The organism is Buttiauxella cochleicola, assembly GCF_021283185.1.
In the GTDB taxonomy this organism is placed as follows: Bacteria; Pseudomonadota; Gammaproteobacteria; order Enterobacterales; family Enterobacteriaceae; genus Buttiauxella; species Buttiauxella massiliensis.
Window position 1 is genome coordinate 1 of sequence record NZ_JAJSOS010000014.1, and the last position, 57,671, is coordinate 57,671.

The window sequence follows — 57,671 nt, forward strand, 5'->3', positions numbered from 1 at the left end:
CTAAATGAATTACTGCTTGGTCACTCTTCAAGACTTGATATTTTTTTGATACCCGAAGGTATCTGAGATATCAATCCTGCGAGTGCCCACACAGATTGTCTGATAAATTGTTAAAGAGCAGTGAGTTACGCGCTTTCGCTTGCTAACTCGAGGTGGCGTATATTACGCTTTCCTCTTTCAGAGTCAAGCGTTTATTTTCGCTTTTCATCTGGCTGACGGGCCGGTTTGTAAGCCGTTGTGCCGTGTCAGTGGAGGCGCAGTATAGGGATTTTCTGGAAGCTGACAACCCCTATTTTCAATTTTTATTTCAACCGTCTCTTTTTTATTCAAATTCGCTGCAAACAGCTAGTTTTTCAAGCCTTGGGAAGCCATAACGCTGCAAAACGGGTGCTAATTGAGCAATCTCTGGCGTGAGCCCCATACAGAACGCAATGTTCTCATCTGCAGATAATGCATTCGGAGATTCATGTTCTAAAAGCCATACCGTACGGCGAGCAATTGCAGCGCCTGAATCTATCAACCGAGTTCCTTCCGGCAGAACTTCCAGCAACTCTTCTTCTAATAGAGGGAAATGAGTGCAGCCTAATACTACGGTATCCGGCGGCTCTTTCATTCGCAGCCATGGACGAAGAATCTTCCGCAGTTCCTCAAGATCCACGGGCTGACCGTGCAACTTGGCCTCTGCTAACTCCACCAGCTCTGCCGAACCGAGCATTTCGATTTTGCATTCTGACGCAAAGCGCGCAACCAGCTCGTGAGTATAAGGACGGCGAACCGTACCGCGAGTCGCCAGCAACCCGACAACGCCATTAGTCGTCAGACGCGCAGCAGGTTTAATAGCAGGGACAACGCCTACGACAGGGAAAGCGAATTTTTCACGTAACGCAGGAAGCGAAACGGTACTCGCCGTATTGCAGGCGATGATGGCGAGTGCGAGCGGGTAACGTTCCTGAACCGCAGTAACAATTTCAACTACGCGCTCAACAATGAACGCTTCGCTTTTCTCGCCGTAGGGAAATGCTACGTTATCGAAAGCATATATATAGTGCAGGTCAGGCAAAAGCTGCCGGACTTCGTCATACACAGAAAGCCCACCGACACCGGAGTCAAAAACCAGTACGGTGGGATGTGTATTAGAAGGTATAGCTGCCAGTGAGGTAGTACTCCCGTCCTGGGGTTTGATAGCCATAAACCGTCTCGTAATCTTTATCGAACAGGTTGGCGATTCTACCACGAACGGTGAGATGAGAGGTGACCGGATATGAGGCAGCGAGATCCCATAAACTTACCCCGCCCATTTTTACATCGCTGCTGGAGTCATAATCATAATCATAACGTTCACCCATATACTGGTAAGTGACATCCCAACCCAACTGATACACTTGACCACTCAATTCATACTTCACCTGCTGTTTTGCACGACGAAGTAATAATTTATCGGTTTCATCATCGCGTGGATTAATGTACTGAAGCGTCAAGCGATGATCCACCGGACCCGTAGTCACGCTTCCAGTCCATTCCATACCTTTAATCGTCGCGGATTTTACGTTGTAGTAGCTATGATTGTCGTAATCAATGAGGTTCTGAATTTTGTAGCGGTATGCCGATAAGCGCCAATCCAATGGACCGGTTAAACCTTCCAATCCGGCTTCCCATTGTTTTGACTCTTCTGGTTTCAGATTTGGATTGGAAGCAATACCAAAACGGTCCGCACCAAACTGTTGCCCTAAAGATGGTGCGAGGAATCCTGTACCGTAAGAAAGCGTCGTACGGTAACCTTCTACGAACTCCCAACCAGCAGCAGTTTGCCATGTACCATGCCAGCCAAATTGCTCATCATGGTCTTCACGACCAGAGGCTTCCAAAGTAACGCTTTCTATCTGCTGTTGGCCAGTAAGGTAAAGGCCTGTGTTATCACGCGTATAACTATCTTTCGCAGGTGCGCCAGTATAGGTTTCACCATAAGAAGTCAGCTTTTCTTGTTTCCAGTCGATTCCTGCGCTTATCGCGCCGTGCCCGATTTCAACATTATTACCCCACTGGATATAACGTTGTTCCATATCATCAAGAGTTGTCCCTTCTTGATAACGGCCAGCCAGGCTACTGTAGTTGTAATCTTTAATGCGCTGATAATTAGCCAGTAATTGCGACGAGTAAATTCCAGAATTGAAATTCAGGCCGGTATCCCAAGACTGGGTGTAGTTTTGATGCTCATCACCACCGCCATCGTAACCCCCATTACCTTGGTCATAATCTGTATTGCTGGAATAACCGTACCCCCGGAAGAAACCGGCAAAATTATCATTGAATTTATGCTCAATACCGCCCCAGAACAGTTTATTACGGTACCCATCGCGATCGGTATCACCGCTATAACTTGAGCCAGGTTGAACATTAAAACCATTTGTAGTCTGATACGCCCCAGCCGCCGTGAAGACAGTATCGCCAACCTTTTGGCGTAAAGTGCCATCATATTGCTGATAGCCATTCGAGCCGATGCCTGCATTAATCTGCGAACGATCATCGCCATCCTGGGTAATAATGTTGACGACTCCGCCAATAGCACCCGAACCATAAACAGCTGAACGCGGCCCCCGTATGTATTCAATTCGCTGAACCAGGGATACCGGAATTTGGTCTATATCGGAATTATTTGAAATTCCAGGACGGGCAATAGGAATGCCATCAACCAAAACTAAAACATGTCGAGCCTCTGTCCCGCGAACAAAAAGTGATGCGCTTTGTCCCATACCACCGTTTTGTGCGATATCAACGCCTGGCAAGCGACGCATAACATCCAGCACCGTTTTTGACTGCCATCTTTCTATGTCCGCTTTGGTCACAACATCAGTCGGAGCCAGCACCGTATTAACCGGTTGCTGAAAACGATTTGCCGTCACCACCAGGTTTTCTTCGGAATTGCTGTCTTGCGCCCAGCCAGAAAAAGCCGTTACGGACAACGCCGTAAGCAGCGAAAGTTTTTTTAACTTCATTTATATAAGCATCCGCTTTTAAATCAAGGATGCCGCAGACATAACCGATAGCACGCGATAGTTATGCAGATTGCGACGTATACCGGCAGGTCTTCGGGCTTGGAGGCGTTCACTTCTGGATGATGACTTCCCACTTCTATAAGCAGTGTCTGCACCTGGCACTCATCCCGCTCTTCCTTACCGCTGCGCGTCAGCCCCAGAATTACACTGGGTTCCCTTTTATACCCGTCGCTCTTCAAAATGCAGGGGTGTTGGCTACACCCACTCACCCGAATCACTTACTTCAGTAAGCTCATCGGGATTTGCTCGTTTGCCGCCTACCTGCATCTCGAAGTTTCTCGGGTATAACTTATAAAAAGGCCGGAAGCGCTATGCTACGATTTTGTTAATAAGCTTGTCTATAAGCATCAAAATGCAACAGCGCTGGACATCACGAGCCTAATCCCTACAATCGCCGCGTAGTTTGACTTTACTAACAGGTAGCAACTCATGACTCCAGAACATCTCCCGATAGAACTTTACGACGCGCAACTGGCCGAAAAAGTCGCCCGCTTGCAAAGCATGATGGCCCCTTTTGCAGCTCCCGCGCCGGAGGTGTTCCGTTCGCCAGTCAGCCATTACCGGATGCGCGCTGAATTCCGCATCTGGCACGATGAAGACGACCTGTACCACATCATGTTTGACCAGGAAACCAAGCAACGTATTCGGGTCAATAGTTTCCCGGCAGCAAGTGCGCTTATCAACGCACTAATGCCGGCAATGCTCGATGGTGTGCGCGATATTCCCGCTCTGCGTTTTAAGCTTTTCCAGATTGATTATCTGACTACCATGAGCAATCAGGCTGTGGTTTCGTTGCTTTATCATCGCAGGTTGGGTGAAGAGTGGCAGCAACACGCTGAAGCATTGCGCGATAATCTGCGTGCTCAGGGTTTCAACGTTCATTTAATTGGCCGTGCTACAAAGACCAAAATCGAGTTAGATCAGGATTTCATCGATGAGCGTTTAACCGTTGCCGGTAAAGAGATGATTTATCGCCAGGTTGAGAACAGTTTTACTCAGCCGAATGCCGCGATGAATGTTCATATGCTGGAATGGGCACTGGATGCAACTCAGGGTTCAAGGGGCGATCTGCTGGAATTGTACTGTGGTAACGGTAACTTCTCGCTGGCACTGGCGCGTAACTTTAACCGCGTACTGGCGACTGAAATCGCCAAGCCATCTGTTGCTGCTGCGCAGTACAACATTGCGGCGAATGAAATTGAAAACGTGCAAATTATCCGTATGGCGGCTGAAGATTTTACTCAGGCGATGAATGGCGTGCGCGAGTTCAGGCGTCTGGAAGGTATCGACCTTAAAAGTTATCAGTGCGAAACCATTTTCGTCGATCCACCGCGTAGCGGCCTGGATGCAGACACAGTGAAGATGGTGCAGGCATACCCACGTATTCTCTATATTTCCTGCAACCCGCAGACCCTATGCGAGAATCTGGAAGTATTAAGCGAAACCCATAATGTTTCGCGCCTGGCGCTCTTCGACCAGTTCCCGTATACGCATCATATGGAATGCGGTGTGTGGCTGACACGCAAATAGCAAAACGGACGCCTCGGCGTCCGTTATTATTTCTGGCTAAGAATACTATTCAGTTACCTGCGCTTTACGGGCGCGAACTTTGAAACCAATCCAGAACAACAATGCGACTGAAAGCACCGCAGGCAAGAAGTTAGAGCCAATCGCCGGATACTCAGCACGCACAACCGCGCTATATAACAAGACACCCAGCACAAAGCACGCCGCAGCAATACTTGGCAGGCCAACTGGCATCGTGCGGTTCAGGTAACGTTGATGCAAACAGTACACCGTCAGCACCAGCGTGATCATCGGGAAAATGGAAAACGGCACAACCGAGCTAAATAGCGCGGCAAACGTTCCGTTAATTGCCAGGCCTGCAATAAACGCCAACCCGAGCGTACCTCTCTCTTGTAACTGTTTCATTGCTCTTCCTTTACTCACTCTTCAGATATTTGAGCTAATGCCACTTTTTCTTGCTCCCGGCGATACCAGTAGTACGCACCTTTTGAAATCATGCGTAACTGAAGTACCAGGCGCTCTTCAAGCTGACGACGCTGATCGGCATCGACGTCCAGCGCTTCGGCACCAGCACTAAAGACAATCGTAACCATCGCTTCTGCCTGCGCTTCAGTAAAACTACGCGGCATGCGATTTTCGAGTTCCAGATAGTCAGCAAGTTCCGCAATAAAGTGCTGAATTTCACGGGCGACAGCGGCACGAAATGCGGCAGACGTTCCAGAACGCTCACGTAACAACAAACGAAATGCGTTGGGATTATTACCGATAAATTCCATAAATGTTGAGACAGAAGTACGAATTACGCTCCCGCCTTTGGCAATTCGCTGGCGAGCCTGGCGCATTAACTGGCGCAGCATCAGGCCGCTTTCATCAACCATCGTTAAACCCAGTTCGTCAACATCACGAAAGTGGCGATAAAACGATGTTGGCGCTATACCAGCCTCACGGGCGACCTCGCGCAAACTCAGGCTGGCAAAACTTCGTTCAGCACTTAACTGGCTAAACGCGGCTTCGACCAGAGAACGCCTGGTTCTTTCTTTTTGTTGCGCTCTTACACCCATCATATTGCCTGAATCTCTTAATAGAACTCGCACTATACCAGAGAATAACTTAACTGGTTTTATACAGGATTGTGAATGATTGTTTACGCGAGCGGCCTCGTGTAACGCAGGAAAAAGCACAAGGATAATTGGGTTATCCCGCTGTTGATGTTACCATTGTGTTGCTTTTATGTATAAGAACAGGTAAGCCTTACCATGTCACACACCTACGATTATGACGCAATAGTAATTGGTTCCGGTCCTGGCGGCGAAGGTGCCGCAATGGGGCTGGTGAAACTCGGAGCAAGGGTAGCCGTTGTTGAGCGCTACCATAACGTGGGTGGCGGTTGCACTCACTGGGGAACCATCCCCTCAAAAGCGCTGCGCCACGCAGTCAGCCGCATTATCGAATTTAACCAAAATCCTTTATATAGCGACCACACACATCTCCTCCGTTCTTCCTTCGCCGATATTCTTAATCACGCTGATAGCGTCATTAACCAACAAACTCGCATGCGCCAGAGCTTTTATGAGCGTAACCGCTGCGAGATGTTGCAGGGCGATGCACGCTTTGTAGATGCACATACTATCTCGCTGGAATGTCACGATGGCTCGGTGGAGATGATCACCGCCGAGAAGTTCATTATTGCTTGCGGCTCGCGCCCTTATCGTCCGCCAGAAGTCGATTTCAGCCATCCGCGTGTGTACGACAGCGATTCCATTCTTAACCTGCATCACGAACCACGCCACGTCATTATTTATGGCGCAGGGGTGATTGGTTGCGAGTATGCGTCGATTTTCCGTGGCATGAACGTCAAGGTTGATTTGATTAATACCCGCGATCGCCTGCTGGCGTTTCTCGATCAGGAGATGTCCGACTCGCTCTCTTACCACTTCTGGAATAGCGGCGTCGTTATTCGCCACAACGAAGAGTTTGAGAACATCGAAGGCGTGGAAGATGGCGTCATTGTCTCGCTAAAATCTGGCAAAAAAGTGAAAGCTGACTGCCTGCTTTATGCGAACGGGCGCACGGGGAATACCGATTCGCTGTCACTGGAAAATGTAGGGCTGGAAGCCGATGGCCGTGGTCTGTTGAAGGTCAACAGTATGTACCAGACCGCACAGCCGCACATTTATGCCGTTGGCGATGTGATTGGTTACCCGAGCCTGGCATCGGCGGCTTACGATCAGGGCAGAATCGCGGCCCAAGCTCTGGTTAAAGGCGAAGCAACGGCGCATCTGATTGAAGATATTCCGACCGGTATTTATACCATTCCGGAAATCAGTTCCGTCGGGAAAACCGAGCAGCAGTTAACGTCGATGAAAGTACCGTACGAAGTGGGTCGCGCACAGTTCAAGCATCTCGCTCGCGCGCAAATTGTCGGTATGAACGTGGGTACGCTAAAAATTCTCTTCCATCGTGAGACGAAAGAGATTTTAGGGATTCACTGCTTTGGTGAACGCGCGGCAGAAATTATTCACATCGGCCAGGCGATTATGGAGCAGAAAGGTGGTGGTAACACGATTGAGTACTTTGTTAACACCACCTTCAACTACCCGACCATGGCGGAAGCCTATCGGGTAGCGGCTTTAAACGGCTTGAACCGCTTGTTTTAACTCTGGCTCAAAATGGCCATCCATATGTGTACGGATGGCCTCAGCGAGTTGCTCATAGCGACCACGCAGTGGAGAACCCGGACGATAAACCAGGCCGATAGTACGACGCGGCTCTGGTTTATAACATGGAAGGTAAACCACGCCGTCACGGCAACGCTCGTTCGGCACAGCCAGCGCAGGTAACAATGTTATCCCACTTCCGGCTGCCACCATGTTACGCAGCGTTTCAAGGCTGGTTGCACGGAAATGCGTGTCTTCTTCAGCGCCCGCTTCAAAGCAGAAACCCAGCGCCTGATCGCGCAGACAGTGCCCGTCTTCCAGCATCAGCAGCTTTTCACCCGCAAGATCCGATAATGGCACGCGATCACGGTCCGCCCACGGGTGGTCCTGGTAAATCGCCAGCATCATTGGCTCATCAAACAGCGGCACTTCAATAAAGGCTTCGCTCTCTTTCACCAAAGCGAGAATCGCACAGTCGAGTTTTCCGCTATCAAGCTGCGCTAACAACTGATGGGTTTGCGCCTCGTGCAGATACATTTCTAGTTTGGGGAAAGTTTTATGCAGCATCGGGATAATCTGCGGCAGCAGATAAGGCCCAACGGTTGGGATTAAGCCGATGTGCAGCGGCCCGGACATTGCCTCGCCCTGCTGACTCGCCATTTCTTTAAGGACTTTAACTTCTCGCAGCACAGTGCGAGCCTGGTCCACCAGCAACAAACCCGCCTGAGTGAACAACACTTTACGGCTGGTGCGTTCAAGCAACATCACGCCAAGTTCATCTTCAAGTTTGCGAATCTGACCGCTCAGCGTTGGCTGACTGACATGGCAGGCATCCGCTGCCCGACGAAAGTGACGATGCTCAGCCAGCGCCACCAGGTATTCTAGATCACGAATATTCATTCTCTATCCTCCGTCGCCATGATAGCCCATGGCGATAGAAATCATAGCAACGAACGATTATCCCTATCAACCATTGATATTGAATAATAGCCATCAACAGCACAAACCATCCATGGATCGCGGTTGTGTTGTAGGGAAACCCCCTGTTCTCCGAACTAAGTACTGAAGCCAACGTGAATCATTTAGCGGACATTATGTCCGCTCTTTTTTTATCCGTTAGATACAAAAAAAGCCCGGCACAAGGCCAGGCTCATTTTATCCTGCAAAACGTTTACACCAGGCGCTGCTTCGCATCGCTAATTGCCAATGCTACCTGCTGAGGAGAAACGCCGCCTTTGGCTGAGCGCTTATCCAGGCATGATTGCAATGACAAAATGGGATAAACATCATCACCGATTGTGGCACTGAATTTCTGCAAATCAGCAAGCGGCAATGCTTCCAGCGCTTTGCCCTGGCGAATCGCTTCTACGACCGCTTCCCCCACAATATGGTGCGCTTCACGGAACGGTACGCCTTTAGCGACCAGGTAATCAGCCAGTTCAGTTGCGTTGGCATAACCCTGCTCGGCAGCTTCTTTGCAGCGCGGGCGTTTAACCTGAATACCATCGAGCACCAGAACGGACATATGCAAGCAATCCATCCAGGTATCAAGCGCGTCGAACAGACCTTCTTTGTCTTCCTGCATATCTTTGTTATACGCCAGCGGCAGCCCTTTCAGGGTCATCATCATGCCAGTCAGCGCACCTTGAACACGACCACATTTGCCACGGATAAGCTCGAGCGCATCCGGGTTTTTCTTCTGTGGCATCAAGGAAGAGCCAGAGGTCACGCGGTCAGACAACTCAACAAACCCAGCTTCCCCGGTATTGAAGAAAATCAGGTCTTCTGCGAAACGGGACAGGTGAACCATACCGATGGACGCGTCAGAAAGCAGTTCCAGCACATGGTCACGGTCAGAGACGCTATCCAGGCTATTGCGCGTCGCAGATGCAAAACCTAACCAGCCAGCAAGTTGCTCACGGTCGATTTCATAGGCTGTACCAGCCAGTGCGCCGCTGCCCAACGGGCTAACGTCGAGGCGCTCCAGCGTGCTCTGCAAACGGCTTTCATCACGCGCCAGCATTTCAACGTAAGCCAGGCACCAGTGTGCAAAAGTCACCGGCTGTGCACGTTGCAAGTGCGTATAACCCGGCATGACTGCATCCTGGTTATTCTCAGCGGTTTCAACCAGCGCCTGTTGCAGTTGGCGAGTCGCCCCCAATAATTCACTGATTTGCATTTTGCACCACAGTTTAAGGTCAGTGGCGACCTGGTCATTACGGCTACGGCCAGTGTGGAGTTTTTTACCCAGCGCACCGACTTTATCAATCAGTTTGCCTTCCACCCAACTGTGAATATCTTCCGCATCGCTCTCAAGGATCGCTTGCGGATTGGCCTGCACTTCTTCCAACAGGAAATTCAGTGCCTGCTCAAGCTCCTGCTGCTCAGCAACAGTCAGAACACCAACGGTAACCAGCGCTTTGGACCAGGCGACAGAACCCACAATATCTTGCTCAGCCAGTCGGTAATCAAAGCGCAATGAATCATTGAACGATTTGAAACGTTGGTCTGCTGCCTGAGTAAAACGTCCACCCCAAAGTGCCATATTGATGCTCCATTAAATTATCTTTATTGCTTTTACTTTATAGGGCGGGCACGTTGTTCGTCACCCGCCATCAATTACTGATTATTTCTTTAATTCGTTTAAAGCACGAATACGTGACGACAACGAGAACAGACGGATAAAGCCGCCCGCGTGGCTGTGGTCATACACTTCATCTTCGCCGAACGTTGCGAACTCTTCGCTATACAGGCTGTTCGGAGATTTTTTCTGCTTCGCAGTGACATGGCCTTTATACAGCTCCAGCACCACTTCACCGTTCACTTCTTCTGCCAGTGATTCCGCAGACGCCTGCAGAGATTTACGCAGTGGTGCGAACCAGCGACCGTCGTAAACCACGTAAGACATTTCCAGGCCCAACTGCTCGCGCCATTTGAAGCTATCGCGATCCAGGACCAGCTGCTCAACGCCACGCAGTGCAGCCATCATAATGGTGCCCCCTGGAGTTTCGTAGCAGCCACGGGATTTAATCCCTACCAGACGGTTTTCGACGATATCAATACGACCGATGCCGTGCTTAGAACCAATCTTGTTCAACGTTTCCAGGCACTGGAACGGTGTCATCGCTTCGCCGTTTACGGCAACGACTTTGCCTTTTTTAACGGTAACGGTAACTTCTTCAGCCTGGTCTGGCGCTTCTTTAGGATCAACAGTCCAGACCCAGCAATCTTTGTTCGGTGCATTCCACGGGCTTTCCAGCACGCCGCCTTCTGTTGAGATGTGCCATGCGTTTTCGTCACGGCTGTAGATTTTCTCAAGAGAAGCGGTAGTTGGAATGTCACGCTCTTTCAGGTAATCAAGCAGTGCTTCACGGGAACGCAGGTTCCACTCACGCCATGGCGCAACCACTTTCAGATGTGGTGCCAGTGCCGCCCATGCTGATTCGAAACGCACCTGGTCGTTACCTTTACCGGTCGCACCGTGGCACAGCGCATCTGCGCCCACTTTATTTGCCACATCAACCAGCGCTTTAGCGATAAGCGGACGCGCCATAGAAGTACCCAGCAAATAGGTGCCTTCGTACAGTGCGCCGGTCTGCAATACCGGGTAAACGTAATCACTGATGAACTCTTCACGCGCATCGACGACGTAGCACTCTGTTGCACCGGAGCGCAGTGCTTTTTGCTCAACGCCTTTCAGGTCTTCACGGTCCTGGCCGATATCCACCACACATGCGACCACTTCACAGCCGCCGTAGTTTTCCTTCAGCCATGGAATAATGGCTGAAGTATCAAGGCCGCCAGAGTATGCGAGAACGATTTTTTTGATGCCGTGATTTTGCATTGTCTTATCCTTCAAAAACTTATTTTTAAACTAGGCCAGAATACGGGTGCCAATGGCGACGCCGTTGAACAAAGAAGGTAACTGTTCCGCATGGCGCCAGGATGCGATATCCACCGGGCGACCCAGCGTGCGTGCTGCATCCAGCGCCGCGTTAACTTTAACTATCATGCCGTCGGTAATAATGCCCTGAGCGATAAGTTGCTCTGCTTTCGCCGCCGTCATTTCTGCAATACGTTGACCTTTGCCATCCAGAATACCGCTAACGTCTGATAGCAGAATCAGGTCTGCACCAAGCGTTGCGGCCAAAGCGGTCGCCGCCTGGTCAGCATTCACGTTCATCAACTCACCTTCAGCAGTGACGCCAATAGAGCTGACAATCGGTAGAAAACCAGAATCTAAAAGCGTGGTAATCAGCTTAGCCGAACCCGGTTTTGCAAGCCCCACATGACCCAGTTCTTCATCCAGTTTGGTGACCGTCACACTGTCGCCATCACCGAGGCAAAGACCCACACCATTGATGCCATGCTTTTTCGCCCACGCCAACAACGTTTTGTTCGCCGTACCCGCCAGCGCACCGGTAATAATGTCAATCTGGTCAGCAGGCGTCACACGCAGACCGTTTTTCTTTGTCACTGGCAACGAGAGCTTTTTCATCAACTCGTCCACCAGGCAACCGCCACCGTGCACAATCACCAGCGGGCGTTGGTGGGATTCGCGATAGTTCACCAGTGCCGTAAACAGGCGCTCCAGCGCTTCTTCGCTATCGAGCAGTACGCCGCCTAATTTGATAATTAATGGATTCATCATGTCACCCGGCATCAATTAAATAAGAGACTGCGTTTCGGCAAAGCCAAAACGAATATTCAGGCATTGCACAGCCTGAGCTGATGCGCCTTTCAGAAGATTGTCTTCCGTGGCGACGACAATCAGATGCTCACCCTGTACTGCAAAACCGATATCGCAGAATGGTAACCCAACCACATTTTTCAGTGCCGGCACGCCTTTGTCATACAGGCGCACTAACGGTTTATTCTGGTACGCCTGATTAAAAACATCGGCGATTTGTTGCTGCGTCACACCCGCGTTCAGGCGGCAGGTGATGGTTTCCAGAATCCCACGCGGGAAATTGCCCAGGTGAGGTGTGAAAATCACCGGAGTACCAAGATGCGTCGAAATTTCTGGATGATGGCGATGATTAAAAATGCCATACGGTTGCAAGCTGACTTCGCAGAAACTGTTGGAAATCGCGGCCTTACGCCCTGCTCCACTGACCCCGCTGGTTGCGTTAATCACTGGCCACTGCGTCAAATCCAGCAACCCGGCATCAATCAGCGGTTTTAACGCCAGTTGCGCCGCAGTCGGATAGCAGCCAGGGACTGAGATCAAACTGGTTTCTTTCAGTTTGTCGCTCTGCCATTCAGCAAGGCCATACACCGCCTGCTCCAGCAGTTCCGGATGTTGATGGGTAAAACCGTAATAGCGCTGATAGAACTCAGCATCGTTAACGCGGAATGCACCAGAAAGGTCGATAACGACACAGCCTTTTGCCAGGAATTGTGGCGCCAGATCGTGGCTCACTTCATGGGCAGTTGCGAGGAACACAACATCGACACCGTCAGTAAATTCGCTGATATCCGACATCGCCTGTAACGGCATGTCGACAATACCTTTTAATTGCGGATGCAATTCAGATATCAATTTTCCTGCGTCATTACTTTGCGCTGAAACCGTCAATGCGGTTATGTTCATATGAGGATGGCGATTCAAATAGTTCACAAGCTCTGCGCCTGCATAACCGCTGGCACCAACAATCAGCGTATTCAACATCTCGGCTGTACACCTTCTTAGGTTGTGTCTGCTAAAGGTGCCAGCTGGTAAGCCATCACCCAACGTATAATTACGTGGTTAAATCCACCGGAACCTGGGGTTCCCTTACGGTAGTTAATATTGTATTTTTATTCAATATAACTGCATGATTATGTATACCAACCCGAGCTAAGGCCTGTCAACAGTGAAGATGAAATTACCTCCTTTTATCGAGATTTACCGCGCGTTGATCGCGACTCCTTCCATCAGCGCCACCGACAGCGCATTGGATCAGAGCAATGAGTCTTTAATCAATTTATTGGCTGGATGGTTCCGCGACCTGGGCTTCAATGTAGAAGTACAACCGGTTCCTGGTACGCGCAATAAATTCAATATGCTGGCGAGTACCGGAAACGGTGCTGGTGGCTTACTGCTGGCAGGGCATACCGATACGGTGCCGTTTGATGATGGCCGTTGGACACGCGACCCGTTCACGCTAACTGAGCACGAAAACAAGCTGTACGGTCTCGGCACAGCCGATATGAAAGGGTTCTTTGCCTTTATTCTTGATTCATTGCGTGATGTCGATGTGACGAAGCTTAAAAAGCCACTCTATATTCTGGCGACGGCTGATGAAGAAACGACGATGACGGGCGCTCGCTATTTCTCTGAGACCACCCATATTCGCCCGGACTGCGCCATCATTGGTGAACCGACATCATTGCAGCCGGTCCGTGCGCATAAGGGTCACATTTCCAACGCCATTCGAATTCTTGGGCAATCAGGGCACTCAAGCGATCCGGCTCGTGGCGTGAATGCGATTGAACTGATGCACGACGCTATCGGCCACATCATGTCGCTGAAAAATACCCTGAAAGACCGTTATCACCACGACGCATTTACCGTGCCGTATCCGACGCTGAACCTCGGCCACATTAGCGGCGGCGATGCGGCTAACCGTATTTGCGCCTGTTGCGAACTGCATATGGATATTCGCCCGCTACCAGGGCTGACATTAAATGATCTGAACGGTTTGCTTAACGAAGCGCTGGAACCGGTGAGCCAGAAATGGCCGGGCCGCCTGACGATTTCCGAACTGCACCCGCCAATTCCGGGCTATGAATGCGCCAAAGATCATCAGTTGGTGCAAGTGGTTGAGAAATTACTCGGCGCACAAACCGAAGTGGTGAACTACTGCACCGAAGCGCCATTTATTCAGACTCTTTGCCCGACATTGGTACTTGGCCCTGGTTCCATCAACCAGGCGCACCAGCCGGATGAATACATCGAAACACGTTTTATCGAGCCAACTCGCAAACTGATTACGCAGGTAGTGCATCATTTTTGCTGGCATTGAAAAATAGCGTGTATGGGGGTTTTGCCCCCTTTTTAAGCTACTTTTTAGCGGATCCTCATAAGAAACGCTTATCTACGAAGTTAGTAATTAAATTTCATGAATTAGCGCAATTTATTCGTTTGCTGAAACGATTTCGTAGCAATTGACGAAATCAGACTTACGTGGCTTTATAAAGACGGTGTTGAACCTTCACGGGTGAAATTAAATTACATATTAGATTGGATAGGGTGTCTGGGGTCATATGAACGAACAGTATTCCGCTTTGCGAAGTAATGTCAGTATGCTCGGCAAGTTGCTCGGGGATACCATCAAGGATGCGTTAGGTGAAAACATTCTTGACCGCGTAGAAACAATCCGCAAATTGTCGAAGTCCTCCCGGGCTGGCAATGAAGCTAATCGTCAGGAGCTGCTAACCACATTGCAGAACCTGTCTAACGATGAACTACTCCCTGTAGCCCGTGCATTCAGCCAATTCTTGAATCTGGCCAACACCGCCGAGCAATATCACAGCATTTCAGCCAATGGCGAAGCCGCCAGCAATCCCGAAGTTATCGCTAAGACTCTCCAAAAATTAAAAAACCAGCCGGACCTTAGTGAATCCGCCATTCGTGATGCTGTTGAGTCTTTGTCACTGGAATTAGTGCTGACCGCACACCCAACCGAAATCACCCGTCGCACCCTGATTCACAAACTGGTTGAAGTAAACAGCTGCCTCAAGCAACTCGACCACAGCGACATCGCCGATTACGAGCGTAACCAGATTATGCGCCGTCTGCGCCAACTGGTCGCTCAGGCGTGGCACACCGATGAAATCCGTAAGCACCGTCCTTCCCCTGTAGATGAAGCAAAATGGGGCTTTGCGGTAGTAGAAAACAGCCTGTGGGAAGGGGTTCCAAACTACCTGCGTGAGCTGAACGAGCAACTTGAAGACAATCTGAATTACAAACTGCCGGTCGATTTTGTTCCGGTACGTTTCACTTCATGGATGGGCGGCGACCGCGACGGCAACCCGAACGTAACTGCTGATATTACCCGTCACGTTCTGCTGCTAAGCCGCTGGAAAGCAACCGACCTGTTCCTGCGCGATATTCAGGTACTGATTTCCGAACTGTCGATGGTGGAATGTACGCCAGAGCTGAGTGAACTGGCAGGCCCAGACGCTGCACAAGAACCGTATCGCTGCATTATGAAAGGCATTCGTCAGCAATTGCTGGCGACACAAGCCTGGCTGGAAGCTCGTCTGAAAGGCCAGCGCCTGCCAAAACCAGAAGGTTTACTGACTCAAAACGAACAGCTTTGGGACCCGCTTTATGCGTGTTACCAGTCGCTGCAAGCGTGCGGAATGGGCATTATCGCCAACGGTCAGTTGCTTGATACCCTGCGCCGTGTGAAAAGCTTCGGCGTACCATTAGTGCGCATTGATGTGCGCCAGGAAAGTACTCGTCATACCGAAGCACTCGGCGAAATGACGCGTTACCTGGGCATTGGCGATTACGAAAGCTGGTCTGAAGCCGACAAACAAGCGTTCCTTATCCGCGAACTGAATTCAAAACGCCCTCTGCTGCCACGCCAGTGGGAGCCGAGCGATGACACCCGCGAAGTGCTGGAAACCTGCAAAGTGGTTGCCGAAGCACCTCGTGGTTCTATCGCCGCGTATGTTATCTCCATGGCGAAAACGCCTTCTGACGTGCTGGCCGTTCATCTGCTACTCAAAGAAGCTGGCTGCACCTTCGCTCTGCCGGTTGCACCACTATTTGAAACCCTCGACGACCTCAACAACGCCGATGACGTCATGACTCAGTTGCTGAACATCGACTGGTATCGCGGCTTTATTCAGGGCAAACAGATGGTCATGATTGGCTATTCTGATTCCGCAAAAGATGCAGGCGTGATGGCAGCTTCCTGGGCGCAATACCAGGCTCAGGACGCACTGATCAAAACCTGCGAGAAAGCCGGAATTACCCTGACGCTGTTCCACGGACGTGGTGGTTCTATCGGCCGTGGCGGTGCACCTGCGCACGCAGCTCTGCTTTCTCAACCGCCGGGCAGCCTGAAAGGTGGCCTGCGTGTGACTGAGCAAGGCGAGATGATTCGCTTTAAATACGGTCTGCCGGAAATCACCATCAGCAGCCTGTCGCTCTACACCAGCGCGATTCTGGAAGCCAACCTGTTGCCGCCGCCAGAGCCGAAAAAAGAGTGGAAACATATCATGGAGGATCTGTCAGTGACCTCCTGTGATATGTATCGTGGATATATCCGCGAAAATGAAGACTTCGTGCCGTACTTCCGTTCGGCAACACCAGAGTTGGAACTGGGTAAACTGCCGCTGGGCTCACGCCCTGCGAAGCGTAAACCTAACGGTGGCGTTGAATCCCTGCGTGCCATTCCGTGGATCTTCGCCTGGACGCAGAACCGCCTGATGTTGCCAGCCTGGCTGGGTGCCGGTGCTGCGCTACAAAAAGTGGTCGAAGATGGCAAACAAGATGTGCTGGAAACGATGTGCCGCGACTGGCCATTCTTCTCCACACGCCTCGGCATGCTGGAAATGGTGTTTGCAAAAGCTGACCTGTGGCTTGCGGAATACTACGATCAGCGCCTGGTGAAACCTGAACTGTGGGGCCTGGGCACACAGTTGCGTGACCAACTGGAAGCCGATATCAAAGTGGTACTGGATATCGCCAACGATTCACACCTGATGGCTGACCTGCCGTGGATTGCCGAGTCCATCCAGTTGCGTAACATCTATACCGACCCACTGAACGTCTTGCAGGCCGAATTGCTGCATCGTTCACGTCAGTTGGAAGATAAAGGTGAAGAGCCCAATGCGCAGGTAGAACAAGCATTGATGGTGACGATTGCAGGTGTTGCAGCAGGTATGCGTAACACAGGCTAACGACTTCATTCCTCATTCAAACCTCGCTGCGGCGAGGTTTTTTGTTTTTACTGATGCGCAAAACAGTACCAATGTGGCACCATAACTTATCCCTATTAACCCGCTGCGGCCCACCATGAATTACGACGTAAGCCAAATTCTTTCACGCCTGCTGAACAGCCCATCGGGCATTCAGCACATCTGGTTTGCTGATAACCAGGTTGCCCCATCGGAGCTTGCATATCAGGTTGATTTCCCAAGGATTGAAGTGGTGTTGGATGGTGTTTTAATGGATGCCTGTGACGCAGGTATGCCCGCCAGGCTTGAGCAACACGATGTGCTTTACGTTCCGGCAAAGTGCTGGAATAACCCACAATGGAATACGCCAGTTACAACGTTAAGTATTTTGTTTGGTAAGCAGCAGCTTGGGTTCAGCATTCTGCAATGGGATGGTGTGGCTTTTAAAACACTAGGCAAACAGAACGTTGCTCGCCGCGGGCCACGAATCGGCTCATTTTTGCTACAGGCACTTAACGAACTAGTGATGCAGCCTCACGATCAGCAAACGGCGCGGTTTATCGTCAGCAGTATTCTCAGCCATTGCACTGACCTGCTTGGCAGCCAGATTCAGACAGCATCTCGCAGCCAGGCATTATTCGAAGCTGTACGTGAATATATTGATGAAAAATATGCCGAGCCACTGACCAGAGAATCCGTCGCGCAGGCGTTTTACATCTCACCCAACTATCTTTCACACCTGTTCCAGAAAACCGGGGCCGTTGGTTTTAACGAATACCTAAATTACACTCGCCTGGAACATGCCAAAACGCTGCTTAAACGTTACGATCTGAAAGTTAAGGAAGTGGCTCACGCCTGCGGATTCATCGACAGTAACTATTTTTGCCGCCTGTTTAGAAAGAATACGGACAGGTCACCGTCTGAATATCGACGCCAATATCATAGCCAGTTGACCGAAAAATCCATCAACTCAGAATGATGTGCGTGTGTTGCGGAGTACCAAAGATTCGTCGCACTGCGGACATCGTTTTTTGCGGCTCCCGAAGGAATGCATTAATACCGGTTTGTACGCAACGGCAATGATTGAAGCGTGTTGCTCCCGCCAGTTCAATATCAGTAATTAGCAATACAACATCGGCTTGCTCAATATCCATTTGGGTCAGTTCGTTTTCAATTCCCAGCGCTCCCTGAGTCTCTATTTTTACTGACCATTTTTCTTGCTGGCAGAGTTTTTCGAGCCGTTCGGCAGCCATATAGGTGTGAGCGACACCGCTAACACATGCCGTTACTGCAACCAGATGTCGAGTCATCCTCACGCTCCTCCATTAAGGCTAGCCACCCATTGTCACACGGAAACCGGCATTTTCTGCCATCTGTTGCAACGGGGTGATATCTGATACGCCAGGTGGCGCAATACCCTTCATATTCCATGACCGACCCAGTAACTGATATTTCGGCTCACCGTACTGATGGAATGGAAGTAAATGAAGATCGGTAAGTTTTAATGGAGCCAGGAACTGCAGGATCTCCACCATATTACCTCTTTCAAGAGTGTAGCCGGGTATCAGCGGAACCCGTGGAATTACATGAATTCCAGACTCCACCAGCATCTTTAGGTTCTGCAGAACTCTGGGCTGGTTGATGTTCAGCACTGATTTTGCCTTTTCACTGTCCATAATCTTCACATCGAACAACACTTCATCACACTGCTTTGCCAGAGCGAGAATTTTCTCAGGAGCGGCATCACCGGCCGTCTCAATTGCGGTATGAATACCTAACAATTTTAGACGTTTTAAAAATCGCGTAGCAAAAGCCGCCTGCATCAAAACTTCCCCGCCAGAAAGCGTCACTCCACCACCTGAAGAACGGAAGAAAACGTCGTCTTTAAGAACCTCTTTTTCCAGCTGAGCCAGAGAGTAATCGCGACCGATTCTTTCCATTGCTCCAGAAGGGCATTCATCTGCATCATTCAGACAGGCTGAGCAATGCAGGCACTTTGACAATCGTCTTACGGTTTCAATTTTCCCGGAAATAGACTCCGGGTTAGCGCACCATGGACAGTAATGTGGGCAACCTTTAAAGAAAACTACTGTACGGATCCCATGACCATCATTTAGAGAGTAGCGCTGAATATTGAAGATCCGTGCTTTTATTGCATCGTCTTCAATAACCTCACAGTTGATGCGCTGTACGGCGGATAATGTCATCCTGAATCTCCTTCGACAGCTCAACAAAGAAGGCGCTGTATCCCGCAACCCGAACTACCAATCCAGCGAAATCCTGCGGGCGTAGTTGAGCCTCACGAAGGGTTTCGGCATTCACGACGTTGAATTGAATATGCTGCAATTTAAGCTTCGTGAACGCGCCAATGAAATCTGCCAGTTTATGAAGCCCAGCATCACCTTCCAGCGTGCTGGGAGTGAATTTGACGTTCAACAACGTACCGTTGGAGAGTAAATAATTATCCAATTTACTGACCGATTTCAGCACCGCCGTTGGCCCCTGACAGTCCTGGCCCAACATTGGAGATAAACCACCATCAGCCAATTGCTCACCCGCATAACGCCCGTCAGGAGTGGCACCGACGACTGCCCCCAATGGCACATGGGCTGAAACGGTGTAAGAGCCTGGAGTAAAATATCCACCGCGTGGATTACGATACTTCTCGACCTCTTTACAGTAGAAACGCAGCAGATCAGCACTAATGTTGTCTACTTCATCAATATCGTTGCCGTACTTCTCGAAGCGGTTCATCAACCGTGCGCGTATTTTTTCCCCTTCTGGGGTAGCAAAGTTCTCTTTCAATACCGCCAGAAGTTCATCAAAACTTAAGCGTTGCTGTTCAAACACCATGCCATTTAGGGCATATAGCGAATCACTCAAGTTAGCGATACCTATCCCTTGAACACCAGAGAAGTTATAACGGGCACCACCCTCAGTAATGTCTTTACCATGGGAAAGACAATCATCGATAAACGATGAAAGCAGCGGAACAGGCGCCCAATCACGGTGGCCGATATCACAAATGTTACTACCCTCAACCATCAGCTTGATGTAGTGGCGAATTTTGTCACGGATTTGCTGCAACAAATTCTGATAATCCAGTTCGCTATTCCCTTCGTTTTCAAGTAGCACAATTTCCATGACCTTCAAAAGATTGAACATGGCAATATCATGCAAACCGTAGGTTCTCCCAGGAATTGATAGTTCCACACATCCAACAACGGCGTAATCACGAGCATCCTCAAGCGACACTCCCCGATTAAGGAAAGCAGGCACCACAACTTCGTCATTAAAAATTTGTGGAATCCCAGTTCCCAGCCGCACAGTTTCAGCTGTTTTTAGCAAGAAGGGGCGGTCAATCAGTTCATTCACGCGCACCCCAAGATTCGGCTGCGGCAGTTGAATGCTCTGGTAGGCATCCAGACACAAGAAGGAGAGTACATTTACCGCGCTGCGCCCATTTTCTGTCAGACCACCAAGCAAAATGGTGTATCCCGTTGGGAAGCCGGCGAAATAACGGGCGCTACTGGTGGAACGCAGCAGGACGATGTCATTACATTTCACCCACAGCGATTCCAACAGTTCGCGCAGGAATGCTGGACTTTCGCCGCGATTAAGCGACGCCTGATAAAATGGCAGCATGTACTGATCAAATCGGCCAAGCGATAGCGAACTGGCGTTGGATTCGTACTGCAAAATGATATTCATGTACCAAAACAGCTGACATGCCTGCCAGAAATCTTCTGGTCTGGAAGCTGCGTTATGGCGGGAAATCTCGGCGATTTTCTGTAACTCATCGCGACGACAGGTGTCTGTGCATTCTGCAGCCAACGTCTCAGCCAGCTCGGCATAGCGCAAGATATGTCGCTGTGAAGCCTCCAGTAAAATCAATGCCGCTTGATAGAAGTGATTTCCTGGTGCTTGCTGGCAATGCTCTCGCAATTCCACCACCAACTTACCCAACCCATTCTGCAGCAGCCGCGGGTAATCAATAATGATATGCCCCTGCCCTTTATCGGTCTGGTTGACGCTAAAAATTTGCGTTTTTACTGCCGCTTTGACTTCATCCGTCATCTGACTATTGATGAAATCTTTCATTGAGCGTTTTTCCCAGTAAGGATAAAGCTGTTCGCGGTAAAGCTCTTTATCCTGCTCACTGATCTCAAAACGGTCTTGTGGGCGAGTCGAAAACTGCTCCAACTCTTTAAGCAGCCAGTAAGGGTCCATCTCCGGTGACATAATTCCGGCACGCGGTTTCACGGTTCGATTACCCGCGATCAACTCATCATTACGAATCGCTATTTGCACATTATCCAGAATGTACGCTGTTGCCTTAGCGCGACGTAACAACACATGTTCACCTTCTGTTGTACGGTGGCTAGCGGTATACAACATGGCGCGTTCCAGCGAAATTTCTCGCGGCTGGGCAAACAGTGCTAATTTCAGGCGTTCGATACGATGAGTCATGATGTGTTCCTTACTGGTCATTCAAAGGCTCAGGCGGTTTGCGCCAGATGGGCTTCAATTTTGCTCATGATGGCGTCAGCACGTTTCACCGCATCGCTAATGTTGACTCGCACAATGGTTTTACCGGCAAAGCGCTCTTCCATTTTGATGCCAATATCTTTGGTCAAAATCACCATATCAGCACTGGCAACATCTGCGGCACTCAGTTCATTTTCAAGACCAATAGAACCCTGGGTTTCCACCTTCACTTCCCATCCTTTTGCTTTGGCTGCACTTTCCAGTGCTTCGGCAGCCATATAAGTATGTGCAACACCTGACGGGCAAGCGGTAACAGCAATAATCTTAGTCATGGTTAATTCCTTTTCGGCTCAATCAGTTAATTTCAAAATCCAGATCCAAATCATCTTCCGCTTTCGCTGGCATATCAGTCTGTTTTTTACGGGCAAAGGTTTTCAACAGGTTCACGCTAACTGCCGTGACGACCGCTCCTACCAATAACGCCACGATAAAACCAAGCTTGCCGTCAACAACCGGTAGCACGATTAATCCACCCCAACCTGCGTAGCATTGTGCTCCCATCAACGCAGCGGTAACCGTTCCGCATACAGAACCCAGCATGATGGAAGGAATAACGCGTAATGGGTCAGCAGCAGCGAATGGAATAGCCCCTTCAGTCACACCAACACAGCCCATAACCACCGCCGCTTTACCCGCTTCACGCTCTTCTCCGGTGAAGTTTTTACGGTTCATGAGCGTTGCCAGGCCAAGACCCAGAGGTGGAACAGCAATACCGACAGCAGCAATGGCCACTACGCTATACACGCCCTGCGCTACGCAAATCAGCATAAAAGCATAAGCAACTTTGTTAACCGGGCCGCCCATATCAAACGCCAACATCAGCCCCATAATCACCGCCAGAACAACGATGCTGCCTTGCTGCATCCCTTGTAACCAATGGGTTAGATTGCTGGTTAATGTACCGACAGGCTCGCCCAGCCCCCACATCATGATGCCCGCAGTAATAAAGGTGCCGATAATAGGAATGACAAAGATAGGCATCACCGAGCGCAGTATTTTTGGTACGGGGATTCTCTTGAGATAGAAGACAACAATGCCACCGATGATCCCCGCAATAATCGCCCCGAAGAAACCAGCGCCGAAACTGTTACCGACCCAGGCACCAATCGCACAAGGCGCCAGCGCCGCGCGTTCTGCAATGGAATAACCGATGTAAGCCGCAAGGAAAGGCACCATCAGCGTTAAACCAGCCACGCCAATATCGAATAGTTTTTTCAGGTTGGGATCGTTGAGCGCATCTGGTACCGCGCCTTTGCCATACAACATGACGGAAACAGCCAGCAAAATACCGCCTGCAACCACGAATGGAATCATATGTGACACGCCTGTCATTAGATGCTGCCGCGTATTTTTGAGGATCTGGACCAACTCTTTCATAAAGCACTCCTGGCCTAAGCGGCTCATGTCCTAAATATTGGGGACACAATAGGCAATCCCAGAGTTGGCAGACAGTGGACAAAAATGCCATTTACTGGATTTTTGTAATGCTTAAGGAAAAATGAGATCCGTCTCAAAAGTTAGAGTTAATGGCCTCACTATTAACTAAGGCTGGTTTTGTGAGATATCTCGCAAATAAAACCAGACAATACATTTGTCCAGCTTTTGACAGTTTTGTCCCGTGGCGACTCCCGATGAAGGGCTCTTATCCTGTAGACATTGTTTAGAGTTAGCTCAGGAGAACGTCTATGGCACTGGTTATAAATTTCCGTTGTGACTTACCCAACGGGGTACATGCCCGCCCAGCCAGTCATGTTGAAACACTGTGCAATCAGTTTTCTTCGACTGTTGAATGGATTAACTTGCGCACAGAGCGCAGTGGAAATGCCAAGAGTGCACTGGCACTTATTGGTACGGGGACGTTAAAAGGAGACGACTGCCAGTTACTGATCTCAGGCAGTGATGAAGAAGGAGCCTTCAACAGGCTTTCCGTTTTCATGCAGGACGAATTCCCTCACTGTGATGCTCCTCTACCAGAAACGCACAATAGTGAAGCTGCCCCGATTCCTGAATCCCTTGCACGCCTGAATCCCACGCTGTTTCATGCAAATCCGGTTTGTGGCGGAAGTGCCAGTGGCACACTGATACAACTCGCTTCCCTCGATTTAAACAAACTGGGGGAATTACCTGCGGCAGGAAATATAGATGAAGAGCAGGAGAAACTTGAGAGCGGGCTCGAAAAATTACTGAAAACCATCAACCTCCAGTTACTAGGAAATGACGGCACAGCGAGCGCCATTCTTGAAGCTCACCGTTCTTTGGCAAGCGATGCTTCATTGCGCACACTGCTTCTGGAACATGTCCATAATGGTGCCAGCAGTGCCGCTGCTGTGGTAAAAACAGCAGAACACTTTTGTAATCAATTTTCCCAGTCAGGTAGTGCTTATCTGGAAGAGCGTGTGCTTGATGTTCGGGATGTCTGTTTTCAACTACTGCAACATATCTATGGGGAACAGCGCTTCCCAGCACCTGGCAAGCTTCAGCAAGCCGCTATCTGTTTAGCTGATGAAATTACGCCAAGCCAGTTTCTTGAGCTGGATAAAACCCTACTCAAAGGTCTCCTGTTACGTAGTGGCGGAACCACCTCTCACACTGTCATTCTTGCTCGATCATTTAATATTCCAACTTTGGTGGGCGTTGATATCGACGCACTCACGCCGTGGTTGCAACAAACAGTGCAGATTGACGGTGATCTTGGTTTGGTCGTGGTAAATCTTAGCGAAGCGGTAAAACGCTATTACCAGCAAGAAGCTTATGTGCAGCAAGTCCTGCACGATCAGCAAAAAGTCTGGCTCAACCAACCAGGACGTACTGCTGATGGTCTTCGTCTGGAAGTGGCAGCAAACATTGCTCATTGCGTTGAATCAGCTCCGGCATTTAATAACGGAGCAGAGGCTGTGGGCCTGTTTCGGACTGAAATGCTCTACATGGACCGCGCTCATGCCCCTTCCGAAGATGAGCTTTACAACATTTATTGTCAGGCGTTGGAAGGTGCAAACGGGCGCAGCATTATTGTGCGCACAATAGATATCGGCGGCGACAAGCCGGTGGATTACCTGAATATTCCTGCAGAAAACAATCCATTCCTCGGCTATCGCGCCGTACGTATTTATCAGGAATACCTGTCACTTTTCCACATTCAGTTACGCTCAATTTTGCGGGCATCTGCACATGGATCGTTAAAAATCATGATCCCGATGATCTCCTCAATGGAAGAGATCTTGTGGGTTAAAGATCAACTCGCGGAAGTGAAGCAGTCACTACGTAGCGAACATATCCCATTTGATGAAAAAATCCCCTTAGGCATCATGCTTGAAGTGCCATCGGTAATGTTCATCATCGACCAATGCTGCGAAGAAATTGATTTCTTTAGTATTGGCAGCAACGACCTGACGCAATATCTACTGGCCGTTGACCGGGACAATGCGAAGGTCACCCGTCATTACAACAGCCTGAACCCTGCTTTCTTACGAGCTCTGGATTACGCCGTGCAGGCAGTGCATCGCCAGGGGAAATGGATTGGGCTATGTGGCGAGCTGGGAGCAAAAGGCTCAGTTCTCCCGCTGCTTGTAGGTCTGGGGCTTGATGAAATCAGCATGAGCGCACCTTCCATACCCGCAACAAAGGCACGTCTGGCCCAGCTTGACAGCCGAGCCTGTCGCCAGTTGCTTAATCAAGCGATGGCGTGCCGCACTTCTCTTGAAGTCGAACACTTATTGGCGCAATTCCGTATGACTCAGCAGGATGCACCGTTGATCACAACTCAGTGCATCTCCCTTGATAACAACTGGGGCAGCAAAGAAGAGGTCATTAAGGGAATGACCGATAACCTACTTATCGCTGGGCGCTGTCGTTACCCACGCAAACTTGAGGCCGATTTATGGGCGCGGGAAGCCGTTTTTTCGACAGGTTTGGGCTTTAGCTTCGCTATTCCGCACAGTAAATCAGAACATATCGAGCAATCGACGATTAGCGTCGCCCGGCTCCCTGCCCCCGTTCAGTGGGGAGACGATGAGGCACAATTTATCATTATGTTGACGCTAAATAAGCATGCGGCAGGCGACCAGCATATGCGAATTTTCTCCCGCCTTGCGCGCCGCATCATGCATGCAGAATTCCGTGACTCCTTGGTAAATGCCACAAATGGCGAAGCCATCGCGGTTCTGCTAGCCCGTGAACTGGAACTGTAACTCACCCAAGAGGAAAAATTGATGGAGCTTTATCTCGATACAGCAAACGTTGCGGAAGTAGAACGTCTGGCGCGAATCTTCCCATTACAGGGAGTGACAACCAATCCGAGTATTATTGCCGCAAATGGCGAATCTATATGGGACGTACTGCCGCGTCTGCAAAATGCAGTGGGTAAAGAAGGCCGTCTGTTTGCACAGGTGATGAGCCGCAGCGCGGATGGAATGGTTGCAGAGGCGCAGAAACTCAGAGAGTGCGTTCCAGGTCTGGTGGTAAAAATTCCCGTTACTTTTGAGGGTCTGGCGGCGATTAAGCAGCTAACTGCTTTGGGCATTCCTACGCTGGGAACAGCTGTTTATAGCGCTGCTCAGGGATTGTTAGCTGCTCTCGCCGGAGCTGAGTACGTTGCTCCATATGTTAACCGCGTTGATGCGCAAGGCGGGGATGGCATTCGCATGGTTCAGGAGCTGCAAGCTTTGCTTGAGCTTCACGCTCCTGACAGCAAAGTTCTGGCAGCCAGTTTTAAAACTCCGCGTCAGGCACTGGATTGTTTACAGGCAGGATGCGAATCCATCACGCTTCCCCTTGATGTCGCCCAGCAATTTTTGGCTGCGCCAGCAGTAGAATCGGCTGTGGTGAAGTTTGAAGAAGACTGGCAGAAAGCGTTTGGTCGCCTGAGCCTGTAACGGACACAAAAGGAGGCAGTGAATGGATCGCATAATACAGTCACCGAGTAAGTATATTCAGGGCGCTGAGGTTATTTCCCGCCTCGGCAACTATCTCAAACCACTGGCTGAGCGCTGGTTAGTAGTCGGAGACAAATTTGTCTTAGGGTTTGCCGAGTCCACACTAGAAAAAAGCTTCAAAGATGCCGGACTGGGATTCGAAATCGCACCTTTTGGCGGCGAATGCTCGCAAAATGAGATCGACCGTCTACGTAGCGTAGCTGAGAAAGCACGATGCGGCGCCGTGCTCGGTATCGGCGGCGGTAAAACGCTGGATACCGCCAAAGCACTGGCCCACTTTATGGGCGTGCCGGTTGCCGTAGCGCCTACGATTGCTTCTACTGATGCACCTTGCAGCGCATTGTCCGTGATTTATACCGATGAAGGTGAGTTTGACCGCTACCTGATGCTACCGAACAACCCGAATATGGTGATTGTAGATACTCAAATCGTGGCGAATGCACCGGCACGCCTGTTAGCCGCAGGCATCGGCGATGCGCTGGCCACCTGGTTTGAGGCTCGCGCCTGCTCTCGCAGCGGTGCCACCACCATGGCGGGTGGTAAGTGTACTCAGGCAGCACTTGCGCTGGCTGAGCTTTGCTACAACACGCTGATTGAAGAAGGTGAAAAAGCGATGTTGGCCGCCGAGCTGCATGTCGTGACCCCTGCCCTTGAACGCGTGATTGAAGCCAACACATATCTGAGTGGCGTCGGTTTTGAAAGTGGTGGCCTGGCCGCAGCCCATGCGGTGCATAACGGTCTGACGGCAATCCCAGATGCACACCATTACTATCACGGTGAAAAAGTCGCATTCGGTACACTGACGCAACTGGTGCTGGAAAACGCGCCGGTAGAAGAGATTGAAACGGTCGCAGCACTTTGCCACTCCGTTGGCTTACCGATAACGCTGGCGCAACTGGATATCAAACAGGACGTTCAGGAAAAAATGCGCATCGTGGCAAAGGTGTCTTGTGCGGAAGGTGAAACTATTCACAACATGCCAGGCGGTGTCACTTCCGATCAGATTTACGCAGCACTGCTGGTCGCCGACCAGTACGGGCAACGTTTCTTGCAAGAGTGGGAATAATACCGATAAAAAAATCCCCGCTTTTTTGCGGGGATTTTCACGATTAAAGCAAGCTTACTTCAGATCGAAGCGATCCAGATTCATCACTTTCACCCATGCCGCCACGAAGTCTTTCACAAACTTCTCTTTAGCATCACCGCAGGCATAAACTTCCGCCAGTGCACGCAGCACAGAGTTGGAACCGAAGACCAGATCCGCGCGTGTCGCTGTCTGCTTCACTTCGCCAGTTTGACGGCAGCGGCCTTCAAACAGTTCTGAAGAGTCATCAGTCGCCTTCCATTCCGTGTCCATATCCAGCAGATTGACAAAGAAATCGTTACTGAGCACACCTAAACGCTCGGTGAATACACCATGCTTGCCGCCATCAAAATTCGCACCCAGCACACGCATACCACCAACCAACACTGTGAGTTCCGGTGCGGTCAGAGTCAGTTGCTGTGCTTTATCAATCAGCAGGGATTCTGTTGTCGACGCATCCACACGAGCACGGTAGTTACGGAACCCATCTGCTGCAGGCTCCATCAGGTTGAACATCTCGATATCGGTCTGATCCTGGCTGGCATCAACACGCCCAGGAATAAACGGCACGCGAACGCTGATACCAGCCGCTTCCGCTGCCTGTTCAACACCCACAACACCCGCCAGTACGATGATATCGGCCAGTGACGCTTTACCAGACGCTTTCTGAATGGCTTCCAGCGCAGGCAATGCACGAACCGCTAAAGCATTCACATCCCAGTTGCGCTGAGGTGCCAGTGCCAGGCGCGCACCATTGGCTCCGCCACGTTTATCGCCGCCACGGAAAGTCGACGCCGACGCCCAGGCTACAGAAATCAATTCACTGACAGAAAGGCCAGAATGGGCAATTTCTGCTTTCAGGTGATCAATATCAGCAGGCGTTGGGCTGAATGTCGCTTTCGGCAACGGGTCCTGCCAAATCAGTTCTTCTTTTGGCACTTCCGGGCCGATGTAACGCGCAATTGGCCCCATATCGCGGTGGGTCAATTTGAACCATGCGCGAGCAAAAGCTTCATTGAAAGCTTGTGGATCATTGAGGAAGCGACGGGAAATTTTCTCGAATTCCGGATCGAAACGCAGCGTCAGGTCGGTGACCAACATTGTCGGTTTACGTTTTTTCGATGGATCAAACGGATCGGGAATAATTTCAGGTGCATCGACCGCTTCAAACTGAATTGCACCAGCAGGGCTGCGTGTCTGTACCCATTCAAATTTGAACAAGTTCTCGAAGAAGTAATTACTCCACTGGGTTGGCGTTTGTGACCAGACAACTTCCAGGCCAGATGTAATTGCATCAGCACCTGCACCACTGCCGTAGCTGCTCGTCCAGCCTAAGCCTTGGGCTTCAATCGGTGCAGCTTCTGGATCAACACCCACATGGGTTGCCTCCGCCGCACCATGGGTTTTGCCCAACGTATGACCGCCAGCGATAAGCGCTACAGTCTCTTCGTCGTTCATCCCCATATTGCCGAAAGTAGCACGAATGGCAGCAGCGGCAGAGAGTGGTTCACCGCTGGCGTTTGGCCCTTCAGGGTTAACATAAATCAGCCCCATCTCGGTCGCGGCCAATGGACGTTTAGCAAGTGCCTCCGGGTCGCGATGTTCCAACCAGGCTTTTTCATTACCCCAGTTCACATCCAGATCTGGCTCCCAAACATCTTCACGTCCGGCACCAAAACCAAAGGTGCGGAAGCCGGAGTTTTCCAGCGCTACGTTCCCCGCCAGTATAAACAGGTCAGCCCAGGATATTTTCTGGCCGTATTTCTGTTTGATAGGCCATAGCAGGCGGCGAGCTTTATCAAGGCTTACGTTATCTGGCCAGGAGTTAAGTGGAGCAAAGCGTTGCTGACCACGACCTGCGCCACCACGTCCGTCCAGGGAACGGTAAGTGCCGGCACCATGCCAGGCCATACGAATAAATAGCCCGGCGTAGCTGCCCCAATCGGCAGGCCACCATGGCTGGGAATCAGTTAGTAATGCTTTTAGGTCGCCTTTCAGCGCGGAATAATCGAGTTTGCTGAATTCTTTGCGGTAATCAAAATCTTCGCCGAGGGGGTTAGAGCGGTTTGAATGCTGATTGAGGAGATCAACACGGAGTTGTTTCGGCCACCAGTCCCGCGTGCTTGTTCCGGCTCCTGCACTCACATCATGACTGCCCTGATGAAACGGGCACTTCCCTGCGGACAACGTATTATGATCGTTTTCGTTTGTGCTCATCTTCCTGCTCCCTTCACTATTTTAATACCAGGATATACAGCTCTGCAGATAAGTTATAGATGAAAAAAACTACAGATTTGATAGTTATTTCCTGCTGGCTAATGAGCAACATAGCAAAAGTCTTCCGAAGAAACGTCGACAGCAACATAAACTTTCAAAACTTAACATTAGAAATGAAAGGGGTATTTGGAGGAGGAGTGGAACCAGGAAGGGATGTAACGGCCCTTGCGGGCCATTGATTGCATTAAACTAACGGGCGAACACCCAGCGTGTGGCAAATTGCGTAGCTCATTTCAGCACGATTAAGCGTATAGAAATGGAAGTCTTTCACGCCTTCGCGGCTGAGGATTTTCACCATATCCATCGCAATATTGGCACCGACCATTTTGCGAGTTTCTGCGTCGTTATCCAGCCCTTCAAACATTTGTGCCATCCAGTGCGGAACACGCACGTTGGTCATGGTCGCGAACTTATGCGCCTGTTTGTAGTTACTCACTGGCAAAATGCCTGGCACGATTTCGACATCGATACCCGCAGCGGCGCAACGGTCACGGAAGCGCAGGTAACTTTCCACATCGAAGAAGAACTGTGTGATTGCGCGGTTTGCACCAGCATCAATCTTGCGCTTCAGGTTAATCAAATCAGCCTGTGCACTTTTCGCTTCCGGGTGAACTTCCGGGTAAGCAGCAACGGAAATATCAAAGTCACCGACATCTTTAAGCAGTGTGACCAGATCAGAAGCATACATATCTGGCTTGCCACCACCTGGAGGTAAGTCACCGCGCAGAGCGACGATATGACGGATACCGCTATTCCAGTAATCCTGCGCAATAGTACGTAACTCATCGGGAGTGGCATCAATACAAGTCAGATGCGGCGCAGCTTCCAGACCTGTACGGTCTTTAATACCTTTGATGATGCTATGGGTACGGTCACGCTCACCGGAGTTTGCGCCGTAAGTTACGGAGACAAATTTAGGTTTCAGGCTACTCAGTCGATCAATTGAGCTCCACAGGGTCTGTTCCATTTCACTGGTGCGCGGCGGGAAAAACTCAAAGGAAACGTTAATTTGCCCGGCGACTTCGGCCAGACTCTGATTTAGTGCTTCCCGCTGGTTGGCGTGAAAAAAGCTCATACCCTTACCTCATTAATCGCATTTTATTATGTGATGTTGTGTTTTGTTGCTATCCAGACGTTTAGACGTCCAGATAGCAAGATGAATGAAAAGCATGATTCCGTCAACTGAAAATTCAACACAAGAAATGAGGAATTCTCACCCAAATTGAATTTTCCTCATATTCGATTAAAAAGAATAAAAAAAGGCCAGCAATCGCTGGCCTCGGTATTTTTGTGTTTCAGCGAGTTATAGCAATTGCGCCAGGCGATTGAGATCCGACTGAATAGCGCCAGCTGTTACGTCACGACCAGCACCTGGCCCACGGATAACCAGCGGATTATCGCGATACCAACGGCTTTCGATAGCAAACACGTTATCGCATGGCAGCAACGATGCCAGAGGATGCTCAAGGCGCACCGCTTCCACACCAACACGCGCTTTACCGTTTGCATCGAAACGTGCCACGTAACGCAGAACCAGACCCATTTCCTGAGCCGCTTCAAAACGCTGAAGCATTTGGTCATTCAACTCATCACCATTTTCAAAGAAATGATCAATTGAGCCCGTTTCACTACCGTTAGTAACCAGCGACTCAACACGAACCTGGTCCGGCTCGATGTCGTAACCCGCTTCGCGAGCAAGGATCACCAGTTTGCGCATCACGTCTTTCCCGGAGAGATCGACGCGTGGATCGGGTTCCGTTAGCCCTTGCTGCCAGGCCTGGTCCACCAGCTCGGTAAATGGCACGGTGCCATCGAATTGCAGGAACAGCCATGAAAGCGTACCGGAGAAAATACCGCTGATAGCCAGAATGGAGTCGCCGCTCTCGCGTAGATCACGAACGGTATGGTTTACCGGCAAGCCAGCGCCCACGGTGGCGTTATACAGCCAGTGGCGACCTGTTTTGGTAAAAGCATTACGAATTTCACGGTACTTCTGGCCATTACTGGCGCCCGCAAGTTTATTGGCGCTGATAACGTGGAAACCGTGGCTGGCAAAATCGAGGTATTGATCGGCCAGTTGTTCACTCGCAGTCACATCCAGAACCACCAAATCATCATAAGGATGCGCGCGCATCCATTGGAATAGTGATTCTTGATCCTGCTCTATCGCTTCATCGTTGAAGAAAGCGAGAGCACGGCTGGCATCCAGACCTTCATAATTCAACAAGCTGCGGCTGCTATCTACAACGCCTGAAAGCACGAATTCAAAACCGGTTCGTGCAGAGATAGTTTCTTGCTCGCGGGCAAACAGCTCCAGCCAGCGTGAACCAATGTTCCCTTTGCCGAACAGAACCAGACCAATACGTTTTTCAGCACGGAACAGTGACTTATGCAGACCCTTAATGAGGTTTTCTGTTGGGCCAACACGTAGTACCGCAACCAGGCTGATACCATCTTCGGACTGCCAGATAAACTCAACAGGCTGATCTTTCAGTTGCTGCCAGAAACGATGGCTGTGTAGTGGGTTTCGGCAAACGCCCGCACCAACCATTGCCACCAGCGCTAAGCCTTCACGCAGACGTAATTCGCCCGGAAGAGCGGCTTCCTGAAGAGTTTGTAGTGCGCTGCCAGCAACTTCTGAGGTGTAGCAAAGCTGAAGCAGGTTACGGTCAGGATGAACGCCAATCGACAACGGGCGGATCTGGGCGCGGTTTAACAGGGTATCCAGCTCTTTGTGAGCCAGCTTGAAATCTTGCTGTGGAGCAACCTGAAGTTCGATCAGGCAAACATCATCGTGGCTGGTAACGATTCGTGCACCAGTACCAGAAGCCAACACACGTTCGATACGAGTTGACCCTTGTTCTGGTGAATAGCTACAACGCAGTTGCAGATCGATATCGCTACCGGAAACAGGCTGCAAAGTACGAGCGTGCAGCACTGGGGCGGCAAGACGGGCCAGTTCGCTGGCTTCATCCAGACGCAGCAGCGGCAGCAAGCAAGCATCTTTCACTTTACGTGGGTCAGCGCTGTAAACCCCGGCAACGTCACTCCAGATCGTCACGCGGGAAACCCCAGCCAGTGCACCAATTTGTGTTGCGGAATAGTCAGAACCGTTGCGGCCCAGCAGAACCGTTTCGCCCGCGTCGTTACGGCAGATAAAACCGGTAACAACGAGGCGTTTGTTCGGGTGCTGCGCCATCAGCTCTTGCAGCAGCGGCCAGGATAAACCTTCATTAACTTGTGGCTGGGCTGCACGTTCTGCACGCATAAATTCGCGTGCATCCAACCATGCAGCCGGGTGACCTAACTGATTCAGCACCGCAGACATCAGGCGCGCAGACCAAATTTCACCATGGCCTACAACTTCGGAATATACTGCGTCGGTCATTTTGCCATCCAGCAAACCCGCCAGACGCTCAAGATCGTGAATAAATTGACCGATTAAAGCATCAGCAACATCAGGCGTAACCAGGCCACTAATCAGCTCGCTCTGATAACGGCGCAGTGCTTGCTGAACCTGATGGGCAGAAAGGCGATCGCTTTGGCTTAATTTTAACCAGTTAATCAACTGGTTAGTTGTGCTACCCGCAGCGGAAACAACCATCATGTCGCCAGGTTTTGAATACTCGGCCATGATCCCCGCAACGCGCAGATAGCACTTCACATCTGCCAGACTACTGCCACCAAATTTATGCAGCTGACGACCCGACGCCCCTGCTGGTGCTGAAACACTCATGCTTACCCCTCGGCTGCAACCCGGAACGCATTTTCCAGGTCAGCAATTAAATCTTCGCTATCTTCAATGCCAGTCGAAATACGCAACAAGGTTTCAGAGATCCCCGCTGCAGCACGCGCTTCTGGCGCCATGCCCGCGTGGGTCATCGTCGCCGCGTGTGAAATCAAACTTTCTACTCCACCCAGAGATTCCGCCAGTGTGAAGAGAGTCAGGCTACTCAGGAAACGACGCAGCGTTTGCTCGTCGCCATTAAATTCAAAACTTAGCATCGCGCCAAAACCTTTTTGCTGACGAGCAGCAATTTCATGGCCCTGGTTTTCAGGCAGCGAAGGATGATACAGCTTTTTCACCAGCGGCTGAGTTTGCAGGAAATCAACAATCGCCTGTGCATTACGTTGCGCCACTTCCATACGTGGTGAAAGCGTGCGCAAACCGCGTAATAGCAAATAACTATCAAAAGCACCGCCAGTCACGCCAATGTTATTTGCCCACCAGGCAAGCTCAGTGACAGTTTCGGCATCTTTCGCAATCACGACACCCGCAACAACATCTGAGTGACCATTCAGGTATTTGGTACATGAGTGCAGAACTAAATCCGCACCCAATGCCAGCGGGTTTTGCAAAGCCGGGCTCAAGAAGGTGTTATCCACCACACTTATTGCCCCTACTTCACGCGCGGCGGCGCAGATTTTCGCAATATCTACCACTCGTAACAAGGGATTACTTGGGCTTTCGACCAGCACGAGTTTTGGTTTTTCGTTAAGTGCCGCAGTTAAAGCCGCTTCATCTCCTTGATCGACAAACAAAACGCGATATGCGCCGCGCTTTGCCAGGCTATCAAACAAACGGTAGCTACCGCCGTAACAGTCATGCGGAGCCACTAACAGGTCTCCAGGCTTAAGGTAAACGGTGGTTACCAGATGGATTGCCGACATACCGGTATTCGTCAGCACTGCGCCCGCTCCGCCTTCCAGCTCTGCCAGTGCGCGCTGGACAACATCACGCGTAGGATTGCCACGACGCGAATAGTCATGCGCGCGCGGTTCGTTAAACCCGGTGAAATTATAAGTACTGGAGAGATGGATTGGCGGTACAACGCAGCCGTATTGCTCGTCATCGTTCAAACCGCTACGTACTGCGATAGTTGCCTGTTTGCGCGTCATGGCTCTCGAATCCTTGCTGGTCGAATAAAGGTCAGGTACCAGAGTAAACACTGCCGAGTTAGACGTCAATACATCTGGACATCTAAACTTCTTTGCGTATAGATTGAGCAAACACGCAATAGCCGTTAAAATTATACGCTTTAGGGTGATAGCGTCGCAGACCGCGAATCAATAAACGCTTACACTACGACCAGATAATCGCTTCTGCCGCGCATATTACCGGTGGAAGCCTAAATACATTGATTAAGAGGATTAAGTATCTCATGGCTGAATGGAGCGGCGAATATATCAGCCCTTACGCTGAGCACGGGAAGAAGAGTGAGCAAGTAAAAAAAATTACGGTGTCCATTCCTCTGAAGGTGTTAAAAATCCTCACCGATGAGCGTACCCGTCGCCAGGTGAATAACCTGCGTCACGCAACAAACAGTGAGCTCCTGTGTGAAGCATTCCTGCATGCGTTTACCGGCCAGCCACTGCCAAATGATGCAGATCTGCGCAAAGAGCGTAGTGATGAAATTCCTGAAGCGGCGAAAGTGATTATGCGCGAGCTGGGGATCGATCCAGAGACGTGGGAATACTAATTACAGGAATTATCCTTATTCCCTATAGCATTCGAGTCGTAGGTAGGCGGCAAGGGAGCAAATCCCCGGGAGCTTACTGAAGTTAGTGACTGGGGTGAGTGAGTGCAGCCAACACCCCTACGGCTTGAATGATGACGGGAATAACAAAAAAGGCGCCGTTAGGCGCCTTTCTCTTACTACCGTGCAGCGAATTACTTCTTCGCGCCTGGAACGCTGAAACGCTTGTTGAAGCGGTCAACGCGGCCACCGGTAGCAACATCACGCTGCTTGCCAGTGTAGAACGGGTGGCATTCGCCACAAACGTCCAGGTTCAGATCATGACCCACGGTAGAGCGAATCTTGATAGAATTACCGCAAGAGCAGTTTGCAGTAACTTCTGCGTAGTTCGGGTGAATATTCTTTTTCATGGAAAACCTCAGTATAAGGCCGCGTCGCTCTTCCAGCCCTAACGCCAGACACCACGCGAAGTTGATAGATTAGGTTTTTTGATACCAAAAACTGCGCATCAAAGGCGGCGAATCATACAGAACCCCGCCAGCGTATGCAAACTGATCCGCATTTTCTGGAACACACAGTGTACACTATCTCGTCATTTTTATCAGTTCGGAAATATTAATGCCTGTCGCCCACGTTGCTTTACCGGTTCCCCTTGCCCGTACTTTTGACTATCTCATTCCCGCTGGAATGCAGGTGGCATTAGGCTGTCGCGTCACGGTGCCGTTTGGTAAACGCCAGGCTGTCGGGATCGTTGTCTCGGTTAGCGAGCACAGCGAATTGCCGCTAAAAGATCTAAAACCGGTGGCAGACGTTCTGGATGGCGCTTCGTTGTTTCCAGATTCGCTATGGCGCGTTCTGCTGTGGGCGGCCGAGTATTATCATCATCCCATCGGCGATGTGCTTTTCCATGCGCTGCCTGGTTTGCTGCGCGAAGGAAAACCCGCGCACCACGCGCCGTTGTGGTACTGGTTTGCCACCGAAGAAGGCAAAGCGGTTGATCTCAACAGCCTGAAACGCGCCCCTAAACAACAACAAGCGCTGGCAGCGGTACGGCAAAATATCATCTGGCGTCACCAGGTGAACGAAATGGAAATCAGCGAGCCTGGGTTACAAGCGCTGCGGGCCAAAGGTTTATGTGACCTGAAAAGTGCCGCCCCTGCGACGACGGACTGGCGCGATAGCTATTCCGTTGAAGGCGAGCGTTTACGCCTGAACACCGAGCAGGCCACCGCCATTGGGGCCATTCATAGTTCTGTCGACAATTTCGCCGTCTGGCTGCTGGCGGGAATTACCGGCTCGGGTAAAACGGAAGTTTATCTTAGCGTGTTGGAAAACGTGCTGGCACAAGGCAAACAAGCGCTGGTTCTGGTACCTGAAATTGGCCTGACGCCGCAAACCATCGCCCGTTTCCGTGAGCGTTTTAACGCTCCGGTCGAAGTGCTGCACTCCGGACTTAATGACAGTGAACGTCTTGCTGTGTGGTTAAAAGCCCGCAGCGGCGAAGCCGCGATTGTGATTGGCACCCGCTCGTCTCTGTTCACACCGTTTTGCCGACTTGGCGTCATTGTTATAGATGAAGAGCACGACAGCTCTTACAAGCAGCATGAAGGCTGGCGTTATCACGCTCGTGATTTAGCCGTGTACCGCGCACATGCGGAAGATATTCCCATCATCCTCGGCTCAGCAACCCCCGCCCTTGAAACATTGCACAATGTTCAACTGGGGAAATATCGCCAGCTACGCCTGACAAAACGCGCCGGTAATGCGCGCCCGGCAACACAGCAAGTGGTGGACTTAAAAGGCCAGCCACTGAAATCCGGCCTGGCGCCTGCGCTTATCAAAAAAATTGGCCAGCATCTTAAAGCTGACAACCAGGTGATCCTGTTTCTTAACCGCCGCGGGTTTGCTCCCGCTCTGCTGTGCCATGAATGCGGCTGGATAGCGGAGTGCCCGCGCTGCGACCACTACTACACCTATCATCAGGGCCAGCGTCATTTACGTTGCCACCATTGCGACAGCCAAAGAGCGATTCCCCAGCAATGTCCGCATTGTGGTTCCACCAACCTGGTTCCGGTTGGTATGGGAACAGAGCAGCTTGAGCACAGCCTTGAGCCTGAATTTCCGGGTGTGCCGATTTCGCGTATTGACCGCGACACCACCAGCCGTAAAGGCGCGCTTGAGCAGCAACTGGCGGAAGTCCATCGCGGCGGTGCTCGGATTCTGATTGGTACGCAGATGCTCGCAAAAGGGCATCACTTCCCGGATGTGACTCTGGTGGCTTTGCTGGATGTTGATGGCGCACTATTTTCTGCCGATTTCCGTGCAGCGGAGCGTTTTGCACAGCTTTATGTCCAGGTGTCTGGCCGCGCAGGGCGCGCCGGTAAACAAGGCGAAGTTATGCTGCAAACTCACCATCCTGACCATCCTTTATTACAAACGCTGCTCACCAAAGGTTATGACGACTTCGCAAGCCAGGCACTGAAAGAGCGCCAGACGGTGTTCTTACCACCGTTTACCAGCCACATCATGTTCCGTGCAGAAGACCAAAATAACCATCAGGCGCCGCTCTTCTTGCAGCAGTTACGAAACCTGCTTGAGTCCAGCCCGTTACGAGATGAGCAACTCTGGGTTATGGGCCCGGTGCCATGTTTACAACCCAAACGCGGTGGGCGTTTCCGTTGGCAAATTCTGCTGCAACACCCTTCGCGCGCACGCCTGCAACGACTGGTCAGTCATTCGTTGAAGCTGGTCAATACTTTACCGGAATCACGCAAAGTGAAGTGGACGCTGGATGTTGATCCAATTGACGGCTAGCACAAAGTCCTGTGGTTATGCGAAGCGGATCGAAAATTTCAACAACCATCACACTTTTAATGAAATAACTGTAACCAACGAACATCAATTTCTGCTAAGAATGTGGACATGGTCAGACACCACGGACGTTGTCAGCACCTGTACAGTGCACGCGAGGAGAAGAAGTTGAAGCCGAAGAATCAGGTTGCCAATGCAACCATGAAAGATGTTGCCGTTCAAGCGAAAGTCTCAACTGCAACGGTGTCCAGGGCATTAATGAACCCGGACAAAGTATCGCAAAGTACTCGTAATCGTGTGGAACAAGCGGCAATAGCCGTAGGTTATTTACCCCACTCCCTGGGGCGAAATTTAAAGCGTAATGAATCACGCACCATTTTGGTTATTGTCCCGGATATCTGCGACCCCTTCTTTAGCGAAATCATCCGCGGTATCGAAGTGACGGCTGCGGACCAGGGCTACCTAGTGCTGATTGGCGATTGCGCCCACCAAAATCAGCAGGAAAAAACCTTCATTAATCTGATTATCACCAAGCAGATTGATGGCATGTTGTTGCTAGGCTCACGCCTTCCCTTTGATGCCAGTATTGAAGAACAACGCAATTTGCCGCCGATGGTAATGGCAAACGAATTTGCTCCTGAGCTGGAATTGCCTACGGTTCATATCGATAACCTGACTGCAGCGTTTAACGCCGTTTATTATTTACAGCAGCTCGGCCATCAAAAAATTGCCTGTATTGCTGGCCCGGAAGAGATGCCGCTTTGTCACTATCGCTTGCAGGGGTATGTCCAGGCATTACGTCGTACGGGGGCAGTAATCGATCCGCACTACATTGCGCGTGGTAACTTCACTTATGAAGCCGGTGCCGCTGCATTGTCGCAGCTGATGGCACTACCCAATCCGCCGACTGCGGTGTTCTGCCATAGCGATGTGATGGCGCTGGGCGCACTGTCTCAGGCCAAGCGAAATGGCTTACGAGTGCCGGAAGACTTATCGATTATGGGCTTTGATGACATCGCACTTTCACAGTTCTGTGACCCACCGCTCACCACCGTAGCGCAACCCCGTTTTGATATCGGGAGGGAAGCTATGCTGTTGTTATTGGATCAACTTAACGGGCACACCGTGAGTAGTGGTTCGCGTTTGCTGGACTGTGAACTCATTGAACGAGGCTCCACCAGCGCACCTGGCAGTAGAAAATGACCCGCTTTAGGACACTGGATTCTGGTCAAAGGGATATCCATTAAGTAACATGGCGGGCTGATAAACGAATAAAATATAGCGAATCAATAGTGGCACAACGAGATTATGTACGCCGCGGGCAATCGGCAGGTACGCGGCGTAAGAAAAGTAACACCCGCAGCAAGCAACGCAGCCTACCATCTGTCTCGCCGACAATGGTCGCAATTGCGGCCGCCGTTCTGGTGACCTTTATTGGTGCTCTCTACTTCATTACTCATCATAAAAAAGATGAAAGCGAAACCCTGCCTGGCCACAAAGTCACAGGAAATGGTCTGCCACCTAAACCGGAAGAGCGCTGGCGTTATATCAAAGAACTGGAAAATCGCCAGACGGGTGTGCGTGCCCCAACCGAACCTTCTGCCGGTGGTGAAGTGCAGAATAAAGATCAGCTCACCAGCGAACAGCGCCAGTTACTGGAACAGATGCAGGCCGATATGCGCCAGCAACCTACTCAGTTGAACGAAGTACCGTGGAATGAGCAGACGCCGGAACAGCGTCAGAACACCTTACAGCGCCAAAAAATTATTCAGCAGCAAACGCAACAGCAGCAGTTCACCGCTCAACAAGTTGCCCCACAACCGCGTGCCGTTCAGCAGCAGTCGCAGCCTGTAACACAGCCACGTACCGTGCAGCAGCAACCGCGTACAACGACATCAAACGCGCAGCCTTATCAGGATTTGTTGCAAACGCCGCCGCATAATACTCAGCAGCGTGCAGCACAGCCTGAGACGCAGCCGAAAGCAGCGCCGATTACCCGTGAAGAAGTAGTCAAACAGGCTCCGGCACCTCAGGATAAGCCAAAGGATGAGAAACGCTGGATGGTACAGTGTGGCTCCTTCAAGGGTGCCGAACAGGCAGAAACTGTCCGTGCACAGCTTGCTTTCGAAGGTTTTGATTCACGCATCACGACCAACAATGGCTGGAACCGAGTCGTCATTGGCCCAATCAAGGGCAAAGAGAAAGCTGACGGTACGATTAGTCAGTTGAAGATGGCAGGCCACTCTAACTGTATTCGTCTTGGCGCTGGGGGTTGAAACCCCCAAAATCCCCCCCATCTATAATTGCATTCGACCCCGATATAATATCGGGGTACTTATTCAGTTTATGCAATAAGGGGTCTGCTCGTGACAACAATAGTAAGTGTGCGCCGTAACGGCCATGTCGTAATCGGTGGTGATGGTCAGGCCACGCTCGGCAACACCGTAATGAAAGGCAACGTCAAAAAAGTACGTCGTTTGTATAACGATAAAGTGATTGCTGGTTTTGCTGGCGGTACTGCGGATGCCTTTACCCTTTTCGAACTGTTTGAGCGCAAGCTAGAAATGCACCAGGGCCACCTGGTGAAAGCTGCGGTTGAACTGGCAAAAGACTGGCGTACCGATCGTATGCTGCGCAAACTCGAAGCGCTGCTTGCCGTCGCCGATGAAAATTCATCTCTTATCATCACCGGTAATGGTGACGTTATTCAGCCAGAAGATGACCTGATTGCAATTGGTTCCGGTGGCCCGTATGCCCAGGCAGCGGCACGTGCCCTTCTTGAAAATACCGAACTGGGTGCTCGTGACATCGTAGAGAAATCGCTGGGGATTGCCGGTGATATCTGCATCTACACCAACCATTTCCACACTATTGAAGAATTAGCGTCTAAGGCGTAAGGAATCCCCATGTCTGAAATGACTCCACGCGAAATTGTCAGCGAACTGAACAAACACATCATTGGCCAGGACAATGCCAAGCGTTCCGTGGCGATTGCGCTGCGTAACCGCTGGCGCCGTATGCAGCTTGATGAAGAGCTGCGTCATGAAGTTACGCCAAAAAACATTCTGATGATCGGCCCAACTGGCGTGGGTAAAACCGAAATCGCCCGTCGTCTGGCAAAACTTGCCAACGCACCGTTCATCAAAGTCGAAGCCACCAAATTCACCGAAGTGGGTTATGTTGGTAAAGAAGTTGATTCTATCATCCGCGATTTGACCGATTCTGCGATGAAAATGGTTCGCCTGCAATCCATCGAGAAAAACCGCTACCGTGCCGAAGAAATGGCCGAAGAGCGCATTCTTGATGTGCTGATCCCTCCTGCTAAGAACAACTGGGGTCAAAACGAAACGGCACCTGAGCCATCTACAGCGCGTCAGTCTTTCCGTAAAAAATTGCGTGAAGGCCAGTTAGACGATAAAGAAATTGAAATCGATCTGGCTGCGGCACCGATGGGCGTTGAGATCATGGCTCCTCCTGGCATGGAAGAAATGACCAGCCAGTTGCAGTCTATGTTCCAGAACCTGGGCGGCCAGAAGCAAAAACCACGCAAGCTGAAAATCAAAGAGGCGATGAAACTTCTGATTGAAGAAGAAGCCGCCAAGCTTGTGAACCCGGAAGAGTTGAAGCAAGACGCCATTGATGCCGTCGAGCAACACGGCATCGTGTTTATCGATGAGATCGACAAAATCTGTAAGCGTGGTGGCAACAGTTCCGGCCCGGACGTTTCCCGTGAAGGCGTTCAGCGTGACTTACTGCCGCTGGTTGAAGGCTGCACCGTTTCGACTAAACACGGTATGGTCAAAACTGACCACATCCTGTTTATCGCATCTGGCGCATTCCAGGTCGCAAGTCCGTCAGACCTGATCCCAGAATTGCAGGGTCGTCTGCCAATTCGTGTGGAACTTCAGGCACTGACTGTTGAAGATTTCGAGCGCATTCTGACTGAGCCAAACGCGTCTATCACCGTGCAGTACAAAGCGCTGCTAGGCACCGAAGGCGTGAATATCGACTTTACCGAAGACGGTATTCGCCGCATTGCTCAGGCCGCATGGCAAGTGAACGAGTCCACCGAAAACATCGGGGCGCGTCGTCTGCACACTGTGTTAGAACGCCTGGTTGAAGATATCTCTTACGATGCCAGCGAAATGAACGGCCAATCCATCCTGATTGACGGCGAATATGTCAGCAAACATCTGGATGAGTTGGTAGCAGATGAAGACTTGAGCCGTTTTATCCTATAATCCCGCTCAACGTATTTTCTTCATTTGAAATGGAGGGCTTATGCCCTCCATTTTTTTATATCTAACAGAGAGAACTATGAGCGAATCGCACTCTGTAAGCACGACTCAAGCCTGGCTTGAAAGCTTGCGCCCACGCACATTACCACTGGCATTTGCCTCTATCGTCTGTGGATCCGCGCTGGCTTTCTGGCAAGGCGTGTTCAACCCCGCTATTGCATTGCTGGCACTGCTGACTGCCGGGTTACTGCAAATCCTCTCAAACCTGGCGAATGACTACGGTGATGCGGTAAAAGGCAGCGACAAAGAAGACAGAATCGGGCCATTGCGCGGAATGCAAAAAGGCGTGATTACCCAGGCGCAGATGAAAAAGGCGCTGATTATCACAGTGGTATTAATCTGCGTTTCTGGCCTGGCGCTGGTCGCGGTTGCTTGCCGTACGCTGGCAGATTTTCTCGGTTTCCTGGTGCTCGGTTTGCTGGCTATCATCGCGGCTATTACTTACACCGTCGGAACTCGTCCGTATGGTTACATGGGGCTTGGGGACATTTCAGTACTGGTCTTCTTTGGTTGGTTAAGTGTGGCTGGTACCTGGTATCTGCAGGCTCACGCTCTAGCACCGTTAGTGTTTTTACCCGCGACAGCTTGCGGATTACTGGCAACAGCTGTGCTGAACATCAATAACTTGCGCGATATCGACAGCGACCGTGAGAACGGTAAAAACACGCTGGCTGTGCGCCTGGGCCCAGTGCTTGCCCGTCGCTATCATGCTTGCCTGTTAATGGGGGCGCTGGCGTGCCTGGCGGTATTTAACCTGGTGTGGCTGCAAAGCCTCTGGGGATGGCTGTTTGTGCTTGCAGCACCACTACTGATTAAGCAGGCTCGTTTCGTACTGCGTGAGATGGAACCGGTCGCCATGCGCCCAATGCTCGAACGAACTGTTAAAGCTGCATTGCTGACTAACTTGTTGTTTGCGGTAGGAGTTGTGCTCAGTACGGTGTCGTTTTAGCTGACAAATATCAATTAACAATTGATGATTTTGCCAACAGTTGGGATTAAGCGATATACTGACAACTCATGCAGCAACAGAACCTTAATCCTATGAAATATGATACTTCCGAGCTTTGCGACATCTATCAGGAAGATGTCAACGTCGTTGAACCGCTGTTTTCCAACTTCGGTGGGCGGTCGTCCTTTGGCGGGCAAATCATCACGGTGAAATGTTTCGAGGACAACGGATTGTTGTATGATCTGCTCGAACAAAATGGCCGTGGCCGAGTGCTGGTAATCGATGGTGGCGGCTCTGTTCGCCGTGCTTTGATTGATGCAGAACTTGCCCGTCTGGCGACTCAAAATGAGTGGGAAGGCATCGTCGTATACGGTGCTGTACGCCAGGTCGATGACCTGGAAGAACTGGATATTGGTATTCAGGCAATTGCCGCCATTCCGGTAGGTTCAGCAGGAGTTGGCATTGGCGAAAGTGATGTGCGCGTTAACTTTGGTGGCGTGACCTTCTTCTCCGGTGACCATCTGTATGCGGACAATACCGGCATTATCCTTTCCGAAGATCCCCTCGATATCGAATAACAAAACGGGCGCCCTGGGGCGCCCGTTCTTTTTCTAGCTTAAGTCTTACACTTCTTCCATCTTACCCAGCAGCGCATGCAGACGATCCTGCCAAACGTGCTGCTGTTCTTTCAGAGAATTGTTTTCGCGCACTAGTTCTTCATGGTTGCTCTGAGACTGCTGAACTTGCTGAGACAAATTATTGTTGGTCTCTTTCAGCTCTTCAATTTCCATTTGCAGCAGGGTAATGGTATCAATCGCCTGCTGTACTTTTGCTTCCAGTTTCTCAAACACTTCAAATGACATTTCTGAACCTCTTCTGAATTGCAAGGCGTTGATGGATTTCTAAATCCCCGTCCCGGATGTTCCCCGATGACACCTTATGAATATATGCGCTCCACGCAGCGTGTCTCGATTGTAAGTAGCGTGAGTAGCCGTGTCCAGCGAGTTCAAGCGCTCTTTGCATAACATAACGTTTTTCAGCATATGCCGAATGACCATGAGCGCTAAAATCACTATTTGTTAACCCATTGATTACTTCCATGAGCGTTTGCGTTGTCTTTTCTGGGTGATAATGCGCACACTTCAGCGCGAAATCGCTCATTTTTATGACGAACAACACAAATTTAAAGTTCGATATTTCTCGCTTATGTTCGTTAACGATAAATTAACACTATGCCTACATGGCACCTGCGCGGCAGGGAAGCCCGAACAAACAATAATCATTAATTTTGCCTTCAGGACCCTACTATGAGTCAGACAGCTCCATCAACCTTGAAAGGTCAGTGCATCGCCGAGTTCATGGGTACCGCGTTGTTGATTTTCTTTGGTGTCGGATGTGTCGCCGCCTTAAAAGTCGCGGGCGCAAGCTTCGGGCAGTGGGAAATCAGTATCATCTGGGGTTTGGGAGTAGCGATGGCTATCTACCTGACTGCAGGAGTTTCCGGTGCACATCTTAACCCGGCGGTGACTATCGCACTTTGCCTGTTCGCCTGCTTCGATAAACGTAAAGTGGTGCCGTTTATTCTTTCGCAAGTTGCAGGTGCGTTCTGTGCCGCAGCTTTGGTCTATGGCCTGTATTACAATTTATTCCTGGATTACGAGCAGACGCACCACATGGTACGCGGCAGCGTGGAAAGCCTGGATTTGGCAGGTATCTTCTCAACCTACCCTAACCCACACATCAATCTGGTGCAGGCGTTTGCCGTAGAGATGGTGATCACAGCCATTCTGATGGGCGTTATTCTGGCGCTGACTGACGATGGCAATGGCATCCCGCGTGGCCCATTAGCACCATTGCTGATTGGCTTACTGATTGCGGTAATCGGTGCTTCAATGGGGCCGTTGACCGGATTTGCGATGAATCCAGCACGTGACTTTGGCCCGAAACTTTTCGCCTGGTTAGCAGGCTGGGGCGACGTTGCCTTTACCGGTGGCCGCGATATTCCTTACTTCCTGGTGCCTGTATTTGGCCCGATAGTCGGTGCAGCCCTTGGCGCGTTTGGCTACCGTAAGTTGATTGGCCACCATTTACCTTGTGATGTTTGTGTTGTTGAAGAGGATAAAAAATCCGAGGCTTCCACACAGCAAAATGCTTCTTTGTAAGACTGACTTCAGGACAAGATTATGACTCACGAAAAAAAATATATCGTCGCACTTGACCAGGGTACAACCAGCTCCCGCGCCGTCGTCCTGGATCATGATGCCAACGTTGTTAGCGTTTCACAGCGCGAATTTCAGCAAATCTACCCAAAAGCGGGATGGGTAGAGCACGACCCAATGGAGATTTGGGCAACACAAAGTTCCACGCTTGTCGAAGTGCTGGCGAAAGCCGACATCAACTCAGACCAAATTGCCGCGATTGGTATCACCAACCAGCGTGAAACCGCGATTGTCTGGGAAAAAGAGACCGGCAAACCAATTTATAACGCCATCGTCTGGCAGTGTCGTCGTACCGCTGAAATCTGCGAACAGCTGAAACGCGACGGCCTGGAAGAGTACATCAAATCCAACACAGGCCTGGTTGTTGACCCGTACTTCTCCGGCACCAAAGTAAAGTGGATTCTTGACCATGTTGAAGGTTCACGTGAGCGTGCTCGCCGTGGTGAACTGCTGTTCGGTACTGTCGATACCTGGCTTATCTGGAAAATGACTCAAGGGCGCGTGCACGTCACTGACTACACCAATGCCTCGCGCACCATGCTGTTTAACATCCACAGCCTGGACTGGGATGACCGCATGCTGGAAGCGCTGGATATTCCACGTGCGATGCTGCCAGAAGTGCGTAAATCCTCCGAAGTTTACGGCCAGACTAACATCGGTGGTAAAGGCGGTACGCGTATTCCTATCGCTGGGATCGCCGGTGACCAGCAGGCGGCACTCTTCGGCCAGCTGTGTGTAAAAGAAGGGATGGCGAAAAACACCTACGGCACCGGCTGCTTTATGCTGATGAACACCGGCACACAAGCAGTGAAATCCACTCACGGATTGCTGACGACGATTGCCTGTGGCCCACGCGGTGAAGTGAATTATGCGCTGGAAGGCGCGGTATTCATGGGCGGCGCGTCAATTCAGTGGCTGCGTGATGAGATGAAACTCATCAGCGATGCAACTGACTCCGAGTATTTCGCGACGAAAGTAAAAGACACCAACGGCGTGTACGTCGTTCCAGCCTTTACTGGCCTGGGCGCACCTTACTGGGATCCGTATGCTCGCGGCGCCATCTTCGGCCTGACGCGTGGTGTAAATGCCAACCACATTATCCGTGCAACGCTTGAATCCATCGCTTACCAGACTCGTGATGTGCTGGAAGCCATGCAGGCCGACGCCGATATTCGCCTGCACGCCCTGCGCGTCGACGGCGGCGCGGTGGCGAACAACTTCCTGATGCAGTTCCAGGCAGACATTTTGGGTACGCGCGTAGAGCGCCCGGAAGTGCGTGAAGTCACAGCGTTAGGTGCTGCTTATCTTGCAGGCCTGGCCGTTGGTTTCTGGCAGAATCTGGATGAAGTAAGCGAGAAAGCAGTTATCGAGAAAGAGTTCCGTCCGGGTATCGAAACAACCGAACGTAACGTCCGTTACGCTGGCTGGAAAAAAGCCGTTAAGCGTGCGCTTGCGTGGGAAGACCACGACGAAAGTTAATTGCCTCACCCTTCCCCTCTCCATGCCGAGAGGGGATCCCCCCTCCCCGCCTGTGCTAAACTCGGTCGCAATTCTGCTTCTTAAATGAGTGTGTGATGAGACGAGAACTTGCGATTGAATTTTCCCGCGTAACCGAAGCTGCGGCACTGGCTGGTTATAAATGGTTGGGCCGTGGCGATAAAAATACAGCGGATGGCGCAGCCGTTCACGCCATGCGTATCATGCTTAATCAGGTCAATATTGACGGCCAGATTGTGATTGGTGAAGGGGAAATCGACGAAGCACCGATGCTCTACATTGGCGAAAAAGTCGGGACCGGACAGGGCGACGCTGTAGATATCGCCGTTGACCCGATTGAAGGCACTCGCATGACGGCAATGGGCCAGGCCAACGCGCTGGCCGTTTTAGCAGTTGGCGATAAAGGCAGTTTCCTGAACGCACCTGACATGTACATGGAAAAACTGATTGTTGGCCCTGGTGCTAAAGGCATTATCGACCTCAATCTGCCGTTGGCTGAAAACCTCTATAACATTGCTGTTGCACTCAACAAACCACTGAGTGAACTCACTGTGACCATTCTCGCCAAACCGCGCCACGACGCCACCATTGCTGAACTGCAAAAACTTGGCGTGCGTGTTTTCGCCATCCCTGATGGTGATGTTGCGGCATCCATTCTGACCTGCATGCCAGATAGCGAAGTCGATGTGATGTACGGTATCGGCGGCGCACCTGAGGGCGTGATTTCCGCAGCAGTTATTCGCGCGTTGGATGGCGACATGCAAGGCCGCCTGTTGGCCCGTCACCACGTCAAAGGCGATAGCGAAGAAAACCGTGTAATGGGTGAGAAAGAGCTTGAGCGCTGCAAAGCGATGGGCATTGAAGCGGGTGTGGTATTGAAACTCGACGATATGGCGCGTAACGACAACGTGATTTTCTCCGCGACCGGTATCACCAAAGGTGATTTGCTGGACGGCATTACCCGTAAAGGGAATATGGCGACCACTGAAACACTGCTGATTCGTGGTAAATCGCGCACCATTCGCCGCATCAAATCTATTCACTATCTCGACCGCAAAGATCCAGACGTACAAACACATATTCTGTAAGACTGCCGTTTGTCTGAATGAGCTTTCCAGCTTTAACCGGCTGGAAATCTCACAGTTTTCTGGTGAAGATAGGGCAATAGACACAGAGGGGAATGAACATCATGGCGGAATGGGTCAAAGGTAAAGTCATCCAGATTGAAAACTGGACGGACGCTCTATTTAGTCTCACTGTGCATGCGCCTGTCGCCCCTTTCACCGCCGGGCAATTCACCAAGCTTGGGATGGAAATTGATGGCGAACGCGTGCAGCGCGCCTATTCCTACGTCAACGCGCCGAGCGACCCTAATCTTGAGTTTTATCTAGTCACGGTGCCTGAGGGCAAACTCAGCCCACGCCTGCATGCTCTGCAACCCGGTGACGAAATTATGCTGGTGAGCGAAGCCGCGGGGTTCTTTGTCCTGGATGAAGTCCCGGACTGTCAGACTTTATGGATGTTGGCGACAGGTACCGCATTAGGCCCCTATCTTTCGATTTTGCAGGAAGGCAAAGACCTGGATCGTTTCGAGAATATCGTTTTGCTGCATGCCGTGCGTTATGCGCAGGATTTGAGTTATTTGCCATTGATGCAAAAACTTCAGCAGCAATACGAAGGGAAATTGCGGATTCAGACCGTGGTGAGCCGGGAATCAATTCCGGGTTCATTGACCGGACGCGTGCCTGCACTTATCGAGAGCGGTGAACTGGAAGCGGCTGTAGGTCTGCCGATGAATACCGAAACTAGCCATGTGATGTTGTGCGGCAACCCGCAGATGGTACGTGATACGCAGCAGCTGCTGAAAGATACCCGGCAGATGACCAAACATTTGCGCCGCCGACCGGGCCATATGACAGCTGAACACTACTGGTAGTGTTAGCGGTACTTCACTTCGCTTGTATCTTTACCAAAGCGATTCTCACCCTGGGTGCCAACAAATGCACCCAGGTCCATAATGACCATCACCAGAATCAAGGTTGGGATAAAACGCCCAAGTCCCCACTGCGCTAATGTGCCGAATGTTTCCCAATTTCCGGCAAGCAACAGCCATGCCGGAATAAACAGTAGCGCCCACCAGCCTTTCTTATTGCGATCGTGCAGACGTTTCACAATCACAGCGGCAGTCGGAATCAAAGAACCCGATAAGAAGAAACCGGCGGTGGAATAAGGCATAATTTCAGCACCCGCGAGGGTGAAGAGAATGATCAGCGCGACTAACCAAACGCCAATCCAAATCCAGAAGTCACGGCGTCCAATACGTCCGTTAAAAGAGAACAGCCATTGCTGTATGGTCATGGTAAGGTCCATTTTATTGTTTAGCGCCGTAGTGTACCCTGGCTATGCCGGGTTTTGACAAGCCAACGGAATGCCGATTTAATCGGGAAGCAGAATTCACAGGAGAATTTGTCAATGAGACATCTGTTTGCAGCTCTGGCTTTACTGATGCTACCCGCTGCGGTGGTTTGGGCCGACCCGCCTTCAGATTCCGCCTCACCACTGCAAGCCGCTCCATATTTACTGGCGGGTGCACCAACATTTGATATGAACATTACGCAGTTTCGGGAAAAATTCACCGCAGAAAACCCGTCTTTGCCGATCAATGAATTCCGCGCTATCGACTCCAGCACCGATGAAGTAAACCTGATGCGTGCTGCCAGCAAAATAAACGAAAATCTCTACGCATCTACGGCACTTGAGCGCGGTACGTTGAAAATAAAGTCGATGCAGATAACGTGGTTGCCGATTCAGGGCCCGGAGCAAAAAGCGGCGCGAGCGAAAGCTTCTGAATACATGTCAGCGCTGATTCGCACTTTTACCCCGTCGCTTTCAAAACCGCAAAGCGTGGCAAAACTCACCAAATTACTCAGCGATGGAAAGAACAAACGTTATTACGCGCAAACTGATGGCGCTATTCGCTATGTTGTTGCGGATAACGGTGAAAAGGGGCTTACCTTCGCAGTTGAACCGATTAAGCTAACGCTATCAGAGACACTGAACAACGGCGAATAAATGACAAAAAGCAAAGCCTTTAGTCTGTTGAGTCTCTATACTGTTTCACAGACCATGCTGCCTGAACGGCAGCGATTCTTTTATTAGTTTGACCTTGTGGAGAATTAAGATGCGACATCCTTTGGTGATGGGTAACTGGAAACTGAACGGCAGCAAGCACATGGTACACGAGCTGATTGCTGGCTTACGCAAAGAACTGGCTGGCGTTGCTGGCTGTGGCGTTGCTATCGCTCCTCCAACAATGTACCTGGATCTGGCTAAACATGCCGCTTCTGGCAGCCACATCATTCTTGGTGCTCAGAACGTTGACCTGAACCTGTCTGGCGCATTTACCGGTGAAGTTTCTGCTGAAATGCTGAAAGATGTTGGTGCTAAATACATCATCATCGGTCACTCAGAGCGTCGTACTTACCACGCAGAGTCTGACGAACTGATCGCTAAGAAATTCGCCATTCTGAAAGAAGTTGGCCTGATTCCGGTTCTTTGCATTGGCGAAACCGAAGCAGAAAACGAAGCGGGCAAAACTGAAGAAGTTTGTGCACGTCAGATTGACGCTGTTCTGAAAACTCAGGGCGCGGCTGCATTCGAAGGCGTGGTAATCGCTTACGAACCAGTATGGGCAATCGGTACGGGCAAATCAGCAACTCCAGCTCAAGCTCAGGCTGTTCACAAATTCATTCGTGACCACATCGCTAAAGCTGATGCTAAAGTCGCTGAACAAGTGATCATCCAGTACGGCGGTTCCGTAAACGACAAAAACGCAGCAGAGCTGTTTGCTCAGCCGGACATCGATGGTGCCCTGGTTGGCGGCGCATCTCTGAAAGCTGACGCTTTCGCCGTTATCGTTAAAGCTGCGGCTGAAGCGAAACAAGCGTAAGTATTCTCGCTTAGGAATATTAAGGCTCTGCTCCGGCAGGGCCTTTATTTTTTCAACAATCCGCAATCGTGATCTTGTATTTGCTCCGCAGATGCGAGGTTCAAACGCAGTAAGTTCCGCTCTGTAGCCAAAATGACCCAATCCCCGTCAGCCAGTTTCGCCATCGCCAGACTGTAACGCCCCATATGTTCGCGAGCCTGGGGAACCTGGTTTGCCAGCATGATGAACGGGCCACGTTGCGAAAACTCCGCCGCACTCACTTTTCTGGCGATGTACTGGTTTCCCGCCAGTGATTCCGGAAACGCCTGCCATTGGTTGCTCAGCGTATTTGCATACTGATTCAACTGCCCACGCACATCTGCCCGCAGACAAGAAATATGAATATGAAGCTGGTTTTGAGTACGGCCTGACGTGGAGTTTATCGTCAGCGAAACCACATCATCAGGAACATGCGACCCACGGCGAACACTCATCATTTCGCGCTGCTGCCACGCCAGCCAGAAGAAATTGGGGGTTTGCGCCTGCAATAGCTCAGGGCTTTCCATCCCTTTCATTTTCGCTGTGGGCATCAGCAGGTATTGAAGCGGGCCATGAATATCTTTCAGGAGCACGAATCCCGATGGCAAATCCACTTTGGCGCACGGTTCGGGGTTTTGATTTTTTTGCTGATTGGGTACGCATTGCTGGCTGACGATACGCCAGAGCGCATCCGGGTGATGCAGGTATTGCCGCAGACTAAACCAGGCGATAGCGGCAACAATCAACAGGAATATAGTGACAACTATCGTGCGTCGACACCGCAGCATTGAAACCTCAGGGGCTGGAGAGAGTTGCTCAGCGTAACGCAAACGGCGGGAACTCAAAAGCAAAACGGCCCCAAGCGGGGCCGTCTTTAAACTTAACGCTGACTAATCTGGTCGAAGGTTCCGCCATTCGAGAAGTGTTCTTTCTGCGCTTTTGTCCAGCCGCCAAACTCTTCATCAATGGTGTACAACTTCAGTTTAGGGAAGGCGTTTTCATATTTCTTCGCCACATCCGCATTACGTGGGCGGTAGTAATTCTTCGCTGCAATTTCCTGGCCTTCCGGCGAGTAGAGGTATTTCAGGTAGGCCGCTGCCACTTCCTGAGTACCTTTTTTATCCACGACTTTATCGACTACGGATACGGTCGGCTCAGCCAGAATTGACTCGCTCGGGGTGATAATTTCAAATTTATCTTTACCCAGCTCTTTGGTTGCCAGCAGCGCTTCGTTTTCCCAGGCAATCAGTACGTCACCGATATTACGCTCAACGAAGGTATTGGTTGAACCACGAGCGCCGGAATCCAGCACTTCAACGTTCTTGTACAGTGCCTTCACGAAATCCTGCGCTTTGGCCTGGTCGTTGTTGTTGTGATGCAGGGCGTAACCCCACGCTGCCAGATAATTCCAGCGCGCACCGCCTGAGCTTTTCGGGTTCGGGGTAATAACTGAAACGCCCGGTTTAATCAGATCGTTCCAGTCATGAATTTGTTTCGGGTTACCTTTGCGTACCAGGAAAACGATGGTTGAAGTGTAAGGTGCGGAGTTATCCGGCAGGCGTTTGATCCAGTTTTTGTCGATACGGCCACGCTCGGCAATAGCATCCACATCGTAGGCCAGCGCCAAGGTTACGACATCAGCTTCAATACCATTGATTACCGATGTGGCTTGTTTACCGGAACCACCATGAGACTGGCGGATAACAACGTTATCGCCGGTTTGTTGTTTCCAGTGTGCACTGAACGCCTTGTTGTACTCGTCATAAAGTTCGCGAGTGGGATCGTATGAGACGTTAAGTAACTGAATATCTTTTGCCAGTACGCTGGTTGACGCCAACAGTAATGTAAGTCCAACTCCCCACTTATTCATCGTTCGCTCTCTTTAATCAGATTTGATGAAAGCAGCGTGCCAGAAATTTAACCATTCATTAAAGAATAAAAAAAGATTGGCTATAACTATCGAGCATATAACAAACGATAAAAAGCCGGGTTTCCCCGGCTTCAATTTTCACTGTTAGTGAATTAGTAGAGTTTCTTCGCGCAATCCAACCAGTCACCTTTGAACGGACGCTTCATACTTTCGATAGCGTCGATGATGTCGTGGTGAACCAGTTTCTCATTCTGAATGCCTACGCAACGGCCGCCGTGGCCTTGCAGCAGCAGTTCGATGGAGTAAGCACCCATGCGGGAAGCCAGAATACGGTCGTAAGCAACCGGTGAACCGCCGCGCTGAATGTGGCCCAGAACGGTGGCGCGAGTTTCGCGTTTGGTTTCTGTCTCGATATATTGAGCCAGCTCGTCGATATCGCAGATGTGCTCGGTAATCGCCACGATAGCGTGTTTTTTACCTTTCGCGATGCCCGCTTTGATTTCTTCAACCAGGTCTTCGCGATTGAACTCAACTTCTGGCAGGACAACAAACTCACAGCCACCCGCAATGGACGCAGCTAAGGTCAGGTCGCCACAGTAACGACCCATCACTTCCACGATAGAAATACGCTGGTGGGAAGAAGAGGTGTCACGCAGACGGTCGATTGCTTCCACGACTGTTTCCAGCGCGGTGAAGAAACCGATAGTGTAATCGGTACCTTTAATGTCGTTATCAATGGTGCCTGGCAGACCGATGCATGGGAAGCCCATTTCGGTCAGGCGCATTGCACCCATATAGGAGCCATCACCGCCGATAACAACCAGCGCATCGATACCGCGTTTTTTCAAATTCTCGATAGCCACTTCACGGATTTTCTCATCACGAAACTCCGGGAAACGAGCGGAACCCAGGAAGGTACCACCGCGGTTAATCATATCGGACACGCTATAACGGTCCAGATTCACCATGCGGTCTTCATACAGACCCAGATAGCCGTCATAAACACCTACGACTTCCAGACCTTCCGACAATGCTGCACGAACAACACCACGAATCGCGGCGTTCATACCCGGCGCATCACCGCCACTCGTCAACACACCAATTTTTTTGATCATGACTACCTCTGAACTTTTGAATGCAAATTAATCCTGTTGCCGGAAACGGCCTGCGGCATGCCGAGGCGTCGACTCTGCTACAAATAGTATAACAACCGCTTCTTGCTGAATTGATTCAGGTCAGGCCATATGCCGGTATCTTAACCACAAAACGTCGGTTCAGCCTGACCTTACAACGAAAAATTAAAGCTCAAAATGCCCTTGTTGCTGCGTCGGAACAACCGAGCAGGGGTCCTGGTGAATAATCACATCTGACCCAGGGAAGCGACGCAATATCGCTTGCTCCACTTGTTCGGCGATAACATGCGCCTGAACCAGTGGTAGATTGTCTTCCATTTCAATATGGACTTGAATAAAGCGAGTCGGCCCTGACTGCCGCGTACGTAAGTCATGCGCCCCTTTGACCCCTGGCCATGCATTGATGATATCAATAATTGCCTGACGTTCATCATCCGGTAAAGCACGGTCCAAAAGAGATTGTACGGCTTCATGCCCCATTCGAATCGCGTTATATAAAATATAGACGCCAATACCTAAAGCAAAGATCGAATCCGCACGGTGCCAGCCATACCAGGACAGCGCCAATGCAACGAGAATTGCTCCGTTCATCATAACATCAGACTGATAATGAAGCATATCTGCCCGAACGGCCTGACTTTGCGTCTTTCTCACAACCCAGCGCTGGAAGGTCACAAGAATTAACGTGCTGAATAATGCAATGACCGTGACTACGACGCCAACTAAAGGTTGTTTCATCTGTGACGGTTCAGCTAAATGTTGGATCCCCGTCAAAAAAAGGAATAACGCAGAACCTGAAATAAACATACTTTGCGCGAGTGCTGCCAGCGATTCCGCTTTGCCATGGCCAAAGGTATGCTCTTCATCCGCCGGTTGCAGTGAGTAACGTACGACAAGAAGGTTAGTCAGCGACGCAGCAATGTCCACCAGCGAATCCACCAATGCCGCCAGAATACTGACCGAACCGGTATACCACCAGGCGAAAATCTTGATCAAAAGTAACAATGATGCCATTACCGTTGCGGCGATTGCTGCACGGCTGACCAGTTTCCCATATTGTTGATTCATAGGGGCTCCAGCAAATGATTGCTGGCTAGTATAGCGGATTCATCTGAACCTTCAGGCAAAAAAAACCCGCCTGTTAAGGCGGGGAAGACAGGGATGGTGTCTATGGCAAGGAAAACAGGGTTTGTTACTGGTTACTATGCTTACTGCTACTACTCAGTGCCTGCATCGAAGACATCTGTTGCAGGTCCGCCAGTTCACGGAATTGATCCATGCGCTGTTGGTGTTTGTCATTTAAAACGGCCTGTTGCTCAGGGCTTAACAAGCGGTACATTTGGTTGCGTACTTTCGCCATTTCAACCTGGCGAGTCACTTGTTCTTGTGCCATTTTTTCAGCCTGGACACGCACTGCCGTTTCATCAAAATTGTCTGCGGTGACCAGATTATGCATGGTCTCCATTTCGCTTACATTCACGGGTGGGCTATCATGCCGTGCCCGTTGCATAAGATCGCGCATTTGTTGGCGCTGTTGTTCGGTAAGGTTTATCCCATCGAACATATGGCTCTGGAGGTGATTACGCTTTACTAAACCTTCACCGCCCTGGTACCAGTTATCGCTGGCCGGTAACTCTTTGGCTTGGCTCGCCAGGGTTATCAGAGTCAATGTAGAGGCCATGACGGCAGCGGTAACATTGCGCATCACTTGCTCCTGAAATCATCTGTGCTGCGATTCAACGAGATTCAGTCTACGATTCCCGCTGCAAACTAGCGTCAGGGGGTGTAAAACAACGTAAAGTCATAGATTAGCGCGCCTTGATGACGTAATTTCTGCCTCGGAGGTAATTTAACAATGAATAAAATTCTGCTAGTTGATGATGACCGAGAGCTTACTTCCCTGTTAAAGGAACTGCTCGACATGGAAGGTTTTAACGTAATTGTTGCCCACGACGGCGAACAAGCGTTGGAACTTCTTGATGACACCATTGACCTTTTATTGCTCGACGTGATGATGCCAAAGAAAAATGGCATTGATACTTTGAAAGAGTTGCGCCAGTCACACCAGACCCCAGTCATTATGCTAACAGCGCGAGGAAGTGAGCTGGATCGCGTTCTCGGCCTCGAGCTAGGTGCCGATGACTATCTGCCTAAACCATTCAACGATCGTGAGCTGGTGGCTCGTATACGCGCTATTTTGCGTCGTTCACACTGGAGTGAGCAGCAACAAAACAGTGACAGTGGCTCACCGACTGTCGAAGTTGACGGTTTAAGCCTTAACCCAGGCCGTCAGGAAGCCAGCTTTGATGGACAAGCGCTGGATTTGACCGGTACCGAATTCACCCTACTCTATTTGCTGGCGCAGCATCTGGGCCAGGTAGTTTCACGCGAACATTTAAGCCAGGAAGTTCTGGGTAAACGCCTGACACCTTTCGACCGCGCAATCGACATGCATATTTCCAACCTGCGTCGTAAATTGCCGGATCGCAAAGATGGTCATCCGTGGTTTAAAACATTACGTGGCCGCGGCTACCTGATGGTGTCTGCTTCATGATAAGTAGCCTTACCGCGCGTATTTTTGCCATCTTCTGGTTGACGTTGGCGTTAGTGCTGATGCTAGTGCTGATGCTGCCTAAACTGGATTCGCGTCAAATGACCGAATTGATGGAGAATGAGCAACGTCAAGGCACCATGATTGAACAGCATGTCGAAGCGGAACTTGAAAACGATCCCCCAAACGACTTGATGTGGTGGCGTCGCTTGTTCCGGGCCATTGATAAATGGGCACCGCCGGGTCAGCGTTTGTTACTCGTGACCAGCGAAGGGCGAGTTATTGGCGCCCAGCGCAATGAAATGCAGATCATTCGTAACTTTATCGGCCAGTCTGATAACGCCGATCATCCGCAAAAGAAAAAATACGGTCGCGTAGAATTGGTGGGGCCATTCGCTGTGCGTGATGGTGAGGATAACTACCAGCTCTACCTGATTCGCCCTGCAAGTAATTCCCAGTCTGATTTTATTAACCTGCTGTTTGATAGGCCTTTACTGTTACTCATTGTCACGATGCTGGTCAGTTCACCGCTGCTGTTATGGCTGGCGTGGAGCCTGGCAAAACCGGCACGTAAGTTGAAAAACGCGGCGGATGAAGTGGCTCAGGGGAATTTGCGTCAGCATCCTGAACTTGAATCCGGGCCGCAAGAGTTTCTCGCCGCCGGAGCCAGTTTTAACCAGATGATTACCGCACTGGAAAGGATGATGACAAGCCAACAAAGGTTGTTGTCTGATATCTCTCACGAACTGCGTACCCCGTTAACCCGTTTGCAATTAGGCACAGCTTTGTTGCGCCGCAAAACGGGTGAAAGCAAGGAGCTGGAGCGCATCGAAACGGAAGCTCAGCGTCTTGATGGCATGATCAACGACTTGTTAGTGATGTCCCGCAACCAGCAGAAAAACGCGCTGGCGAGCGAGACGATGAA

The 57,671-nt window shown here is 50.7% G+C and carries 50 protein-coding genes and 1 riboswitch (1 of these 51 running past the window's edge); of the genes, 24 read left to right on the plus strand and 26 right to left on the minus strand.

Annotated elements, in window-relative coordinates; translation table 11 throughout:
- Positions 1 to 322: 322 nt before the first annotated feature.
- Both murI and btuB read right to left on the minus strand, forming a co-directional pair.
- The gene (murI, locus tag LVQ76_RS19000) at positions 323 to 1,189 is read right to left on the minus strand and encodes a glutamate racemase (protein WP_232922268.1); all 867 of its coding nucleotides are present in this window, start codon (positions 1,187 to 1,189) and stop codon (positions 323 to 325) included.
- On the minus strand, positions 1,134 to 2,993 hold the full coding sequence (gene btuB / locus LVQ76_RS19005; protein ID WP_232922269.1) for a TonB-dependent vitamin B12 receptor BtuB: 1,860 nt from the start codon (positions 2,991 to 2,993) through the stop codon (positions 1,134 to 1,136). Before btuB ends, murI begins: the two co-directional genes overlap by 56 nt.
- Positions 2,994 to 3,060: 67 nt before the next feature.
- A riboswitch (cobalamin riboswitch) is annotated at positions 3,061 to 3,281 on the minus strand.
- 201 nt (positions 3,282 to 3,482) lie between these two features.
- Between btuB and trmA the strand changes: the two genes are divergently transcribed.
- The gene (trmA, locus tag LVQ76_RS19010; protein ID WP_232922270.1) at positions 3,483 to 4,583 is read left to right on the plus strand and encodes a tRNA (uridine(54)-C5)-methyltransferase TrmA; all 1,101 of its coding nucleotides are present in this window, start codon (positions 3,483 to 3,485) and stop codon (positions 4,581 to 4,583) included.
- 45 nt (positions 4,584 to 4,628) lie between these two features.
- Here trmA and LVQ76_RS19015 read toward each other — a convergent pair whose 3' ends face one another.
- Together LVQ76_RS19015 and fabR are read right to left on the minus strand one after the other, a co-directional pair.
- Positions 4,629 to 4,985 (minus strand): YijD family membrane protein, encoded by a 357-nt coding sequence (locus LVQ76_RS19015; RefSeq protein ID WP_151995344.1) that lies wholly within the window; start codon positions 4,983 to 4,985, stop codon positions 4,629 to 4,631.
- 14 nt (positions 4,986 to 4,999) lie between these two features.
- Positions 5,000 to 5,644: an HTH-type transcriptional repressor FabR gene (fabR, locus tag LVQ76_RS19020; RefSeq protein ID WP_115631628.1), complete on the minus strand. Its 645-nt coding sequence runs from the start codon at positions 5,642 to 5,644 to the stop codon at positions 5,000 to 5,002.
- A 192-nt stretch (positions 5,645 to 5,836) separates the two neighbouring features.
- Here fabR and sthA point away from each other — a divergent pair, with 192 nt between their 5' ends.
- A complete protein-coding gene (gene sthA, locus LVQ76_RS19025) occupies positions 5,837 to 7,237 on the plus strand; it encodes a Si-specific NAD(P)(+) transhydrogenase (RefSeq protein WP_034461384.1) in 1,401 nt (466 codons plus the stop codon).
- Here the strand turns inward: sthA and oxyR are convergent.
- The 5 genes from oxyR to argC all read right to left on the minus strand — a co-directional run bounded on the left by oxyR (position 7,211) and on the right by argC (position 12,908).
- Positions 7,211 to 8,137, minus strand: coding sequence for a DNA-binding transcriptional regulator OxyR (gene oxyR, locus LVQ76_RS19030; protein ID WP_151995346.1), 927 nt, complete (start codon positions 8,135 to 8,137; stop codon positions 7,211 to 7,213). The two genes, sthA and oxyR, sit on opposite strands and share 27 nt — an antisense overlap.
- A 271-nt stretch (positions 8,138 to 8,408) precedes the next feature.
- The gene (argH, locus tag LVQ76_RS19035) at positions 8,409 to 9,782 is read right to left on the minus strand and encodes an argininosuccinate lyase (protein WP_232922271.1); all 1,374 of its coding nucleotides are present in this window, start codon (positions 9,780 to 9,782) and stop codon (positions 8,409 to 8,411) included.
- 81 nt (positions 9,783 to 9,863) lie between these two features.
- Positions 9,864 to 11,081, minus strand: coding sequence for an argininosuccinate synthase (locus tag LVQ76_RS19040; protein WP_154154199.1), 1,218 nt, complete (start codon positions 11,079 to 11,081; stop codon positions 9,864 to 9,866).
- Positions 11,082 to 11,111: 30 nt separating this feature from the next.
- Entirely contained in the window at positions 11,112 to 11,888 is a 777-nt protein-coding gene (argB, locus tag LVQ76_RS19045; RefSeq protein ID WP_120066756.1) for an acetylglutamate kinase, read from the minus strand.
- Between the two features lie 15 nt (positions 11,889 to 11,903).
- The gene (argC, locus tag LVQ76_RS19050) at positions 11,904 to 12,908 is read right to left on the minus strand and encodes an N-acetyl-gamma-glutamyl-phosphate reductase (protein WP_232866031.1); all 1,005 of its coding nucleotides are present in this window, start codon (positions 12,906 to 12,908) and stop codon (positions 11,904 to 11,906) included.
- Positions 12,909 to 13,092: 184 nt separating this feature from the next.
- On the opposite strand from argC, the gene argE reads away from it, so the two are divergent.
- From argE to LVQ76_RS19065, 3 genes are all read left to right on the plus strand, one after another.
- Positions 13,093 to 14,244, plus strand: coding sequence for an acetylornithine deacetylase (argE, locus tag LVQ76_RS19055; protein WP_232905360.1), 1,152 nt, complete (start codon positions 13,093 to 13,095; stop codon positions 14,242 to 14,244).
- Between the two features lie 241 nt (positions 14,245 to 14,485).
- Positions 14,486 to 17,137: a phosphoenolpyruvate carboxylase gene (gene ppc / locus LVQ76_RS19060; RefSeq protein ID WP_232866030.1), complete on the plus strand. Its 2,652-nt coding sequence runs from the start codon at positions 14,486 to 14,488 to the stop codon at positions 17,135 to 17,137.
- Between the two features lie 115 nt (positions 17,138 to 17,252).
- Entirely contained in the window at positions 17,253 to 18,113 is an 861-nt protein-coding gene (locus tag LVQ76_RS19065; protein ID WP_151995351.1) for an AraC family transcriptional regulator, read from the plus strand.
- Here LVQ76_RS19065 and LVQ76_RS19070 read toward each other — a convergent pair.
- Genes LVQ76_RS19070 through LVQ76_RS19090 form a run of 5 tightly spaced genes read right to left on the minus strand, consistent with a single transcriptional unit; the run spans position 18,100 to position 23,059 of the window.
- A complete protein-coding gene (locus LVQ76_RS19070) occupies positions 18,100 to 18,444 on the minus strand; it encodes a PTS fructose-like transporter subunit IIB (RefSeq protein ID WP_232866028.1) in 345 nt (114 codons plus the stop codon). The two genes, LVQ76_RS19065 and LVQ76_RS19070, sit on opposite strands and share 14 nt — an antisense overlap.
- A gap of 21 nt (positions 18,445 to 18,465) precedes the next feature.
- Positions 18,466 to 19,341, minus strand: a complete 876-nt coding sequence (locus LVQ76_RS19075) for a [formate-C-acetyltransferase]-activating enzyme (protein WP_232922272.1) — start codon at positions 19,339 to 19,341, stop codon at positions 18,466 to 18,468.
- Positions 19,307 to 21,604: a formate C-acetyltransferase gene (locus LVQ76_RS19080; protein WP_232905358.1), complete on the minus strand. Its 2,298-nt coding sequence runs from the start codon at positions 21,602 to 21,604 to the stop codon at positions 19,307 to 19,309. The genes LVQ76_RS19075 and LVQ76_RS19080 overlap by 35 nt, the downstream gene beginning before the upstream one ends.
- A 29-nt stretch (positions 21,605 to 21,633) precedes the next feature.
- Complete coding sequence (locus tag LVQ76_RS19085) at positions 21,634 to 21,954, minus strand: PTS fructose-like transporter subunit IIB (protein ID WP_034461400.1); 321 nt, start codon at positions 21,952 to 21,954, stop codon at positions 21,634 to 21,636.
- 22 nt (positions 21,955 to 21,976) lie between these two features.
- Positions 21,977 to 23,059: a PTS fructose transporter subunit EIIC gene (locus LVQ76_RS19090; RefSeq protein WP_232866025.1), complete on the minus strand. Its 1,083-nt coding sequence runs from the start codon at positions 23,057 to 23,059 to the stop codon at positions 21,977 to 21,979.
- A gap of 308 nt (positions 23,060 to 23,367) precedes the next feature.
- On the opposite strand from LVQ76_RS19090, the gene ptsP reads away from it, so the two are divergent.
- Genes ptsP through gldA form a run of 3 tightly spaced genes read left to right on the plus strand, consistent with a single transcriptional unit; the run spans position 23,368 to position 27,679 of the window.
- Positions 23,368 to 25,869, plus strand: a complete 2,502-nt coding sequence (ptsP, locus tag LVQ76_RS19095; RefSeq protein WP_232922273.1) for a phosphoenolpyruvate--protein phosphotransferase — start codon at positions 23,368 to 23,370, stop codon at positions 25,867 to 25,869.
- Positions 25,870 to 25,890: 21 nt separating this feature from the next.
- Complete coding sequence (gene fsa, locus LVQ76_RS19100) at positions 25,891 to 26,553, plus strand: fructose-6-phosphate aldolase (RefSeq protein WP_232922274.1); 663 nt, start codon at positions 25,891 to 25,893, stop codon at positions 26,551 to 26,553.
- A gap of 22 nt (positions 26,554 to 26,575) precedes the next feature.
- Positions 26,576 to 27,679 (plus strand): bifunctional L-1,2-propanediol dehydrogenase/glycerol dehydrogenase, encoded by a 1,104-nt coding sequence (gene gldA, locus LVQ76_RS19105; protein ID WP_232922275.1) that lies wholly within the window; start codon positions 26,576 to 26,578, stop codon positions 27,677 to 27,679.
- A gap of 54 nt (positions 27,680 to 27,733) precedes the next feature.
- Here the strand turns inward: gldA and katG are convergent, their stop codons facing one another.
- From katG to metB, 4 genes are all read right to left on the minus strand, one after another.
- Complete coding sequence (gene katG, locus LVQ76_RS19110) at positions 27,734 to 29,914, minus strand: catalase/peroxidase HPI (protein WP_232922276.1); 2,181 nt, start codon at positions 29,912 to 29,914, stop codon at positions 27,734 to 27,736.
- A 244-nt stretch (positions 29,915 to 30,158) separates the two neighbouring features.
- Entirely contained in the window at positions 30,159 to 31,049 is an 891-nt protein-coding gene (gene metF, locus LVQ76_RS19115) for a methylenetetrahydrofolate reductase (RefSeq protein ID WP_232866020.1), read from the minus strand.
- Between the two features lie 228 nt (positions 31,050 to 31,277).
- Complete coding sequence (locus tag LVQ76_RS19120; RefSeq protein ID WP_232922277.1) at positions 31,278 to 33,710, minus strand: bifunctional aspartate kinase/homoserine dehydrogenase II; 2,433 nt, start codon at positions 33,708 to 33,710, stop codon at positions 31,278 to 31,280.
- A gap of 2 nt (positions 33,711 to 33,712) precedes the next feature.
- Positions 33,713 to 34,873: a cystathionine gamma-synthase gene (gene metB, locus LVQ76_RS19125; RefSeq protein WP_134187637.1), complete on the minus strand. Its 1,161-nt coding sequence runs from the start codon at positions 34,871 to 34,873 to the stop codon at positions 33,713 to 33,715.
- 263 nt (positions 34,874 to 35,136) lie between these two features.
- Between metB and metJ the strand changes: the two genes are divergently transcribed.
- On the plus strand, positions 35,137 to 35,454 hold the full coding sequence (gene metJ, locus LVQ76_RS19130) for a met regulon transcriptional regulator MetJ (RefSeq protein ID WP_034461414.1): 318 nt from the start codon (positions 35,137 to 35,139) through the stop codon (positions 35,452 to 35,454).
- 191 nt (positions 35,455 to 35,645) lie between these two features.
- Here the strand turns inward: metJ and rpmE are convergent, their stop codons facing one another.
- Positions 35,646 to 35,861 (minus strand): 50S ribosomal protein L31, encoded by a 216-nt coding sequence (gene rpmE / locus LVQ76_RS19135; RefSeq protein ID WP_124022232.1) that lies wholly within the window; start codon positions 35,859 to 35,861, stop codon positions 35,646 to 35,648.
- A gap of 208 nt (positions 35,862 to 36,069) precedes the next feature.
- Here rpmE and priA point away from each other — a divergent pair, with 208 nt between their 5' ends.
- The 7 genes from priA to rraA all read left to right on the plus strand — a co-directional run bounded on the left by priA (position 36,070) and on the right by rraA (position 44,087).
- A complete protein-coding gene (gene priA / locus LVQ76_RS19140; protein ID WP_232922278.1) occupies positions 36,070 to 38,265 on the plus strand; it encodes a primosomal protein N' in 2,196 nt (731 codons plus the stop codon).
- A gap of 165 nt (positions 38,266 to 38,430) precedes the next feature.
- Positions 38,431 to 39,465, plus strand: a complete 1,035-nt coding sequence (gene cytR / locus LVQ76_RS19145) for a DNA-binding transcriptional regulator CytR (RefSeq protein ID WP_151995363.1) — start codon at positions 38,431 to 38,433, stop codon at positions 39,463 to 39,465.
- Positions 39,466 to 39,554: 89 nt separating this feature from the next.
- Entirely contained in the window at positions 39,555 to 40,538 is a 984-nt protein-coding gene (ftsN, locus tag LVQ76_RS19150; RefSeq protein WP_232922279.1) for a cell division protein FtsN, read from the plus strand.
- Positions 40,539 to 40,628: 90 nt separating this feature from the next.
- The gene (hslV, locus tag LVQ76_RS19155) at positions 40,629 to 41,159 is read left to right on the plus strand and encodes an ATP-dependent protease subunit HslV (protein ID WP_232866016.1); all 531 of its coding nucleotides are present in this window, start codon (positions 40,629 to 40,631) and stop codon (positions 41,157 to 41,159) included.
- 9 nt (positions 41,160 to 41,168) lie between these two features.
- Complete coding sequence (hslU, locus tag LVQ76_RS19160) at positions 41,169 to 42,503, plus strand: ATP-dependent protease ATPase subunit HslU (RefSeq protein WP_151995365.1); 1,335 nt, start codon at positions 41,169 to 41,171, stop codon at positions 42,501 to 42,503.
- A gap of 76 nt (positions 42,504 to 42,579) precedes the next feature.
- Positions 42,580 to 43,509 (plus strand): 1,4-dihydroxy-2-naphthoate polyprenyltransferase, encoded by a 930-nt coding sequence (gene menA, locus LVQ76_RS19165; RefSeq protein ID WP_151995366.1) that lies wholly within the window; start codon positions 42,580 to 42,582, stop codon positions 43,507 to 43,509.
- 92 nt (positions 43,510 to 43,601) lie between these two features.
- Positions 43,602 to 44,087, plus strand: a complete 486-nt coding sequence (gene rraA / locus LVQ76_RS19170; RefSeq protein ID WP_034461422.1) for a ribonuclease E activity regulator RraA — start codon at positions 43,602 to 43,604, stop codon at positions 44,085 to 44,087.
- A gap of 45 nt (positions 44,088 to 44,132) precedes the next feature.
- Here the strand turns inward: rraA and zapB are convergent, their stop codons facing one another.
- Positions 44,133 to 44,372, minus strand: a complete 240-nt coding sequence (zapB, locus tag LVQ76_RS19175; RefSeq protein WP_034461423.1) for a septal ring assembly protein ZapB — start codon at positions 44,370 to 44,372, stop codon at positions 44,133 to 44,135.
- A gap of 444 nt (positions 44,373 to 44,816) precedes the next feature.
- On the opposite strand from zapB, the gene LVQ76_RS19180 reads away from it, so the two are divergent.
- The 4 genes from LVQ76_RS19180 to fpr all read left to right on the plus strand — a co-directional run bounded on the left by LVQ76_RS19180 (position 44,817) and on the right by fpr (position 49,161).
- Positions 44,817 to 45,671, plus strand: coding sequence for an MIP/aquaporin family protein (locus LVQ76_RS19180; RefSeq protein WP_232922280.1), 855 nt, complete (start codon positions 44,817 to 44,819; stop codon positions 45,669 to 45,671).
- A gap of 21 nt (positions 45,672 to 45,692) precedes the next feature.
- A complete protein-coding gene (glpK, locus tag LVQ76_RS19185) occupies positions 45,693 to 47,207 on the plus strand; it encodes a glycerol kinase GlpK (RefSeq protein WP_232922281.1) in 1,515 nt (504 codons plus the stop codon).
- A gap of 95 nt (positions 47,208 to 47,302) precedes the next feature.
- Positions 47,303 to 48,313, plus strand: a complete 1,011-nt coding sequence (glpX, locus tag LVQ76_RS19190) for a class II fructose-bisphosphatase (RefSeq protein ID WP_064515066.1) — start codon at positions 47,303 to 47,305, stop codon at positions 48,311 to 48,313.
- Positions 48,314 to 48,414: 101 nt separating this feature from the next.
- Positions 48,415 to 49,161 (plus strand): ferredoxin--NADP(+) reductase, encoded by a 747-nt coding sequence (fpr, locus tag LVQ76_RS19195; RefSeq protein WP_154154153.1) that lies wholly within the window; start codon positions 48,415 to 48,417, stop codon positions 49,159 to 49,161.
- A gap of 2 nt (positions 49,162 to 49,163) precedes the next feature.
- Here fpr and LVQ76_RS19200 read toward each other — a convergent pair whose 3' ends face one another.
- Positions 49,164 to 49,583, minus strand: coding sequence for a DUF805 domain-containing protein (locus LVQ76_RS19200; RefSeq protein WP_034461428.1), 420 nt, complete (start codon positions 49,581 to 49,583; stop codon positions 49,164 to 49,166).
- A gap of 147 nt (positions 49,584 to 49,730) precedes the next feature.
- Between LVQ76_RS19200 and LVQ76_RS19205 the strand changes: the two genes are divergently transcribed.
- Both LVQ76_RS19205 and tpiA read left to right on the plus strand, forming a co-directional pair.
- Positions 49,731 to 50,297 carry a YiiQ family protein gene (locus LVQ76_RS19205; RefSeq protein ID WP_370640084.1) on the plus strand — a complete coding sequence of 189 codons (567 nt, stop codon included), beginning with the start codon at positions 49,731 to 49,733 and terminating at the stop codon, positions 50,295 to 50,297.
- 109 nt (positions 50,298 to 50,406) lie between these two features.
- Entirely contained in the window at positions 50,407 to 51,174 is a 768-nt protein-coding gene (tpiA, locus tag LVQ76_RS19210; RefSeq protein ID WP_151995371.1) for a triose-phosphate isomerase, read from the plus strand.
- Positions 51,175 to 51,218: 44 nt separating this feature from the next.
- On the opposite strand, the gene LVQ76_RS19215 is transcribed toward tpiA, so the two are convergent.
- The 5 genes from LVQ76_RS19215 to cpxP all read right to left on the minus strand — a co-directional run bounded on the left by LVQ76_RS19215 (position 51,219) and on the right by cpxP (position 55,900).
- Entirely contained in the window at positions 51,219 to 51,977 is a 759-nt protein-coding gene (locus tag LVQ76_RS19215) for a CDP-diacylglycerol diphosphatase (protein ID WP_502258297.1), read from the minus strand.
- Positions 51,978 to 52,072: 95 nt separating this feature from the next.
- Positions 52,073 to 53,062, minus strand: coding sequence for a sulfate/thiosulfate ABC transporter substrate-binding protein Sbp (sbp, locus tag LVQ76_RS19220; RefSeq protein WP_151995372.1), 990 nt, complete (start codon positions 53,060 to 53,062; stop codon positions 52,073 to 52,075).
- 152 nt (positions 53,063 to 53,214) lie between these two features.
- Positions 53,215 to 54,177 carry a 6-phosphofructokinase gene (gene pfkA / locus LVQ76_RS19225; RefSeq protein ID WP_064515054.1) on the minus strand — a complete coding sequence of 321 codons (963 nt, stop codon included), beginning with the start codon at positions 54,175 to 54,177 and terminating at the stop codon, positions 53,215 to 53,217.
- Between the two features lie 183 nt (positions 54,178 to 54,360).
- Positions 54,361 to 55,263, minus strand: a complete 903-nt coding sequence (gene fieF, locus LVQ76_RS19230) for a CDF family cation-efflux transporter FieF (protein WP_151995373.1) — start codon at positions 55,261 to 55,263, stop codon at positions 54,361 to 54,363.
- 124 nt (positions 55,264 to 55,387) lie between these two features.
- Positions 55,388 to 55,900, minus strand: coding sequence for a cell-envelope stress modulator CpxP (gene cpxP / locus LVQ76_RS19235; protein ID WP_232866010.1), 513 nt, complete (start codon positions 55,898 to 55,900; stop codon positions 55,388 to 55,390).
- Positions 55,901 to 56,050: 150 nt separating this feature from the next.
- Here cpxP and cpxR point away from each other — a divergent pair, with 150 nt between their 5' ends.
- Positions 56,051 to 56,749, plus strand: a complete 699-nt coding sequence (gene cpxR, locus LVQ76_RS19240) for an envelope stress response regulator transcription factor CpxR (RefSeq protein ID WP_034461436.1) — start codon at positions 56,051 to 56,053, stop codon at positions 56,747 to 56,749.
- Positions 56,746 to 57,671 carry the 5' portion of an envelope stress sensor histidine kinase CpxA gene (gene cpxA, locus LVQ76_RS19245; RefSeq protein WP_232922284.1) on the plus strand. It continues 445 nt past the right edge of the window, so 926 of the gene's 1,371 nt are visible here — the first part of the coding sequence; the start codon lies at positions 56,746 to 56,748; the stop codon falls past the right edge of the window. The genes cpxR and cpxA overlap by 4 nt, the downstream gene beginning before the upstream one ends.

What these genes read in the sequence shown, in the direction of transcription:
- glpK (WP_232922281.1), top strand. Translation starts at nt 45,693, where the DNA reads ATGACTCACGAAAAAAAATATATCGTCGCACTTGACCAGGGTACAACC.
- LVQ76_RS19015 (WP_151995344.1), bottom strand. Translation starts at nt 4,985, where the DNA reads ATGAAACAGTTACAAGAGAGAGGTACGCTCGGGTTGGCGTTTATTGCA.
- oxyR (WP_151995346.1), bottom strand. Translation starts at nt 8,137, where the DNA reads ATGAATATTCGTGATCTAGAATACCTGGTGGCGCTGGCTGAGCATCGT.
- ppc (WP_232866030.1), top strand. Translation starts at nt 14,486, where the DNA reads ATGAACGAACAGTATTCCGCTTTGCGAAGTAATGTCAGTATGCTCGGC.
- LVQ76_RS19200 (WP_034461428.1), bottom strand. Translation starts at nt 49,583, where the DNA reads ATGACCATACAGCAATGGCTGTTCTCTTTTAACGGACGTATTGGACGC.
- pfkA (WP_064515054.1), bottom strand. Translation starts at nt 54,177, where the DNA reads ATGATCAAAAAAATTGGTGTGTTGACGAGTGGCGGTGATGCGCCGGGT.
- argB (WP_120066756.1), bottom strand. Translation starts at nt 11,888, where the DNA reads ATGATGAATCCATTAATTATCAAATTAGGCGGCGTACTGCTCGATAGC.
- rraA (WP_034461422.1), top strand. Translation starts at nt 43,602, where the DNA reads ATGAAATATGATACTTCCGAGCTTTGCGACATCTATCAGGAAGATGTC.
- menA (WP_151995366.1), top strand. Translation starts at nt 42,580, where the DNA reads ATGAGCGAATCGCACTCTGTAAGCACGACTCAAGCCTGGCTTGAAAGC.
- cpxP (WP_232866010.1), bottom strand. Translation starts at nt 55,900, where the DNA reads ATGCGCAATGTTACCGCTGCCGTCATGGCCTCTACATTGACTCTGATA.
- LVQ76_RS19205 (WP_370640084.1), top strand. Translation starts at nt 49,731, where the DNA reads ATGCTACCCGCTGCGGTGGTTTGGGCCGACCCGCCTTCAGATTCCGCC.
- argC (WP_232866031.1), bottom strand. Translation starts at nt 12,908, where the DNA reads ATGTTGAATACGCTGATTGTTGGTGCCAGCGGTTATGCAGGCGCAGAG.
- katG (WP_232922276.1), bottom strand. Translation starts at nt 29,914, where the DNA reads ATGAGCACAAACGAAAACGATCATAATACGTTGTCCGCAGGGAAGTGC.
- murI (WP_232922268.1), bottom strand. Translation starts at nt 1,189, where the DNA reads ATGGCTATCAAACCCCAGGACGGGAGTACTACCTCACTGGCAGCTATA.
- LVQ76_RS19070 (WP_232866028.1), bottom strand. Translation starts at nt 18,444, where the DNA reads ATGACTCGACATCTGGTTGCAGTAACGGCATGTGTTAGCGGTGTCGCT.
- trmA (WP_232922270.1), top strand. Translation starts at nt 3,483, where the DNA reads ATGACTCCAGAACATCTCCCGATAGAACTTTACGACGCGCAACTGGCC.
- LVQ76_RS19065 (WP_151995351.1), top strand. Translation starts at nt 17,253, where the DNA reads ATGAATTACGACGTAAGCCAAATTCTTTCACGCCTGCTGAACAGCCCA.
- LVQ76_RS19090 (WP_232866025.1), bottom strand. Translation starts at nt 23,059, where the DNA reads ATGAAAGAGTTGGTCCAGATCCTCAAAAATACGCGGCAGCATCTAATG.
- LVQ76_RS19085 (WP_034461400.1), bottom strand. Translation starts at nt 21,954, where the DNA reads ATGACTAAGATTATTGCTGTTACCGCTTGCCCGTCAGGTGTTGCACAT.
- LVQ76_RS19120 (WP_232922277.1), bottom strand. Translation starts at nt 33,710, where the DNA reads ATGAGTGTTTCAGCACCAGCAGGGGCGTCGGGTCGTCAGCTGCATAAA.
- argH (WP_232922271.1), bottom strand. Translation starts at nt 9,782, where the DNA reads ATGGCACTTTGGGGTGGACGTTTTACTCAGGCAGCAGACCAACGTTTC.
- glpX (WP_064515066.1), top strand. Translation starts at nt 47,303, where the DNA reads ATGAGACGAGAACTTGCGATTGAATTTTCCCGCGTAACCGAAGCTGCG.
- metF (WP_232866020.1), bottom strand. Translation starts at nt 31,049, where the DNA reads ATGAGCTTTTTTCACGCCAACCAGCGGGAAGCACTAAATCAGAGTCTG.
- LVQ76_RS19180 (WP_232922280.1), top strand. Translation starts at nt 44,817, where the DNA reads ATGAGTCAGACAGCTCCATCAACCTTGAAAGGTCAGTGCATCGCCGAG.
- gldA (WP_232922275.1), top strand. Translation starts at nt 26,576, where the DNA reads ATGGATCGCATAATACAGTCACCGAGTAAGTATATTCAGGGCGCTGAG.
- LVQ76_RS19075 (WP_232922272.1), bottom strand. Translation starts at nt 19,341, where the DNA reads ATGACATTATCCGCCGTACAGCGCATCAACTGTGAGGTTATTGAAGAC.
- sthA (WP_034461384.1), top strand. Translation starts at nt 5,837, where the DNA reads ATGTCACACACCTACGATTATGACGCAATAGTAATTGGTTCCGGTCCT.
- tpiA (WP_151995371.1), top strand. Translation starts at nt 50,407, where the DNA reads ATGCGACATCCTTTGGTGATGGGTAACTGGAAACTGAACGGCAGCAAG.
- metB (WP_134187637.1), bottom strand. Translation starts at nt 34,873, where the DNA reads ATGACGCGCAAACAGGCAACTATCGCAGTACGTAGCGGTTTGAACGAT.
- priA (WP_232922278.1), top strand. Translation starts at nt 36,070, where the DNA reads ATGCCTGTCGCCCACGTTGCTTTACCGGTTCCCCTTGCCCGTACTTTT.
- sbp (WP_151995372.1), bottom strand. Translation starts at nt 53,062, where the DNA reads ATGAATAAGTGGGGAGTTGGACTTACATTACTGTTGGCGTCAACCAGC.
- btuB (WP_232922269.1), bottom strand. Translation starts at nt 2,993, where the DNA reads ATGAAGTTAAAAAAACTTTCGCTGCTTACGGCGTTGTCCGTAACGGCT.
- LVQ76_RS19040 (WP_154154199.1), bottom strand. Translation starts at nt 11,081, where the DNA reads ATGCAAAATCACGGCATCAAAAAAATCGTTCTCGCATACTCTGGCGGC.
- fieF (WP_151995373.1), bottom strand. Translation starts at nt 55,263, where the DNA reads ATGAATCAACAATATGGGAAACTGGTCAGCCGTGCAGCAATCGCCGCA.
- rpmE (WP_124022232.1), bottom strand. Translation starts at nt 35,861, where the DNA reads ATGAAAAAGAATATTCACCCGAACTACGCAGAAGTTACTGCAAACTGC.
- metJ (WP_034461414.1), top strand. Translation starts at nt 35,137, where the DNA reads ATGGCTGAATGGAGCGGCGAATATATCAGCCCTTACGCTGAGCACGGG.
- fsa (WP_232922274.1), top strand. Translation starts at nt 25,891, where the DNA reads ATGGAGCTTTATCTCGATACAGCAAACGTTGCGGAAGTAGAACGTCTG.
- ptsP (WP_232922273.1), top strand. Translation starts at nt 23,368, where the DNA reads ATGGCACTGGTTATAAATTTCCGTTGTGACTTACCCAACGGGGTACAT.
- cpxR (WP_034461436.1), top strand. Translation starts at nt 56,051, where the DNA reads ATGAATAAAATTCTGCTAGTTGATGATGACCGAGAGCTTACTTCCCTG.
- hslU (WP_151995365.1), top strand. Translation starts at nt 41,169, where the DNA reads ATGTCTGAAATGACTCCACGCGAAATTGTCAGCGAACTGAACAAACAC.
- zapB (WP_034461423.1), bottom strand. Translation starts at nt 44,372, where the DNA reads ATGTCATTTGAAGTGTTTGAGAAACTGGAAGCAAAAGTACAGCAGGCG.
- fpr (WP_154154153.1), top strand. Translation starts at nt 48,415, where the DNA reads ATGGCGGAATGGGTCAAAGGTAAAGTCATCCAGATTGAAAACTGGACG.
- fabR (WP_115631628.1), bottom strand. Translation starts at nt 5,644, where the DNA reads ATGATGGGTGTAAGAGCGCAACAAAAAGAAAGAACCAGGCGTTCTCTG.
- LVQ76_RS19080 (WP_232905358.1), bottom strand. Translation starts at nt 21,604, where the DNA reads ATGACTCATCGTATCGAACGCCTGAAATTAGCACTGTTTGCCCAGCCG.